General features: G+C 71.5%; 52 protein-coding genes (1 of these 52 running past the window's edge). 18 read left to right on the forward strand and 34 right to left on the reverse strand.

The annotated features are described in order from the left end of the window. The 5 genes from Q1K33_RS02315 to Q1K33_RS02335 form a co-directional block, all read right to left on the reverse strand. The coding region (locus Q1K33_RS02315) for an NAD-dependent succinate-semialdehyde dehydrogenase (RefSeq protein ID WP_300400121.1) at positions 1-1442 on the reverse strand (1442 nt) is incomplete at its 3' end. A 345-nt stretch (positions 1443-1787) separates the two neighbouring features. Then, entirely contained in the window at positions 1788-3716 is a 1929-nt protein-coding gene (locus tag Q1K33_RS02320; protein ID WP_300400125.1) for a M4 family metallopeptidase, read from the reverse strand. Positions 3717-3884: 168 nt separating this feature from the next. Further along, positions 3885-6812: a LuxR family transcriptional regulator gene (locus Q1K33_RS02325; protein WP_300400128.1), complete on the reverse strand. Its 2928-nt coding sequence runs from the start codon at positions 6810-6812 to the stop codon at positions 3885-3887. Positions 6813-6906: 94 nt separating this feature from the next. Further along, the gene (locus Q1K33_RS02330) at positions 6907-8820 is read right to left on the reverse strand and encodes a penicillin-binding transpeptidase domain-containing protein (protein ID WP_300400131.1); all 1914 of its coding nucleotides are present in this window, start codon (positions 8818-8820) and stop codon (positions 6907-6909) included. Positions 8821-8902: 82 nt separating this feature from the next. Further along, positions 8903-9328 (reverse strand): MerR family transcriptional regulator, encoded by a 426-nt coding sequence (locus Q1K33_RS02335; RefSeq protein WP_300400134.1) that lies wholly within the window; start codon positions 9326-9328, stop codon positions 8903-8905. 57 nt (positions 9329-9385) lie between these two features. Here Q1K33_RS02335 and Q1K33_RS02340 point away from each other — a divergent pair, with 57 nt between their 5' ends. Then, positions 9386-10336 (forward strand): NAD(P)/FAD-dependent oxidoreductase, encoded by a 951-nt coding sequence (locus Q1K33_RS02340; protein ID WP_300400137.1) that lies wholly within the window; start codon positions 9386-9388, stop codon positions 10334-10336. Between the two features lie 98 nt (positions 10337-10434). Here the strand turns inward: Q1K33_RS02340 and Q1K33_RS02345 are convergent, their stop codons facing one another. The 3 genes from Q1K33_RS02345 to Q1K33_RS02355 form a co-directional block, all read right to left on the reverse strand. Further along, a complete protein-coding gene (locus Q1K33_RS02345; protein ID WP_300400140.1) occupies positions 10435-12228 on the reverse strand; it encodes a DEAD/DEAH box helicase in 1794 nt (597 codons plus the stop codon). Between the two features lie 129 nt (positions 12229-12357). After that, entirely contained in the window at positions 12358-14187 is a 1830-nt protein-coding gene (gene glmS, locus Q1K33_RS02350; RefSeq protein WP_300400143.1) for a glutamine--fructose-6-phosphate transaminase (isomerizing), read from the reverse strand. Positions 14188-14257: 70 nt separating this feature from the next. Next, positions 14258-14521 carry a hypothetical protein gene (locus tag Q1K33_RS02355; RefSeq protein ID WP_300400146.1) on the reverse strand — a complete coding sequence of 88 codons (264 nt, stop codon included), beginning with the start codon at positions 14519-14521 and terminating at the stop codon, positions 14258-14260. A gap of 356 nt (positions 14522-14877) precedes the next feature. Between Q1K33_RS02355 and Q1K33_RS02360 the strand changes: the two genes are divergently transcribed. From Q1K33_RS02360 to Q1K33_RS02380, 5 genes are all read left to right on the forward strand, one after another. Beyond that, positions 14878-15021: a hypothetical protein gene (locus Q1K33_RS02360; RefSeq protein ID WP_300400149.1), complete on the forward strand. Its 144-nt coding sequence runs from the start codon at positions 14878-14880 to the stop codon at positions 15019-15021. A gap of 222 nt (positions 15022-15243) precedes the next feature. Further along, positions 15244-15810: a YceI family protein gene (locus tag Q1K33_RS02365; protein WP_300400151.1), complete on the forward strand. Its 567-nt coding sequence runs from the start codon at positions 15244-15246 to the stop codon at positions 15808-15810. An 86-nt stretch (positions 15811-15896) separates the two neighbouring features. After that, positions 15897-16298, forward strand: coding sequence for a GNAT family N-acetyltransferase (locus Q1K33_RS02370; RefSeq protein WP_300400153.1), 402 nt, complete (start codon positions 15897-15899; stop codon positions 16296-16298). After that, a complete protein-coding gene (locus tag Q1K33_RS02375) occupies positions 16265-16837 on the forward strand; it encodes a GNAT family N-acetyltransferase (RefSeq protein WP_300400155.1) in 573 nt (190 codons plus the stop codon). Before Q1K33_RS02370 ends, Q1K33_RS02375 begins: the two co-directional genes overlap by 34 nt. A gap of 34 nt (positions 16838-16871) precedes the next feature. Next, positions 16872-17873, forward strand: a complete 1002-nt coding sequence (locus tag Q1K33_RS02380; protein WP_300400158.1) for an LLM class flavin-dependent oxidoreductase — start codon at positions 16872-16874, stop codon at positions 17871-17873. A gap of 62 nt (positions 17874-17935) precedes the next feature. On the opposite strand, the gene Q1K33_RS02385 is transcribed toward Q1K33_RS02380, so the two are convergent. Together Q1K33_RS02385 and Q1K33_RS02390 are read right to left on the reverse strand one after the other, a co-directional pair. Beyond that, positions 17936-18073, reverse strand: coding sequence for a hypothetical protein (locus Q1K33_RS02385; protein ID WP_300400161.1), 138 nt, complete (start codon positions 18071-18073; stop codon positions 17936-17938). Continuing rightward, positions 18070-19173 (reverse strand): hypothetical protein, encoded by a 1104-nt coding sequence (locus tag Q1K33_RS02390; RefSeq protein WP_300400163.1) that lies wholly within the window; start codon positions 19171-19173, stop codon positions 18070-18072. Before Q1K33_RS02390 ends, Q1K33_RS02385 begins: the two co-directional genes overlap by 4 nt. A gap of 131 nt (positions 19174-19304) precedes the next feature. Between Q1K33_RS02390 and Q1K33_RS02395 the strand changes: the two genes are divergently transcribed. After that, positions 19305-21065: a glycosyltransferase 61 family protein gene (locus tag Q1K33_RS02395; RefSeq protein WP_300400166.1), complete on the forward strand. Its 1761-nt coding sequence runs from the start codon at positions 19305-19307 to the stop codon at positions 21063-21065. A 21-nt stretch (positions 21066-21086) separates the two neighbouring features. Here the strand turns inward: Q1K33_RS02395 and Q1K33_RS02400 are convergent, their stop codons facing one another. The 6 genes from Q1K33_RS02400 to Q1K33_RS02425 form a co-directional block, all read right to left on the reverse strand. Next, positions 21087-23738, reverse strand: a complete 2652-nt coding sequence (locus tag Q1K33_RS02400; protein WP_300400168.1) for an SdrD B-like domain-containing protein — start codon at positions 23736-23738, stop codon at positions 21087-21089. A gap of 247 nt (positions 23739-23985) precedes the next feature. Then, positions 23986-25206: an acyl-CoA dehydrogenase family protein gene (locus Q1K33_RS02405; protein ID WP_300400171.1), complete on the reverse strand. Its 1221-nt coding sequence runs from the start codon at positions 25204-25206 to the stop codon at positions 23986-23988. 134 nt (positions 25207-25340) lie between these two features. Further along, on the reverse strand, positions 25341-27278 hold the full coding sequence (locus tag Q1K33_RS02410; RefSeq protein ID WP_300400173.1) for a M3 family metallopeptidase: 1938 nt from the start codon (positions 27276-27278) through the stop codon (positions 25341-25343). Between the two features lie 132 nt (positions 27279-27410). After that, positions 27411-28616 (reverse strand): RNA polymerase sigma factor, encoded by a 1206-nt coding sequence (locus Q1K33_RS02415; protein ID WP_300400175.1) that lies wholly within the window; start codon positions 28614-28616, stop codon positions 27411-27413. Positions 28617-28645: 29 nt separating this feature from the next. Next, positions 28646-29011 carry a YciI family protein gene (locus Q1K33_RS02420; protein WP_300400177.1) on the reverse strand — a complete coding sequence of 122 codons (366 nt, stop codon included), beginning with the start codon at positions 29009-29011 and terminating at the stop codon, positions 28646-28648. Between the two features lie 103 nt (positions 29012-29114). After that, a complete protein-coding gene (locus Q1K33_RS02425; RefSeq protein WP_300400179.1) occupies positions 29115-29936 on the reverse strand; it encodes a phospholipid scramblase-related protein in 822 nt (273 codons plus the stop codon). A gap of 67 nt (positions 29937-30003) precedes the next feature. Between Q1K33_RS02425 and Q1K33_RS02430 the strand changes: the two genes are divergently transcribed. Further along, entirely contained in the window at positions 30004-31059 is a 1056-nt protein-coding gene (locus Q1K33_RS02430; protein ID WP_300400182.1) for a glycoside hydrolase family 6 protein, read from the forward strand. Positions 31060-31183: 124 nt separating this feature from the next. Here Q1K33_RS02430 and Q1K33_RS02435 read toward each other — a convergent pair whose 3' ends face one another. Beyond that, positions 31184-31681, reverse strand: a complete 498-nt coding sequence (locus Q1K33_RS02435) for a DUF427 domain-containing protein (protein ID WP_300400184.1) — start codon at positions 31679-31681, stop codon at positions 31184-31186. A 71-nt stretch (positions 31682-31752) separates the two neighbouring features. Here Q1K33_RS02435 and Q1K33_RS02440 point away from each other — a divergent pair, with 71 nt between their 5' ends. After that, a complete protein-coding gene (locus Q1K33_RS02440) occupies positions 31753-32547 on the forward strand; it encodes a siderophore-interacting protein (RefSeq protein WP_300400186.1) in 795 nt (264 codons plus the stop codon). Here the strand turns inward: Q1K33_RS02440 and Q1K33_RS02445 are convergent, their stop codons facing one another. The 3 genes from Q1K33_RS02445 to Q1K33_RS02455 all read right to left on the reverse strand — a co-directional run bounded on the left by Q1K33_RS02445 (position 32548) and on the right by Q1K33_RS02455 (position 35174). Then, entirely contained in the window at positions 32548-33285 is a 738-nt protein-coding gene (locus tag Q1K33_RS02445; RefSeq protein WP_300400188.1) for a hypothetical protein, read from the reverse strand. Then, entirely contained in the window at positions 33273-34682 is a 1410-nt protein-coding gene (locus Q1K33_RS02450; protein ID WP_300400190.1) for a glutamine synthetase family protein, read from the reverse strand. Before Q1K33_RS02450 ends, Q1K33_RS02445 begins: the two co-directional genes overlap by 13 nt. A gap of 168 nt (positions 34683-34850) precedes the next feature. After that, positions 34851-35174 (reverse strand): hypothetical protein, encoded by a 324-nt coding sequence (locus tag Q1K33_RS02455; protein ID WP_300400192.1) that lies wholly within the window; start codon positions 35172-35174, stop codon positions 34851-34853. A 22-nt stretch (positions 35175-35196) separates the two neighbouring features. On the opposite strand from Q1K33_RS02455, the gene Q1K33_RS02460 reads away from it, so the two are divergent. The 3 genes from Q1K33_RS02460 to Q1K33_RS02470 are packed head-to-tail and all read left to right on the forward strand — an operon-like array spanning position 35197 to position 38604. Then, entirely contained in the window at positions 35197-35727 is a 531-nt protein-coding gene (locus tag Q1K33_RS02460) for a gamma carbonic anhydrase family protein (protein WP_300400194.1), read from the forward strand. 49 nt (positions 35728-35776) lie between these two features. Then, entirely contained in the window at positions 35777-37093 is a 1317-nt protein-coding gene (locus Q1K33_RS02465; protein WP_300400196.1) for an MFS transporter, read from the forward strand. A gap of 20 nt (positions 37094-37113) precedes the next feature. Next, entirely contained in the window at positions 37114-38604 is a 1491-nt protein-coding gene (locus Q1K33_RS02470; protein ID WP_300400198.1) for an SDR family NAD(P)-dependent oxidoreductase, read from the forward strand. Between the two features lie 46 nt (positions 38605-38650). Here the strand turns inward: Q1K33_RS02470 and Q1K33_RS02475 are convergent, their stop codons facing one another. Next, the gene (locus Q1K33_RS02475; RefSeq protein WP_300400200.1) at positions 38651-39154 is read right to left on the reverse strand and encodes a DinB family protein; all 504 of its coding nucleotides are present in this window, start codon (positions 39152-39154) and stop codon (positions 38651-38653) included. A gap of 52 nt (positions 39155-39206) precedes the next feature. Between Q1K33_RS02475 and Q1K33_RS02480 the strand changes: the two genes are divergently transcribed. Then, positions 39207-39659 (forward strand): hypothetical protein, encoded by a 453-nt coding sequence (locus Q1K33_RS02480; RefSeq protein ID WP_300400202.1) that lies wholly within the window; start codon positions 39207-39209, stop codon positions 39657-39659. Positions 39660-39733: 74 nt separating this feature from the next. Here Q1K33_RS02480 and Q1K33_RS02485 read toward each other — a convergent pair whose 3' ends face one another. From Q1K33_RS02485 to Q1K33_RS02500, 4 genes are all read right to left on the reverse strand, one after another. After that, a complete protein-coding gene (locus Q1K33_RS02485; protein WP_300400204.1) occupies positions 39734-41449 on the reverse strand; it encodes a DUF429 domain-containing protein in 1716 nt (571 codons plus the stop codon). A 61-nt stretch (positions 41450-41510) separates the two neighbouring features. Continuing rightward, on the reverse strand, positions 41511-42905 hold the full coding sequence (locus tag Q1K33_RS02490) for a metallophosphoesterase family protein (RefSeq protein WP_300400206.1): 1395 nt from the start codon (positions 42903-42905) through the stop codon (positions 41511-41513). A gap of 45 nt (positions 42906-42950) precedes the next feature. Further along, entirely contained in the window at positions 42951-43841 is an 891-nt protein-coding gene (locus Q1K33_RS02495) for a pseudouridine-5'-phosphate glycosidase (RefSeq protein WP_300400209.1), read from the reverse strand. A gap of 59 nt (positions 43842-43900) precedes the next feature. Next, positions 43901-44824: a carbohydrate kinase family protein gene (locus tag Q1K33_RS02500; protein WP_300400211.1), complete on the reverse strand. Its 924-nt coding sequence runs from the start codon at positions 44822-44824 to the stop codon at positions 43901-43903. Positions 44825-44979: 155 nt separating this feature from the next. On the opposite strand from Q1K33_RS02500, the gene Q1K33_RS02505 reads away from it, so the two are divergent. The 4 genes from Q1K33_RS02505 to Q1K33_RS02520 all read left to right on the forward strand — a co-directional run bounded on the left by Q1K33_RS02505 (position 44980) and on the right by Q1K33_RS02520 (position 48153). After that, entirely contained in the window at positions 44980-45969 is a 990-nt protein-coding gene (locus Q1K33_RS02505; RefSeq protein ID WP_300400213.1) for an ATP-binding cassette domain-containing protein, read from the forward strand. Then, a complete protein-coding gene (locus tag Q1K33_RS02510; protein ID WP_300400215.1) occupies positions 45966-46853 on the forward strand; it encodes an ABC transporter permease in 888 nt (295 codons plus the stop codon). The genes Q1K33_RS02505 and Q1K33_RS02510 overlap by 4 nt, the downstream gene beginning before the upstream one ends. 188 nt (positions 46854-47041) lie before the next feature. After that, a complete protein-coding gene (locus tag Q1K33_RS02515; RefSeq protein WP_300400217.1) occupies positions 47042-47596 on the forward strand; it encodes a hypothetical protein in 555 nt (184 codons plus the stop codon). After that, positions 47578-48153 carry a copper resistance protein CopC gene (locus tag Q1K33_RS02520; RefSeq protein WP_300400219.1) on the forward strand — a complete coding sequence of 192 codons (576 nt, stop codon included), beginning with the start codon at positions 47578-47580 and terminating at the stop codon, positions 48151-48153. The genes Q1K33_RS02515 and Q1K33_RS02520 overlap by 19 nt, the downstream gene beginning before the upstream one ends. Before the next feature lie 61 nt (positions 48154-48214). On the opposite strand, the gene Q1K33_RS02525 is transcribed toward Q1K33_RS02520, so the two are convergent. From Q1K33_RS02525 to Q1K33_RS02535, 3 genes are all read right to left on the reverse strand, one after another. Beyond that, complete coding sequence (locus Q1K33_RS02525) at positions 48215-49531, reverse strand: cytochrome P450 (protein ID WP_300400223.1); 1317 nt, start codon at positions 49529-49531, stop codon at positions 48215-48217. A 123-nt stretch (positions 49532-49654) separates the two neighbouring features. Continuing rightward, a complete protein-coding gene (gene tsaD / locus Q1K33_RS02530) occupies positions 49655-50674 on the reverse strand; it encodes a tRNA (adenosine(37)-N6)-threonylcarbamoyltransferase complex transferase subunit TsaD (protein WP_300400393.1) in 1020 nt (339 codons plus the stop codon). 100 nt (positions 50675-50774) lie between these two features. Beyond that, positions 50775-51134 (reverse strand): GNAT family N-acetyltransferase, encoded by a 360-nt coding sequence (locus Q1K33_RS02535; RefSeq protein ID WP_300400225.1) that lies wholly within the window; start codon positions 51132-51134, stop codon positions 50775-50777. Between the two features lie 17 nt (positions 51135-51151). On the opposite strand from Q1K33_RS02535, the gene Q1K33_RS02540 reads away from it, so the two are divergent. Continuing rightward, a complete protein-coding gene (locus tag Q1K33_RS02540; protein ID WP_300400228.1) occupies positions 51152-51433 on the forward strand; it encodes a DUF427 domain-containing protein in 282 nt (93 codons plus the stop codon). Positions 51434-51459: 26 nt separating this feature from the next. On the opposite strand, the gene Q1K33_RS02545 is transcribed toward Q1K33_RS02540, so the two are convergent. The 6 genes from Q1K33_RS02545 to dnaB all read right to left on the reverse strand — a co-directional run. Next, complete coding sequence (locus Q1K33_RS02545; RefSeq protein WP_300400230.1) at positions 51460-52620, reverse strand: alpha/beta hydrolase; 1161 nt, start codon at positions 52618-52620, stop codon at positions 51460-51462. Positions 52621-52727: 107 nt separating this feature from the next. Next, positions 52728-52904 (reverse strand): DUF1059 domain-containing protein, encoded by a 177-nt coding sequence (locus Q1K33_RS02550; protein WP_300400232.1) that lies wholly within the window; start codon positions 52902-52904, stop codon positions 52728-52730. Beyond that, on the reverse strand, positions 52879-54621 hold the full coding sequence (locus Q1K33_RS02555; RefSeq protein WP_300400234.1) for a HAMP domain-containing sensor histidine kinase: 1743 nt from the start codon (positions 54619-54621) through the stop codon (positions 52879-52881). Before Q1K33_RS02555 ends, Q1K33_RS02550 begins: the two co-directional genes overlap by 26 nt. Next, a complete protein-coding gene (locus Q1K33_RS02560) occupies positions 54618-55010 on the reverse strand; it encodes a response regulator (protein WP_300400236.1) in 393 nt (130 codons plus the stop codon). Before Q1K33_RS02560 ends, Q1K33_RS02555 begins: the two co-directional genes overlap by 4 nt. Positions 55011-55271: 261 nt before the next feature. After that, a complete protein-coding gene (locus Q1K33_RS02565; protein ID WP_300400238.1) occupies positions 55272-56615 on the reverse strand; it encodes a TIGR04338 family metallohydrolase in 1344 nt (447 codons plus the stop codon). Between the two features lie 32 nt (positions 56616-56647). After that, positions 56648-57671: the 3' portion of a replicative DNA helicase gene (gene dnaB / locus Q1K33_RS02570; RefSeq protein ID WP_300400241.1), read on the reverse strand. Its footprint extends 395 nt past the window's final position; only the last 1024 of its 1419 coding nucleotides appear in the window; its start codon lies off the right edge, out of view; its stop codon occupies positions 56648-56650.

Here is a 57671-nt window from a genome sequence, read left to right on the forward strand (position 1 = left end):
GCGACGTACGTCGTCTCGAGGTACTCCTCGATGCCCTCGAAGCCGCCCTCGCGTCCGAAGCCGCTGGCCTTCATGCCCCCGAACGGGGCGGCCGCGTTGGAGACCAGGCCGGTGTTGATGCCGACCATGCCGAAGTCCAGGGACTCGGCCAGCCGGATCGTGCGGTCGAGGTCCCGCGTGTAGGCGTAGGAGGCCAGGCCGTACTCGGTGGAGTTGGCCAGCGCGACAGCCTCTTCGTCGGTCGTGAAGGTCGTGATCGGCGCGACCGGGCCGAAGATCTCCTCGGCGTTGATCGAGGACTCAGCCGGTACGTCGACCAGCACCGTCGGCGGGTAGAAGAACCCCGGACCCTCCGGCGCGCGGCCGCCCACCAGCACGCGGGCGCCGTCGTGGACAGCGTCGGTGACCAGCTGGCTGACCGACTCCAGGGCCTTCTCGTCGATCAGCGGACCCACGTCGACCCCGTCGTCCTGGCCTCGGCCCAGGCGCAGGGCGCCCATCCGCTCGGCCAGGCGAGCACCGAACTCGTCGGCCACGTCGGCGTGCACCAGGAACCGGTTGGCCGACGTGCAGGCCTCCCCCATGTTGCGCATCTTGGCGAGCATCGCGCCGTCCACGGCGGCCTCGAGGTCGGCGTCGGGGAAGACCAGGAAGGGCGCGTTGCCACCCAGCTCCATGCTCACCCGTTGCAGGACGTCGGCGGACTGGCGCACCATCACGCGACCGACGCCCGTGGAGCCGGTGAAGGAGACCTTGCGGAGCCGGTCGTCGGCCTGGAGGGTCTCGCTGAGTCCGGCGGCGTCGGTAGTGGTGATGACGTTGAGCACGCCGGGTGGCAGTCCTGCCTCGGCCAGCAACGCCGCCAGGGCCAGCATCGTCAGCGGCGTCTGCGCGGCCGGCTTGACGACCATCGTGCAGCCGGCGGCGATCGCCGGCCCGATCTTCCGGGTGCCCATGGCCAGCGGGAAGTTCCAGGGGGTGACGAACAGGCAGGGCCCGACCGGCTTCTTCACCGTCAGCAGCCGGCTGCCGCCGGCGGGCGCCTGCATCCAGCGCCCGTGGATGCGCACGGCCTCCTCGGCGTACCAGCGGAAGAACTCCGAGCCGTAGGTCACCTCACCCTTCGCCTCGGCGACCGGCTTGCCCATCTCGAGGCTCATCAGGGCCGCGAACTCGTCGGCGCGCTCGGTCAGCAGGTCGAAGGCTCGACGCAGGATCTCGCTGCGGTCGCGGGGTGCGGTCGCGGCCCACGCGGCCTGGGCCTCGACCGCGGCGTCCAGGCCCTCGACCGCCTCGGAGGTGGAGGCGTCGGCGACGGTGGTCAGCACCGACCCGTCGGCCGGGTCGATCACCTCGAAACGACGGCCGTCGTCGGCCTCGCGCCAGGATCCGGCGATGAAGAGGCCACGCTGCTCAGCAGAAAGAAGGTCGAGTCCACTCATGCCCTCACTCTTGCACCTGGGCAAACCCGGCGAACGCGTCGCCGCACCGGCGGGATCTCGAGAAATCACGCCAAGACGAGACACGACCTGGGTTGTGGTCGTATAGTGGTCGCAGTCGTCCTTCGGAGGGAGCACCAAGAAGACGACAGAACCCCTCTCTGACCCCATGCAGCGAGGGGTTCGCTCCTTTTTGGTAGGAGCCGGTCGCCCATCGTCGTGCCCCCCTCGACGTACGGCGGCTGGTTGCTCTGGGACGACGACGCGGGGCCCGGCACGTGTGCCGGGCCCCGTGGTCACCTCAGCTCGCCCTCCGGGTGCTCCCCGCCCCGGGGCTCTGGTGCCGGGCTACGGCGTGTCGTACTTCAGCGTGTAGGAGCCCGACCCGGAGTACGAGTAGACCTCGATCCGGTAGGTCCCCGAGCCGGCGCTGTAGGCGATCTGCTCGGTCGACGACGCCGACTCGCTGGAGGCCACGTCGTACCAGGAGGAGCCGCTCCTCTTCTGCAGGTACAGGTCGAAGTCGGCGCTGCTCGGGCCGGTCAGGCAGGCGTTGATGGTGCCGCCCGAGGTGGTGAAGCCCGAGGTGCTCGGCTTCCACTGCGAGGTGCGGTTGCTCAGCGACCCGGTCGTCGTGGTCTCCGAGCAGGTGCCGCCACCGCCAGGGGTGCCGCCACCGCCGCCGCAGGTCGGCTCACCCGACTGCGCCGGGACCGAGACGCCGGCCCACGCGGCCTTGACCTTGTCGAACGTCGAGCAGTCGGTGCTGCCGTAGAGGTTCTTGGCCGCGGTCAGCGTCGCCACGCGCGCCTTGCCGTGGGTCCACGACGAGGTCTTGAGCAGCAGGCCGTTGTAGAAGATCTTGCCGGCGGTCTGGATGCCGAGGCCCGACAGCGTGGTGCCGTTGCAGGTGGTCGATCCGCTGGTGCCCTCGGCCAGCAGGTAGAACCAGTGGTTGAGCGGGCCGGCCGCCGCGTGCACCTCGGTGTTGGGGATGCTCGAGGAGTAGCAGTTGGGGTCGCCCACCGCGCTCGGGTTGGCCATGTTGCGGATCGGGCCCTGGCCGACCAGGTCGGCCTCCTCGCCGACGAGGTAGTCGGCCGGGTCGTCGGGGTTGTTGGCGTACGCCTCGGTCAGGGCGCCGAAGATGTCCCCGGTCGCCTCGTTGAGGCCGCCGGTCTCGTTGCCGCCGGTGGAGCCGCCCGGCGTCGTCTGGAAGACTCCGTGACCGGCCTCGTGCGCGACGATGTCCATCGCCGTCAGCTGGCGGGCGTTGTCGGAGCTGTGCCCGAAGTTGAGGAAGGAGCCGTTGAAGTAGGCGTTGACGTCACTGAGGCCGACCCGCGCCGGGTAGCTGGTGCCGTTGCCCTTCACGCCGCTGCGACCCAGCCAGGCCGACAGCATGTCGATCTCCTTGTCGAGTCCGTAGAGGACGTCGACGCAGGCGGTCTCGAGGTTGGTGCCGGAGCCGTTGCCCCACACGTTGTCCGAGCCGGTGTAGGCCGAGCCGTTCTGGCCGCCGCACTTGACGCCCGAGCGCGTGGTGTCGGTCATCGAGTACGACGAGCCGGAGCCGGAGGTGCCGATCGTGACGCCGGGGTAGTAGTAGCCGTTCCCGGAGCCCTCGTGCACGGCCTCGGAGGCCAGCAGGACGGTGCCGGTGCGGGCGTTGGTGAAGACGGTCCGGATCGACGGTGTGCCGCTCTTCTGCGTGCCGGTCACCTTCGTGCGCCACGCCAGCGTGGGCTTGCCGACGGCGTAGACTACGAGCGCGGGCCTGGAGACCGTGCGCACCGTGGCGACCTGGCGCTTCGCCGTACGGCGTGCGCTCTTGCGGCTCTTCGTGGGGGTGGTCGAGGTCAGGAAGATCGAGCGGGTCACACCCTTCGATGCGCCGGTCACCTCACCCGCGCCGTCGACGGCCACCACGAAGTCGCCTCCGAAGACCGGGAGGTCGCCGACGGTGCGCCGGTAGCTGACGTAGAAGGTGTCCTTCGTGCCGGGCACCGCGGCGCTGCGGCGGATGGTGTCGTCACCCGCCGTGCGGGACTGTGGCTGCCGGGCCAGGTAGCGGGCAGCCGCGTCGATGGCGTCCTGCTTGCGAGCCCGGGTGCCCGCCTTGCTGTCGTCCTGCGCCTGGGCCTCGGCCCGGGCGGGCGACGCCGTCCCCGGCTTGTCGGCGGTGGGGGCCGACTGGGAGGGTGCGGCGGTGCCGAGCGCGAGGGTGGCCGACATCGCTGTTGCCAGTGCCGCCCCGAGCAGCGTCCTGGATCTCATGGGATCTCCTGAGTTCATCCGGTGGGTGGGTGGAGTCGCGGCCGCGCGGTGCTGAGAGCAGGTCCGGGGTCACCGGCCTGCGCGTGCGGCTGCGTCGCAAACCTAGGGAGCAGGACACCCTCGTCGATACGGGGGAAACCCTTGTCCGGACCCGGGCTCGGGCTCGGCTCAGTCGCGGGGCGCGAGGAGGGCGGCGAGTCGCGTGCGGGAGCGGATGTCGAGCTTGCGGTAGATCCGGGTCAAGGTGGCCTCGACGGTCTTGACGCTGACATAGCTGCGCTCGGCGATCTCGCGGTTGCTCGCGCCCGCGGCCACCGCGCGGGCGATCCGCGCCTCGGTCTCGCTCAGCCGACCGAGGAGGCTCTCCACCTGCTCCCCCACCGCGCCCACCGCGCCCACCGGGCCCACCGAGCCCGGTACCGCCGCCCGGTCCGGGGAGAGCTCGGCCAGCACCTGTCCGGCCCACGCCGTGGCACCCAGGGTGACGAAGAGGTCGTGCGCCTCCTGGAGCGCGGTCCGGGAGGCTGCGGCCCGGCGCCGCCGGCGCTCCAGGTGGGCACGGGTGACGAGGGTCCGACCGAGGTCGACGCGCAGGCCCAGGTCGGTGGTGATCTTGGCGGCCCGGTCGAGGAGCATCTCGGCCGCCTCGAGGTCGCCCCGCGCCACCGACAGCTCGGCCTCGGCCCGGTCGAGCTGGGCGATCACCCCCGAGGTGCCGCCGTACGACGTCCGGCGCTCGACGGCGTAGCGCGCCTCGGCCAGCCGCTCGCCGGCCTCCTCGAGGCGGCCCAGGACGACGAGCGCCGAGACGAGGTCAGCGTGCCAGCGGTTGACCGTGGGGTCGCCGAACCCCCCCTCGACCTCGATGTCGCGCACCCGGGTCAGGGCCGCCACGGCGCCGCCCGCATCGCCGGAGCGCAGCAGCGTCTGCCCCAGCACGATCAGGTGTCGCTGCAGGTAGCGGATGTCGCCGGCCTCCTCGGCGGCCTGGGCGCCACGCAGCGCCAGGGTCCGGGTGCGACCGAGGTCGCCCACCAGGAGCTCGGCCTGGGCCCCGATGAACCAGCCGGCGTAGGCATCGATGTCGAACTCGGCACCGACCGCGGCCGCTCGTCCGGCGTAGCGCGTCGCCTCGGCGCAGCGCCCCGTGCGCGCGGCCACCTCCACCAGGCAGCGCAGCACGTGGACGTGGTCCATCCCGGCACCGCGCTCGACGCGACCCAGCATCGTGAGGAACGCCGACCAGGCCTCGTCGAGGCGGTCGTCGTAGAAGGCGAAGCGGGCCGCCATGTAGTCCGGGGAGATGTGCAGGAATCCCGTGGCGGTGGGCTCGGCCAGCTCCACGGCTCGTCGGAGGTACGACGCGTGCTCGACTCCGAGCCAGCGGCGCGAGACCGCCAGGGTGGTCAGTGCCAGGGCGACCGCTCCGTCATCCTCGGCGGCGGGTCGGGTGCGTTCGAGGATCTCGACGGCTCGTTCGGCCGCCTCCCGGCTCGCCTGGGGGCGCGACTCCATCAAGGCGATCCTGGCCCGCTGCAGCAGCACCTGGGCCACCAGCGCCTCGTCCGCGGTGTCGTGCCCGACCGCGTGCCCCGCGGCAGCCGCGTCCGCGGCGGCAGCCGCGTCCGCGGCGGCAGCCGTGAGGACCTCGTCGAGCAGGGCCACGCCGTTGCCGGCCAGCTCGGGGATCGCCAGGCGCAGCCTGACGCGCTGCGCGGGCCCCGGATCGAGCTCGTCGAAGGCCTGCGCGAGGGCTCGTTGCACCAGCTCGACGTGGTTGCCCGGAGCCGCCGTCTCGACTGCCTGGACCAACCACTCGAGCCGTTCGTCGTTGAGCGAGGCGGGCGCCCGGTCGGCGGCCCGCTGGTAGCGCTCGGCGGCGAGCCCACGGCCGCCGTGCGCGGCGGCGTCGCGGGCACCGTCGGCGAGCTCGTGGGCCAGGTCGGCGTCCGGGCGGGGATTGCTCAGCGCCAGGTGGCGCAGCCGTTCGGGGTCGGTGCTGGCGGTCTCGGCCAGCTCGCGGTGCAGATCGGCGCGCTCGTGGGCGGGGACCAGGCCGACCACGATGCTGCGCAGCACCGACGGGGTGAAGCGCAACGAGCCACCCGGGCCTCCGGCGCGATCGTGCCCGGCGAGGAGACCGGCGCCGAGCGCACGTCGTACGTCGTCGGCGGCGGCCAGCCGTCCGCCCCGTTGCAGCTGGCGCACGGTCGGCCGGTGCAGCAGCGCAGCGTGCACGAGCGTCCGGCGCACGGCGTCAGGCAGGCTCAGCACGCGCTCGCGCAGCATGCGGGCGATGCTCGGCGGCACGGGGGTGGGCGACCCCAGCACCTGCGGACGGTGCCCGATGGCCCCCGCGAAGGCGAGTGCGGAGGACGGCATCCCGCCCGACTCGACGCTGATCCGTTGCGCGACGTCGGGGGTCACCCCCAGGTCGAGCAGCAGGTCGACCAGGTCACGCGGATCCAGCGGCGCCACGTCGAGGTGGTGCAGGCCGCTGACGTCGATCTCGTCGGTCCTGGGGGACGGCCCGTCGGGCGAATCCGGCAGCGTGGACGACGGCGTTTCCGGGAGCACCTCCGCCGACTCGTCGTCACCAGCGCCCAGCGTCACCACGACCGAGAGCCGCCCCCGCAGCCGTCGGCGCGCGTAGCCCACGATCGCTGACGACTCCGCGTCCAGCCACTGCACGTCGTCGAGGAGCAGCAGCAGGCGTCGTGACCTGCTCCACTGCTCGAGCACGGCGTGGACGGCGGCCGCCAGGCCGGCGCGGTCGTCGTCGGCGATGTAGCGCTCGAGATCGAGGGGCCGCAGGCTGCTGTCGGGGCCCTCGGACGGGTCTGGTTCCTCGGACGGGTCTGGGCCCTGGGCGAGCAGGTCGCGGACCGCGGCGAACGGCAGCACCCGCTCGTCGGCGGAGCCGTTGCAGCGCAGCACCAGCCGGCGGTCGCTACCGGTGCGGGCGGCCTCGTCGAGGACGTCGAGCAGGGCGCTCTTGCCCACCCCGGTGGGACCGCAGAGCGCCAGCGACTCGCCCTGCTCGAGCAGGCTGGTCACCTGCGCGAGCAGCGTCGAGCGACCGACGACCCGAGTCATGCTCCCAGGCTAGGGGCTCGTGGCCCGGCCGTGATCGTCCGAAGGGCGGAAATCACCCCGCGGGTCACATCGGGGTTGCAGCCTGGGTCCGCGCTCAGCCCGCGGCGCGCAGGAACTCCTCGAGGATCGGCCCGGCCGTCCCGGAGCCGCTGGAGCCGTCCTGGACGAACACGGCGACCGCGAGGTCACCCTGGGCGGCGATCATCCAGGCATGGGTGCGGATGCTGCCGTCGTCCGCGGCGTACTCGGCCGTGCCGGTCTTGGCGATCACGTCCGGCCCGGGTACGTCGGCGAGCAGCCGGCCGCTGCCCTCGGTGACCACACCGCGCAGCAGCGTGCGCAGCCGGCGGGCCTCGGCGGACGAGACCGGCGTGACGCCGTCGGGTGGCGAGACCTCGACCTGCTCGACCAACCGCGGCACCACCAGGTCACCCTGCTGGATCGATGCGATCACGGTCGCCATCGCCATCGGTGAGGCCAGGACGGTGCCCTGACCGATCATGTCGGCGGCGCGGCCGGTCTCGGTCGTCGGCGGCTCGACGGAGCCGAAGTAGGCGGGGAAGCCGAGGTCGTGGTCGACACCGAGGCCGAGGGAGGCCGCCGCATCGGCCAGGTCACGCTCCTCGAGCCGCCGGCGCTCGGCGATGAAGGCGGTGTTGCAGGAGTTGGCCAGCGCCGTGCGGAACGGGATCTTGCCGAGTCCGCCGGCCGGGTAGTCGTCGTAGTTCTCGAAGTCGCGGCCGTCCACGTTGACGGTCGCGGTGCACGGCACCGGGCTGTTGGGCTGGAGTCCGCTGCGCAGCAGCGCGAGAGAGCTGACGCTCTTGAACGTCGAGCCGGGGGCGTACTGACCGAAGGTGGCCAGGTTGAGGCCCCCGTTGCCCGGGCCGTTCGCCGCCGCGAGGATCGCGCCGTCGCTGGGGCGAATGGCGACGAGAGCGCTGGCCGGGTCGACGTCGGCCAGGAACGACTCCGCCCTGGTCTGCAGCCGCTCGTCCAGCGTCAGGCGCAGGGCGTCCCCGTCCTTGCCGCCGAAGCGGATGATCTCGCGCTCCTTGCCGTCGCTGCCCACGGCGTCGACGACCACGCCCGACGTCCCGCTGAGCTGTTCGTCGTAACGGGCCTGCAGCCCCGAGAGCCCCGCGGTGTCGCCGACCTCGAAGCGGTCAGGCTCCTCGGCGATCATCTCCGCGGTCACCTCACCCACCGTGCCCAGGATCGGGGCGGCGAAGTCACGGGTCGGCGCGAGCGGCACCTCGGCGGGCAGGAGCGAGGCGCCGTCGATGTCGGTGTAGGTCCGGCTCACCTGCGCGGGGACGTCCTCGGCACGGAAGGTGATCGCCTCGACGAAGGCCAGGTCGCCGGCTGCCCGGACGCGCTCGCGGAAGTCGTCGACGCCGACGTCGACGAGCCGAGCCAGCGCTGCCGCAGAAGCGACGGCGCGCTTCGCCTTGACCTTGGTCTTGTCGATCCCGACTCGGACCACCGACCGGTTGGTCACCAGACGCAGGCCGTCGGCACCGACGATGTCACCACGGCTACCGGCCACCGTCGAGGCTTCCAGCACCGAGCTGGCGTTGAGGCTCGGCTCGACGACGTCGTGGTCCCAGACGACCTGCCACGCGTCGGCGACCCGCTGCAGCGTGACGTCGGTCGTGTAGGTCCAGGTCTCGGCATCGCCAAGGGGCCACGACCAGGTCAGCGTGGCGGTCGCGGCGTCGCCGTCGGTGGAGACCTCTCCCAGACGGATCGTCGCGGTGCGCTCGCCCATGCCCTCGACCACGGAGACCAGGTCGTCGGTGGCGTCGGTCCCGGTCACGTCGGTGAACGGCACCGCTGCCAGGTCACCCTCGTTGAGCGCGGCCACGAGAGCCGCTGCCGTGCCGTCGGCCTCGACGCCGACCTCCTCGGGGTCGGGCGGCGCCGAGTCGCACCCGGCGAGCAGGCCGGCCGCGAGCACGAGAGCTGCGGGCGCGGCCAGAGCACGGGCCAGGGACGAGGTCGGCATACCCCGGTTGTACCAGCCACCCCCGACTGCTCCGGGCCCCCAGTCCACCGCGGGAGCCGGGTACGACGACCGGTCGCCCGCGTCAGTGCCAGTCTCCCGGCCAGCTCCTTCCCTCGAGCAGGTCCTCGATGCCGGTTCGGAAGTTGGGGCAGTTCGCCACGTCGTGGGCCCGACACCGCAAGGCGTGCTCGGTCATCTGCCGCGACAGCTGCATCTCCTGCATCCGTCGGTCCAGGTCGGCCAGGTGGGCCTCGAGCACGCGGTGCCGGTCGGGCGCGCCGGCGTCGAGCAGGATCGCGATCTGCTCCAACGACATCCCCGCCGCCTTGTTGCGCAGGATGACCGCCACCCGCACCAGCTCGTCGCGGCCGTAGCGGCGCCGCCCGGCGCTGTCCCGGTCGGGCTTCAGCAGCCCCACGTCCTCCCAGTGACGCAGGACGTGGGTCGCGAGGTCGAAGCGTGACGCGAGCTCGCCGACACTCCATGTCGCACCTGGGCTTGACTTCATGTCGACATGAAGTCACATCCTCGTGGTTGAGACAAGTTGTCGACGAGAGGACACACGATGAGCAGCGCCACCATTGCGCGCACGACGAACGACCGCGCCACGGGCGCCTACGAGGTGATCGTGGTCGGGGGTGGCCCTGCCGGGCTCCAGGCGGCCCTGACGCTGGGCCGGATGCACCGCAGCGTGCTGCTGCTCGACAGCGGCAGCTACCGCAACGACCCCACCCGCGCGATGCACAACTTCCTGACCCACGACGGGCGAGCACCCGCCGACCTGCGCGCGCTCGCGCGCGCCGAGCTCACGGCGTACGACACCGTCGAGGTGCGTGACGGCGAGGCGACCCGGGTGGGCCAGGTGTCCGGCGACGACGCGGGCTTCGAGGTCCTCATCGACGGCGAGGCGATCTCCACCCGCCTCCTGCTGCTCGCGACCGGTGTCCGCGACACGCTGCCCGACACGCCGGGTCTCGCGGGGCTCTTCGGGACGGTCGCCGCGCACTGCCCGTTCTGCCACGGCCACGAGTACGCCGGCCTGCCCGTGGCCGTCCTCGGCAGCCACGCGCACGTGGGCCGCCTCGCCGCGATGCTCACGCCGATCGCCTCGGAGGTCATCGTGCTCACGGACGGCGCCGACCTGGACGAGGCCGGCGCGGCGGAGGTCGCCGGTGTCGGGGCGAGCGTGCGATCGCAGGGCGTGTCCGGCTTCTGCCCCAGCTCGCTGGGAGCCACGGTCTCCTTCGGCTCCGGCCCCGACCTCGAGGTGGGTGGCGTGCTCGTGTCGACCACGTTCGAGCAGTCGGCGCCGTTCGCTGGCCAGCTCGGCCTGACCCTGCTGGGGTCGGGCTGCGTGGAGGTCGACGCGATGGGCCGGACGTCGCTGCCAGGCGTCTTCGCGGCCGGCGACGCCGCGCACACCGCGGCCACGCCGATGCCGATGAGCTCGGTCCTGATGGCGGCTGCGGCCGGCCAGATGGCGGCGGCGGCGTGCGTGGCGGACCTGCTGGGGTGAGGGTGGCGAGGTGTCCGGATCCCACAATTGTGCCGTTCTGACACGGTTTCGGCCGCCCGACGTGTCGAGACGGCACAATTGTGCCGTTCGTGCAGGCGTCAGTCGCCCGACTTCTTGTGGCGCGGCTTCTTGTCGCGACGCGGTGCGCCGTCGTACGACGATCCGCCGCCGGACTGCGGGCGGGGGCCGCGGGGACCGCGGTCCTCGGCCAGCTCGATGAGCTTGCCGCTGATCCGGGTGTTCTCGAGCTTCTTCCAGGTCTCGGGCGACAGCTCGGCCGGCAGCTCGACGACCGAGAAGTCGGGGCGGATCTGGATGTGGCCGAAGTCGGAGCGGGACAGTCCGCCCTCGTTGGCGATCGCGCCGACGATCTGGCGGGGCTCGACCTTGTGGCGCTTGCCGACCTGGATCTTGTAGGCCTTCATCGGCTGGTCGTTGCCGCCGCGGGGGCGACGCTCGCCCCCTCCGGACCCGCCGGAGCCGCCGCGCTCGGGACGCCCGCCCTTGTCGGGGCGGTCCTTGCTGAAGGTCTCCTGGCGCAGCTTCCGCTCGGCCGCGGGGTCGAGCAGCAACGGGGTGTCGCCCTGGGCGACGACGGCCAGCGCCGCAGCGACGTCGGCCTCGGGCACGTCGTGGTGACGCACGTAGTGGGCGACGATGTCGCGGAACTGCTCGATCCGGCCGCCGTCCGCCAGCGCCGCGGTGATCTGGTCGTCGAAGCGCGTCAGACGGGTGACGTTGACGTCCTCCACGCTGGGCAGCTTCATCTCGGTGAGCGGCTGGCGGGTGGCCTTCTCGATGTGCTTGAGGAGGTAGCGCTCGCGCGGGGTGACGAACGAGATCGCGTCGCCGCTACGCCCGGCCCGGCCGGTGCGACCGATGCGGTGCACGTAGGACTCGGTGTCGGTGGGGATGTCGTAGTTGACGACGTGGCTGATCCGCTCGACGTCGAGGCCGCGGGCCGCGACGTCGGTGGCGACGAGGATGTCGAGCTTGCCGGCCTTGAGCTGGTTGACGGTGCGCTCGCGCTGCACCTGGGCGACGTCGCCGTTGATCGCCATCGCCGAGAGCCCGCGGGCGCGCAGCTTCTCGGCGAGGGTCTCGGTCTCGTTCTTGGTGCGGACGAAGACGATCATCCCCTCGAAGTTCTCGACCTCGAGGATGCGCGTGAGGGCGTCGACCTTCTGCGGGTAGCTGACGATCAGGTAGCGCTGGGTGATGTTGGCCGCCGTGGCCGTCTTGCCCTTGACCGTGATCTCGACCGGGTTGGTGAGGTACTTCTTCGACAGCCGCCGGATCTGGGCCGGCATCGTGGCGCTGAACAGCGCGACCTGCTTGGTGTCCGGGGTGTCGGCGAGGATCGTCTCGACGTCGTCGGCAAAGCCCATGTTGAGCATCTCGTCGGCCTCGTCGAGCACGAGGAACTTCAGCTCCGTCAGGTCGAGCGTGCCCTTCTCGAGGTGGTCCATGATCCGCCCAGGAGTCCCGACGACCACGTGGACGCCCCGGCGCAGCGCGCTGAGCTGCACGCCGTACGCCTGGCCGCCGTAGACGGGCAGGACGTGCACGCCCTTGGTGTGGGCGGCGTACTTCTGGAAGGCCTCGCAGACCTGCAGCGCGAGCTCGCGGGTCGGGGCCAGCACCAGCGCCTGCACGGACTTCTGGCGTACGTCGAGCTGATCCAGGATCGGCAGCGCGAACGCGGCCGTCTTGCCGGTACCGGTCTGCGCGAGGCCGACCAGGTCGTTGCCGGCGAGCAGCGGCGGGATGGTCTGCGCCTGGATGGTGGAGGGGTTCTCGTATCCGACGTCGCGCAGTGCCTTGAGGACGGCGTCACCGAGGCCAAGGTCTTCGAAGGTGGGCTCGGGGGTCTGCTCAGAGATGTCGTTCACCCGACAACGGTAGTGGCTCACGCCACTACCACTCCATTCGACGGCGCGGTGCGCTGGGTCACCCTCGCGTTGTGGTGCGAGGCTGTGGTTGCGGCGATCAGCCGTCCCACCGGGGTTTCGACTCGCTGCTCACTCAACCGTGACGGACTTCGCGAGGTTGCGCGGCTTGTCGATGTCGTGGCCCAGGTGCAGCGCGGCGCGGTAGGCCAGCAGCTGCAGCGGGATCGTCAGCAGGATGGGGTCGAGCTCGCGCTCGGAGCGGGGGACGTCGAGGCGGCGACACTCGATCTCGCCGAGATCCACGTCGGGGTGGGTGATCACCACGAGCGGGCCGCCACGCGCGGCGATCTCGTGCAGGGCGCCCACGTTGCGGTCGGTCAGCTCGTCCTGCGGGACGATCGCGACGCTCGGCACGTCGCCGGAGATCAGGGCCAGGGGCCCGTGCTTGAGCTCGGAGGTCTGGTAGGCCTCGGCGTGGCGGTAGCTGATCTCCTTGAACTTCTGGGCACCCTCGCGCGCGACGGGGAAGCCGCGCACGCGTCCGACGAAGAAGAGGCTCTCGGCGTCCGCGAGCACCTGCGCGATCTCTCCGATCTCCTCCTCGCGCTCCAGGACCTGACCGATCTGCTCGGGCAGCTCCAGCAGCGCCGCGATCAGCCGCTTGCCGTCGGAGATCGACAGGTCTCGCACCCTTCCCAGCTGGAGGGCGAGCAGGGCGAAGCCCAGGAACATGTTGGTCAGCGCCTTGGTCGAGGCGACCGCGACCTCCGGGCCGGCGTGCAGGTAGATGCCGCCCTCGCACTCACGCGCGATCGCCGAGCCCACGACGTTGACCAGGCCGATGCAGCGTCCGCCCTTGCGGTGGATCTCCTGCACGGCGAGCAGGGTGTCGATCGTCTCGCCGGACTGGCTGACGGCGACGTAGAGGGTGTCTGGCTCGATGACCGGGTTGCGATAGCGGAACTCGCTCGCGGCCTCGGCATCCGCCGGGATCCGGGCAAGCTCCTCGATCAGCGAGGCCCCCATCTGGCCGACGTAGTAGGCCGAGCCGCAGCCGAGGATCTTGACCCTCTTGATCGCCCGGGTCTCGCGGGCGTCCATCGGGAGGCCGCCGAGGTGCGCGGTGCCGAAGCGCTCGTCGAGGCGACCGCGCAGCACCCGTTCCGCGGCGTCGGGCTGCTCGAGCATCTCCTTGTGCATGAACGACTCGTGCTCGCCCGCCTCGTAGGTCGCCGGGTCGACGTCGACCTCGGTGGCCGTGCGGTGGGTGGAGGTCAGGTCGGCCCGGTACGTCGTGAAGCCGCCCGCGGTGAGCGTGGCGATCTCGCCGTCCTCGAGGTGGGCCACCATCGTGGTGTGCCGGATCAGGGCGGCGAGGTCGGAGGCGACGAGCATCTCCTTCTCGCCCACGCCGATGAGCAACGGACTGCCGTTGCGGGCGACCACGATCCGGTCGGGGAAGTCGGCGTGCACGACCGCGAGCCCGTAGGTGCCGTCGACGGCCGAGAGCGCCTCGGCGACCCGGGCCTCGAGGGTCTCGGCGGTGGAGCGAGCGATGAGGTGGGCGAGCACCTCGGTGTCGGTGTCGGACGTCAGGTCGATGCCGTCCTCCGCGAGCTGGGCGCGCAGCGTCGAGGCGTTGTCGATGATCCCGTTGTGGACCACCGCCACGTCGCCCTTGGTGTCGGTGTGCGGGTGGGCGTTGACGTCGTTGGCCGGCCCGTGGGTCGCCCAGCGCGTGTGGCCGATGCCGACCTTGCCGCTGAACCGCTTGGGCAGGTCGTCGGTGAGGTCACGGACGCGACCGGCCTTCTTGGCCACCCGCAGCGCCGATTCCTTGGACCCGCCCAGCACCGCGACGCCGGCCGAGTCGTACCCCCGGTGCTCCAGGCGGGTCAGCCCTTCGAGGATGAGCGGGGCGGCCTGCTGGGTCCCGATGTAGCCGACGATCCCGCACATGTGTCCTCAGTTCTCTGGTCGTGTCGCGTGGTCTGGTGTCGTGCTGGTCTGGTCGGGCGAGCGGTGGGGGCTATCCGTGCACGATGCGGCGCAGCTGGCGCGGTGAGAGCAGCGGCGCAGCCACCACGCGGTGCTCCAGCTCGGAGGCCACCGTCGCGAACACCTCGGGGTTGTGCAGCCCGGTCAGTCGCAGCTCCGCGTGCCGACGCCGTACGTAGACCTCGAGGCTCTCGGCGTGGAAGGCGACCACGTCCTCGATGACGCGGGCGGCCTCCGGGGCCGTGAGGCCGGTGCTCCCGACCAGGTGCGCCACCAGGTGCGCGTCCGGCGTCATGAGGGAGATCCTGCGACCCGGAGGTCCCGAAAGCAACTTCTGACCCGAATCCGGGTCAGAAGAGGACAATCGGTCTCGGTACGCGGATGGCACCCGATATCGGGCGGGAACGGCTGCGACATGGTGTCGCCGTACCCACTGGGGAGGCAGATCCGTCACCGCGTGACAGATGTGACGGGAGTGGCGTCCATGAGTGCGCCCCGCTGGACCCTCACGTCTGACCGGTGGGGGAGGGACGCTCCTCAGCTCCCGCTCGAGGGAGCGCAGTGGGGGAAACGATCCGGATTCCGGACTCTCTTGGCAGCGCGGGGCAGTTCGTGTACCTTGGTGAACAGAAGATGAACAGGAGGTGTCCGATGACTCGCGACACGACACTCAGGCAGGCCCAGCTCGAGATGCGCTGGATCCCGGTGACCGACCCCAACGGTCGCCACCGGATGGAGACTGTCTGGCTCACGCCGGACCAGGTCGCCGCCCACGCCACCACGCACGCCGCCTGAGCCTGGTCCCAGGCTGAGCCTGGCCCCGCCCCGCGCGGCGACCACGACGCCGTACGGCGCCCCCAACCCGCACCACGGACAGCCGTCGACCCACCGGTCGGCGGCTGTCGTCGTGTCACGAGGAAGGGTGCACGAGAAATGTCGGCGCGGTCGGGAATGAACGCGCCCTGACCGTCCGTTAGGGTGATTGATAGTTCAACCACCTACTTCGAAGGACACCTCATGAGCGAGTTCGACGCCGGCACCACCGCCATCGCCGACATCACCGGCGATTACACCATCGACGCTGCCCACACCCGGCTCGGCTTCGTGGCCCGCCACGCGATGGTCACCAAGGTCCGCGGCCAGTTCAAGGAGTTCAGCGGCACCGCCCACGTGGACCCCGCGACGCCCGCCAACTCCAAGGTCGACATCACCATCGCCGCCAGCAGCGTCGACACCGGCTCGGCCGACCGCGACGGCCACCTCCTCTCGGCCGACTTCTTCGGCGTCGAGGAGACCCCGGAGATCACCTTCTCCTCCACCGACGTCTCGCGCGACGGCAGCGAGTGGACGATCGTCGGAGACCTGACCATCAAGGGCACCACCAAGTCGGTCAGCATCGACTTCGAGGAGGTCGGCACCGCGCGCGACCCCTTCGGCAACCTGCGCCTCGGCTTCGAGGGTGCGACCACGATCAACCGCTCCGACTGGGGCTTGAGCTTCAACGCTGCTCTCGACACCGGCGGCGTCCTGGTCTCGGAGAAGATCAAGCTCGAGTTCGACATCTCGGCGATCGCCAACGCCTGACCTGACTGCTCGGCACCACGCACCGGTCTGGACCGGACCCGGATATTCCGTGGTCCGGCCCAGGCCGGTGTTGCTTGAGTACTCCCGTGCCCACGCCACAGCCGCAGCCGCTGCCGTCCCACCTGACCTCCCGCCCCCTGGGCCAGGACGACGCCCGCGCCGTCTACGAGGCGATGGCGGCCCAGGAGTTGCACGACCTCGGTGAGACCGAGATCGAGGAGGCCGACATCGTCGGCGACTGGCAGCGGCCGAGCTTCGACGTGGCCTCGAGCACCGTCGGCGTCTTCGACGGCGAGCACGGAGACCTGCTCGTCGGCTACGCCGAGATCACCGGCGCCGACCGCGGCGACGCCGCCGTGTGTCCTTCGCACCGCGGTCGCGGCATCGGCACCTGGCTGGCCGCCTGGATGCGCGAGACCGCCCGGGCACGCGGTGCTCGGATCATCGGGATGCCGTGCCCGAGGGCTCCGCCGGCGACCTGCTCCTGACCTCGCTCGGCTACCACGTCCGCTGGACCAGCTGGGTCCTCAAGCTGGACCGCGGCGCCGTGGTGCCCGACCGACCGCTGCCCGCCGGCTGCACCGTCGGGGCAGCCGATCCCGCCGAGTACGGTGCCGTGCACGACCTCGTCGAGGACGCGTTCCTGGAGTGGTCGGACCGGGAGCGGGAGAGCTACGACGACTTCGCGGCCGTCACCACGCTGCGGCCCGGGTTCGAGCCGTGGCACCTGCGCGTCGTCCGCGGTCCCGACGGCGTACCGCTCGCCTGCGCCCACGTCTCGGTGTACGACGCCGAGGACGGCCGGGGCTCGGAGGCCTACATCACCCGGCTGGCCACCCGGTCCGACCAGCGTGGCCGCGGCTTGGCCCAGGCCCTCATGGTCGACACGTTCGCCCGTGCTCGCGAGCACGGCGCCGAGACCTCCGGGCTCTCGACCGACAGCCGCACCGGCGCGCTCGGGCTCTACGAGAAGGTGGGCATGCGGGTGACGTCGACGTGGCTGCACCGCGCGGTCCACCTGACCTGACCCGGCCAACTAGAACTTGTTCTAGCCTGCAGGCATGCCGCGCACCCAGTTCGTCGTCCGCTACGACTTCCGGGCGCCGGGCGCGACCCCCGCGCAGCGGCAGGAGCTCTACGGGCGCAGCCTCGACCAGGCGGCGTACGCCGACGAGGCCGGCTTCGACGCGCTGATGCTCTCCGAGCACCACGTCAGCGACGACGGCTACCTGCCGAGCCCGGTGCCGGTGGCAGCGGCGATGGCCGCGGTCACCCGGCGCTTGCCGATCACCATCTCGGCGTTGCTGGTGAACTTCTACGACCCGCTCCGCCTGGCCGAGGAGCTCGCCGTCCTGGACCACCTGAGCAAGGGCCGGGTCAGCCACACGATCGGGCTCGGCTACCGGCGCGAGGAGTACGCGCTCTTCGACCGTCCGTGGTCCACCCGCGGCGCCGATCTCGAGTCCCGGATCCAGACCCTGCTCGCCGCCTGGACCGGCGAGGAGTTCACCTACGACGGCCGCCGCGTGCGCGTCCTGCCCACGCCGTACTCCCAGCCGCACCCGATCCTGTTCTACGGCGGCGGCACCCTCGCCGCCGCGCGTCGCGCCGGACGCCTCGGCCTGCACTTCCAGCCCCAGCACGGCGACCCTGCCCTGAAGGACGCCTACGACCAGGCGTGCCGCGAGGCGGGCCGCGATCCGGGCTTCACGCTGCTGGCACCCCCCGGGCCTGCCAACGTCTTCTGCTCCGAGGAGCCGGCGGCCTTCTGGGCGCGCCACGGCCACCACCTCCTGGCTGACGCGACGGCCTACCAGCAGTGGCACGGCGACGCGGCGTCGTACGTCGTCGACACCTCGCGCACGGTGGAGGAGATGCAATCGGCCGGGGTGTACGTCGTGCTCGAGCCCGACGACCTCGTCGAGCGGTGCCGCTCCGGGGAGATCGCCCTGGTCACGACGCACCCGGCCTGCGGAGGCCTTCCGGCCGAGCCGTCCTGGGAGAGTCTTCGACTGATCGGCGACCGGGTGATGCCGGCCCTCACGAGCCGCGAAGCGCGCTGAGCGACGTGCCCCCGATCAGCGGCTCCCCGGGATCCGCTCCTGCGCGCTGACCTCGACGGTGGTCACGACGTCATCGCGTCGCCGAAGGTGCCCAGCGGGCCGTCGACCCAGCGTCCGACGACGATGCGGACACCGCTGGCGCTGCCGACCCCGGCGATGTGACCTCGGAAGCGGAACCGTCGGCGGAGGGCGACGTTCACCTGATGCGGATCGTCCTGGTGCCGCGATCGCCCTGGGTGCGCAGCAGCACCTTGGCCCTGGTCGAGCGCTTCCCCCTGGTCGCCTTCTTGCCGGCCTTGGTCAGCTTGGCGGTCACCTTGCTCTTCCCTCCGGTGCGCGACGAGAAGGAGGTGGTCTTGGCGAGCTTGCCCTTGCCCTTCGCCTTGGTGACGAGGAGCTTGCCGCGGCAGGAGCCCACACAGCTGATCGGGATCGTCACCTTGCCGCGTCGGGCGTTGACCGACCCGCTGCGGATCTTGCCACCGCACGGACTGGGCAGGTCGGCGAGCCTGGCGGTCCGCCGACCGCTGTTGCCCACGCCGCTGGTGCAGAAGGTGAACTCGGTGGTCAGCCGGATCGACGGGGTGCTCGTGGCGTCGGTGCGCACGTCCTGCGGAGCGATCTGCGGGTAGAGCTGGGTCACGCCGGGGTTGTTGCCCTGGGCGAAGTCCGCGGAGTTGGGCGGGTTGGGGGCCGAGGTCACCAGCAGCGGCAGGGCACCGGTGCCGGCATCGGCGCTGAACCCGACGTAGTCGGTGATCGCGATGTTCTGGTTGGGGAACGTGTCGTTGACCATCGGCAGGTTGAGCGGGACGGCCGTCACCGTGTTGGGCTGGAAGGTGAACGTGCGCGTCATCTGGTCGCCGAAGCAGCACTGCGTCGAGTTGGGGATGATGTTGCCCTGGGCATCCACGCCGGAGCGCGCCTGCATCACGGTGAAGCGCAGCGGGGCCGGGCTGTCGCCGGTGCTGACCCGGACCAGGGTCGCCCGCCCCCGGGGGGCGGGCGCCGCCCCGTTGGCCGGGGAGAGCGGCGTGATCTGGAAGTACGAGCAGGTCGGGGAGCCGCTCGCGAAGACACCGTAGTTGCCTGCCGAGTCGGCCAACCGGAACCCGGCCTCGCACCCGAAGCCTACGTTGGGCGTCACCGACGCGTTGCCGCCGAACTGGATGGCCTCGGCCCGACTGACCGCCGGCCCGAGGCCCGCGCCGACCACGACGAGCAGAGCGCTGACGAGCAGGGCTGCTCGACTCCGGATCCGGGCCGTCCGGGGCAGGCGGGCCAAGGCGAGAGCGGTCACGACGATCTCCTGGTGGGGGCGGTCCTGCGACTGTGGCGGGCGACGACGCGTCGAGTCTAGGCAAGCGCCGTGGCTGGGCGCAGTCGTTCACCGGACTGGCTGCGGCGGCCGCGGACTCGTACGCCGGTGGGATGACGCCCCCTGTCCACACCGGGCGCACCGGCGCGTCGGCGGCCCAGGTGTCGGCCGAAGCCGTCGGCCCGCATAGGGTCGGCGCCATGCAGGCCCGGCAGCACCGCACGCTCGCCGAGCTGCTCATCCTCGTCCAGCGGGAGATCGAGGTACCCGAGCCTCGTGCGACCAGCGGCCTGGTCGTCGTGATCGCCGCCACCGAGCAGCGCCTCGCCGCGCTCGACTGGGCGGCAGCCGGACTGCCGGAGGGCTCCGTCCACACCCTCGTCGGTCGTCGCGCCGACGACCTGACGAGCCCCCTGCTGGGGCTGCCGCCAATCTCGGTCGTGATCGACACCCGTGCGGCCCTGGCGCCGCAGCAGGCGCGCCTCTTCGAGGCGGCATTCTTCGCCCTCGAGCCGGACGCCGTGTGGGTCGCCGTCCAGGGCGGCGCTTCCGCGGGTCCCGCGTCGTCCGGAGGCAAGCTCCCGCAGCTGGCCAGGCTCGCCGAGAGCTTCTCCGCGTCGTCGCGCCCGAAGGACGTGAAGCCGCGCTGGCGCACCCACCACCGCAGCTGCGAGGAGGCCGTCCTCACCGGTGAGCTCGCGCTCTTCCGCAAGGGCCGCTCGCACCTCCTCAAGGTCCGCGACGCCGAGGCCCTCACCGTGCTGGCCGAGCGCGAGCCCGGGCTCGTCGTGAGCGTCGTCGGCCAGCGGCCTGCCTGCACGCTCACCACCCACGACCACCAGCAGCACGGTGCACGGGTCGACGGCGACCAGCTCCCGGCCGTGCTCGAGTCGCCACCGCTGGAGGTGCGCCGCTACGACGGGACGATCACGCTGCCCCTCAACTCGCTGGCCTACCACGGGCACACGCTCCTGCCCGACTCCTTCCGGTGGCACCTCGCCGACGTGCCCACCGCGTGGGGGATCAGCGACACGGGCACCCGCTTCGCACGGCTGAAGCCGCACGACCAGCCGACGCACCTGCCGGGCTCCTACTTCCACTTCGGCTACAACAACTCCGGCCACTTCGGGCACCTGATGACCGAGGCCCTGGCCAAGCTGTGGGGCTGGGACGCCGCCAAGGCCGACGACCCGGACCTCAAGATCCTCTGCCGCCTGCACCCCGATCGGGCGCAGGGTCCGGACAAGCGCCTCGAGTCGCGGTTGCTGCCGGCGTACGGCATCTCGCCGGACGACATCGCCTGGGCCGACGGCCCGGTCACCGTCGACCGCCTCTACGCGTGCACACCCATGTGGCACAACACGACTCCGTTCTACGCCCACGACGCGCTGCGGGCCGACTGGGCGCGATTGCGCGAGGGTCTGCTGCGGCGACAGCACACCGCGGCGGGCCAGGGACCGGAGCGGATCTTCGTCTCGCGGCGCGGCGGCAACCGGACGTGCCGCAACGTCGAGCAGGTCGACGCGCTCTTCGAGGCCGCCGGCTACACCGTCGTCTTCCCCGGTCCGCTGCCGCTCGAGGAGCAGGTCGCCCTCTTCGCGGGGGCCCGGGTCGTGGCCGGCTTCGGTGGCGCGGGGATGTTCAACCTCGCCTACGCCGAGCGTCTCGAGTCGGTGGTCGTGCTCAACCAGTGGGCCTACGAGGCCCGCAACGAGCAGCTCTTCGCGGCCGTGCACGGCGCTCCGTGCCACACCTTCTGGAGCCCCCCGGACGTCGACCACGACGGGGGCCGCAGCTACCAGGCCCACCAGTCCAGCTGGGAGTTCGACCTGGGACTGACCGAGGAGCTGAGGTCGCTGCTCGCGACGTTGTGACTCGTCGCGAGCACCACGTCCTCAGCGCAGGCGCACCCGCACGCGGTCACCCTTGAGCCGTACGACGAGGTGGGTCGCTCGCCGGAGCTTCTTGGCTCGCAGCGAGATCCGCTCCGGCTCGCCTCGTTGGACGCGCACCTGCGACGTCCTCAGCGGCGCCTTGTGACGCATGGCCACGACCGTGGCCCGCCCCGACCTCTCGGTGAGGAGCCTGGCAACGATGGTGCGGCCGTGCCTGACCGCCTTGCGCACGGCGATGGGCGCGGGCGCCGGACCGGCCGGAGTCGGGGTCGTCGGCGGTGCGACGGGGTCGCCCTCGGCCGCCACGATGACCAGCACCGTCACGGAGTCGGTGTTGTCCGACGGGTCGTCGTCGGGCGTATCGGTCTGGACCACCACCGTGTTCTCGGGCGTGTGGAACTCGCTGTCCGGACCGGGCTGGAGCTCGAGGCAGACCAGGTCGAACGTCGCCTCGATCGGCTGCGAGGTCGGGTTGAGCACCGAGTAGCGCCAGGTCACCGGCTCGGCCGACGGGTCGGGCGGGTAGGTGAAGGTGGCCGTCAGACCCTTGGCGCCCTTGCCCTGCGTGGAGGCGCAGGTCACCTGGTGCTCGCTGCGACCCGGGGGCAGGGTCACGGTGATCTCCGGGTGGGTGAGGAGGAGCTCGTGGGTGTGCCGGGGGTGGGTACGGCTCGCGTCCGCGTAGCTCAGTCGCGCCTGCAGGGGTACGTAGCTGACCGTCACGACGGCGTCGACGTCACCGTCCGGCACCTCGAAGACCAGCTCCCACCCGTACTCGCGCAGGTGGGACTCCATCAGTCTCGCGGAGCCCGCGACCACCTCGTAGCCCGGCGCGGCGACGTGCGTGCCGAGTCCGGCATCCACGACCACCGAGTGGGTCGACACGCCGTTCGGGTCGCTGGCGTCAGCGGGCTCGGCGGGCAGGGTGTGCGCGGCCGAGCGGACCGAGCCGGCCAGCACCTCGTGGTCGTGGTCGTTGCCGTCCACCGTGCCGGGCGCCAGGCAGACGAGCTCCATGTTGCCCTGGGCGCGTCCGGCCGCGGTGTTGTCCAGGACGATGCGCCCCGCCGTGCGCGAGGTGGGGAACGCACCCAGGCGCGTCACCTGGTCGGTCGTGCCACCATCCACTGCGTCGACCCGGACCAGCACGTCGGTGACGTAGCCTCGCGCGCCGCAGTCGAGGTCGAACGTGCCGTCGGCGCCGCCGTCCAGCTCCCAGGTGCGGTCGACCTTCTGGACGTCCAGCAGGTGCTCGTGGCCCGTCGGGGGAGCCTCGTCCGGGTGCTTGCCCCGGACGCGGCCCTTGATCGTGATCGTGTGCTGCTGGCCCACCCTCATCGTGCCGAGGTCGCAGGACACCTCCTGGCTGTTCGGCGAGGTCAGGCACGGTGTGGCTGCGCTGCTCGTCGCGTCGAGGACCTCGAAGCGGTCGGGAACGTCGTCGGTGGCGACCACCTGGCGCGCCCAGGACGGGCCGTCGTTGGTCACCACCATCGTGTAGGTGATCAGGTCACCGCCGTAGTACGTCGTCCGATCGGCCGCCTTGGTGACCGACACCTCGGCTCTGGTCACGAGGGGTGTCTTGTCGGTGGAGACGTTGTTGTCGAGGTTGCGCTCGAAGGACGTCGTGGCGACCCGTCCCGTGTTGTAGATGTCCCTCGGCAGCAGGTCGGGCCGCGAGAGCGATCGCACCGTCACCGTCCGCGTCGCGTTCACCGCCAGCGTGCCGAAAGAGCAGGACAACGAGAGCCCGCTCGCCGAGCACTGCGGGTGCGAGACGTGGGTGATGGCGGTGTAGTCGGACGGGAAGGTGTCGCTGACCGTCACGTCGGCAGCAGGCCACGGCCCGTTGTTGCGGATGACCAGGTCCCACTCGCTCTCCAGACCCGCTGTGGTCGGGTTGACTACGGAGGTCTTGGTGATCTGGACGTCGGTGACCTTGCGGTTGCCGATCAGCCCGACTTCGTACTCCTTGAAGCCGGTGTCGTAGGCCACGCTCACCGAGCGCTCGGGGGTGGTCTCCTCGTAGCCGGCCGGCACCACCTCGCGCACGGTGTAGGTGCCTGCGGTGAAGCGCTCGTCATCCTCGGCGTCGAGCTTGAACCGGTAGTCGCCGTTGCCGGAGGTCGTGGTCTCGGCCAGCTTGACGCCGCCCTTGTAGAGACGCATGACGACGCCGTTGATCCACCCTTCGCCCGGGTCCTTCGCCTTGTTGCCATTCCTGTCCTCGAACTTCTGACCGAAGATCTCCGGGATCGGACCGTCCACCGGGTCGCTGAAGTTGCCGCAGACGAGCGCGATGAAGCCGTTGCCATGGAACTTCAGCTTCGACTGTCCGGACCACATCCTTCCCCACTCGTTGCGCGGCGCCACGTCATCGCAGAACGGCTGCACCCCCGCCGGAACAGTCCGGGCTGTGGAGCACCCCGACCAGTCGTCGAGCCCGTAGTCGTCGGTGAAGCCGACCTTGGCCCAGTAGAGGAAGTTGCGGTCGAAGCCGTTGGCCCGGAAGCCTACGTCCGCGGCGGGGCTGCGGAAGTAGGAGGGGTCCAGGTAGCCGTCGGCATCCGTCGTCCCCGGGTCTGCGATGGCCAAGCGGTCGACGCCGGCGCTGTGCTTCATGGCGATGTAGCACTCGTCGCTCTGATACACGTAGGTGCAATGAGCGGGAACCGCCGAAGCCGCTGTTTCTGTGGCGGCCAGTCCTGTGGCAACCAGGACGGAGACAAGCAGAAGTCGTAGACACGCGCGCAGCACTTGAGATCCCCCTCGAAGTCGGGGCCGCCCTCACAGCCCCGCAGACGCCGATCCCGGATCTCGACACACCAATCCTGTCGGATCCTGGACGCGCTCGCGGAGGATTTCAAAGAACGTCGGATTGAAATCGCGATGCGACGCCCTACCGGATCGGGGACCCCGACACGGTGCGCGCGATGACGAGTCGCTGGATCTCGGAGGTGCCCTCGAAGATCGTGTAGATCTTCGCGTCGCGCGCCCACCGCTCGACGGGGTACTCGCGGGTGAAGCCGTTGCCGCCGAGGATCTGCATCGCCTGTCCGGTCACCTTGACCGCGGTCTCGGCGGCCATCAGCTTGGACATCGAGCCCTCGGCAGCGTTGAACGCCTTGCCCTGGCTGGCCATCCAGGCAGCGCGGTGGACGAGCAGGCGGCTGGCGTCGATCGAGACCGCCATGTCGGCGAGCATGAAGGCCACACCCTGGTTCTCGATGATCGCCTTGCCGAACTGCTCGCGGGTCCTGGCGTAGTCGAGCGCCACCTCGTAGGCCGCGCGCGCGATGCCGACGGCCATGGCGCCGACCGCGGGGCGGGTGCGCTCGAAGGTGGCCATGGAGGCGTTGCCCTTGGCGCTGGAGCCCTCACGGGCCCGGGCCAGCCGGGCGTCGAGCTTCTCCTTGCCGCCCAGCAGGCAGCGGCCGGGGACGCGCACGTTGTCCAGGACGACCTCGGCGGTGTGGGAGGCACGGATGCCGTGCTTGTGGAACTTCTGCCCCTGGCTCAACCCCTTGGTGCCGGGGGGTACGACGAAGCTGGCCTGACCGCGGGTCTTGAGGTCGGGATCGACGACGGCCGTGACGACGTGGACGTCGGCGAGTCCGCCGTTGGTCGCCCAGGTCTTGGTGCCGTTGATGATCCACTCGTCGGTGGCCTCGTCGTAGCGAGCACGGGTCCGCATCGCACCCACGTCGCTGCCGGCGTCCGGCTCGGAGGAGCAGAACGCGCCGAGCTTGAGGTCACCCGGGCTGCCGAACATCTCCGGGACCCACTCGAGCACCTGCTCCTGGGTGCCGTTGGAGCTCACACCTGCGGCGGCCAGCGCCGTACCGACGATGGCCAGCCCGATGCCCGCGTCACCCCAGCACAGCTCCTCCATCGAGACCGGGATGCCGAGCCCGGTCGGGTCGAAGCCCTGGGTGGCGAAGAAGTCCATCGAGTAGATGCCGGCCTGGGCGGCCTCCTCGACCACGGGCCAGGGGAACTCCTCCTTCTCGTCCCACTCGGAGGCGGCCGGGCGGATCACGTCCGCGGCGAAGGTGTGGAGCCAGTTCTTCAGCTCGAGGTGGTCGGGGGTCAGGTCGAAGCCAAGCGCGTGGTCGGACATGGTGTCACGGTAAACCTCGGGAGCACGTCGCGCTGCCATGCGGCCACAATTGTGGGGTCCTGACACCGATCACGAGTCACGACCCGGACTCGCCCCGGTGGCCCACCGTCCTGTTCGGGGTCGTCGGCCCGGGGCTACTCCGCCAGCCACGCCGCGTACGCGTCGAACGTGTAGGGCCGCCCGAGGAAGTCCGCGACGAGGTCGGCGGCGTCCTTCGTGCCACCGGGGGCGAGGACGCAGTCGCGGTACCGGCCGGCGACCCCCGTGCCGGCCTCGTCGAAGAGGTCGGCGGGGTCGAAGGCGCTGAAGAGGTCCTTGGCGATGACCAGCGACCACATGTAGGTGTAGTAGCCCGAGCTGTAGCCACCGAGGTGGCCGAAGCTGGCGAACATGTGGGTGCCGTCGAGGTAGGGCCACGCCGAGTAGCGCTCCTGGAGCTCGATCATCCTCGCCGTGAGGTCGGCGGGCCGCTCGACGTGGAAGTAGTAGGACATCGCGGCGTAGAACATCTGCACCCGCGCGGTGTAGCCCTTGCCGAAGTCGTCGCTGCGCCGCATCGACTCGACCAGGTCGGTGGGGATCGGCTCGCCGGCCGCGTTGGTGGCGAAGCTGCTGAGGATGTCGGGGTCCCAGGCCCACTCCTCCAGCATCTGCGACGGCGCCTCGACGAAGTCCCACTCCGTGGCCACCCCGGCGAAGCGCGCCCACGGCACCTGCCCGCCGAGGACGTGGTGGACCAGGTGGCCGAACTCGTGGAAGAGCGTGACGACGTGGTCGTGCTCCATCAGGCCGCGCGAGAAGTTGCAGACCAGCACACCCTCCGGCAGCTGGCGGCCGGCCACCCCGTCGGTGAGCGTGAACTGCGCGGCGTGCTTGTACTTCCCGTCGCGGGGGTGCAGGTCGAGGTAGATCCGTCCCAGCGGAGCCGTGTCGTCGCCCGCCGCGGCGTCGTGGACGTCGTACACGGCCACATCGGCGTCCCACACGGTCGCGTCCGCGATCCGCTCGTAGCGCAGGCCGAACAGTCGGCCGGTCACGTCCAGCAGCCCCTGGCGGACCTTGTCGAAGGCGAAGTAGGTGCGCACCCGCTGCGAGTCGACGTCGTACTGCTCCTTGCGGACCAGCTCCTCGTAGTAGGGCGCGTCGTAGTTGGGGACCCGCTCGGCGTCGGGGAAGTCGGCCCGGTAGCGCTCGAGCAGGATCGCGAGATCGCGCTCCATCGGCTCGGCTGCCGCGTCGGCGATCTTGTCGATGAACGCCGGGATGGCCGGGCCCTCCTTGATCATCTTCACGTCGGCGTCGTACGCCGCCCAGTCGGCGTACCCGACGAGGTTGGCGATCTCGTGGCGCAGGTCGAACATCTCGCGCAGCAGGGGGTCGGTGGCCGGCCATCCGCGCTCCAGGAAGGCCACCGTCATGTCGCGGCGAACGTCCTGGTCGTGGGCGAACATCCGGGTGGGGACGGCGTCGGGGTAGTCAGTGGTGACGGTCACCAGGCCGTCGTCGGCGGCCTCATGGGCGTCGAGGAAGTCCTGCGGCAGGCCGGCGAGCCGCTCGGGAGCCACCCGGATCGTGCGCACGTCGTCGCGGATGACCTTGCCGAACTCCTGGTCGATCTCGGTGAGCCGCTCGTTGATCGCGGTGATCCGGGCCCGGGTCTCGTCGTCCTGGTCGACGCCGGCGCGGGTGAAGTCGGCCAGCACCTTGGCCATCAGCCGGCTCGCCTGCTCGTCGAGCCCGGAGGCGTCCAGCCCGGCGAAGACCTCGTAGAGCCCGCGGTCGAGGCTCAGCTCGGTCATCAGGCGCATCACGTCCTGCTCGGCCTTCTCGGCACTCGTGCGGACCGCCTCGTCGGGGTGCACGTTGCCGTACAGCGAGCCCATCGCCGCGACGTTGCCCAGCTGCAGCGCCGCCTCGTCCCACACCAGCAGGGCCGCCATCGCCTCGGTGGGCGGGTCCTCGCGCAAGCCGTCGATCAGGGCACGGGCGGCCGCGATCCCCTCCTCGGCGCGGGTCCGGACCCACTCCTCGGCGTGCTCGGCATCGGGCAGGGTCAGCGGCGAGATCGTCACGAGGCCACGGTAGACGGTCGGGGCCGGAACAGTCCTTCCCGTTTCCGTCGCCTGTCGGGCGGATCCGCGGCGTGTCGGGTCGGGATCGGGACGGAGGAGTGCCCCGCCGGGCTCAGCAGGGCACTCCCAGACTCAACCGCCGAGCTGGTCGCGCCGCCGCGACAGGTACGCCGCCTCGGCCGCGTTGTCGCTGAGCCCGAGCGCCCGGTCGTACGCCGCCCGTGCCTCCTCGCTGCGACCCAGCCTGCGCAACAGGTCCGCCCGGGTGGCGTGCCAGGCGTGGTAGGCGTCGAGTGGCAGCGCGTCGACCAGCGCCAGCGCGACCTCGGGGCCGTCGAGCTCGGCGATCGCTACGGCCCGGTTCAGGGCGACGATCGGGTTGGGGTCGATGCCCGCCAGCTGGGTGTAGAGCGCGGCGATCTGCGACCAGTCGGTGTCGCGCACGTCCCGGGCGTCGGTGTGCACGGCGTTGATGGCGGCCAACAGCTGGTAGCGCCCCGGCCTGCCGAGGGCCAGGCACTCGCGCACCAGGGCGTGCCCCTCGTCGATCGCTGCACGGTCCCACCGCGAGCGATCCTGCTCGTCCAGGGTGATCAGCTCGCCACCCGGCGCGAGGCGCGCCGTACGGCGGGCGTCGATGAGCAGCATCAGGGCGAGCAGGCCGGTGACCTCCGTCGCGTCGGGCAGCAGGCCGCGCAGGATCCGGGCGAGCCTGATCGCCTCGGCGGTGAGGTCCTCGCGCAGCGGGGCGTCCCCGGAGGTCGACAGGTAGCCCTCGTTGAAGACGAGGTAGAGCACCGCGAGCACCGCGTCGACGCGCGCCGGGAGGTCCGCGGCGCACGGCACCCGGTAGGGAATGTGGGCCGCGGTGATCTTCCTCTTGGCGCGGGTGATCCGCTGACCCATCGTGGTCTCGGGCACCAGGAACGCTGCGGCGATCTCGGGGACGGTGAGCCCGCCGAGGAGCCGCAGGGTGAGGGCCACCCGGGCCTCGGGCGCCAGCGCCGGGTGGCAGCAGGTGAAGATCAGCCGCAGCCGGTCGTCCTCCACCACGCCCGTGGCCTCGTGGGGTGTGTCGTCATGCAGCATGTGGGCCGCCTGGTGCTTGGCGTCGCGGTGCGACTCGCGACGGAGCCGGTCGATGGCCTTGCGGGTGGCCGTCGTGGTCAGCCAGCCGCCGGGGTTGGCCGGCACGCCGTCGACGGGCCAGCGCTCGAGGGCGACCAGGAGCGCCTCGCCCGCGGCGTCCTCGGCGACGTCGAGGTCACCGAAGCGCCGCGTGAGCGAGGCGACCACCCGGCCGAACTCCTCGCGGTAGACCCGCTCGAGGCTCTCCACGCCGACCTCCTCGAGCGCCGGGCCGGCGCTCAGGCCTCGGGCTCGTCCTGGAAGGGACGCACCTCCACCTTGCCGGCACACGCCTTCGACCCCTTCTGGGCCCACACCAGCGCGGCATCCAGGTCCGGCGCCTCGATCACCCAGAAGCCGCCGAGGTACTCCTTCGACTCGGCGTAGGGCCCGTCGGTGATGACCGGCTGAGCGCCGGTGTTGTCGACCACCGTGCTCATCTCGAGCGGCTGCAGTCCGCCGGCGAACACCCAGGCGCCCTGCTCCTTGACCTCGGTGTTGAACGCGTCGACGGCGGCGAAGAGCTCCTGCATCTGGGCCGGGGTCATCTCGTCCATGGTGGTGTCGGCGGGGTCGTGGTTGACGGCCAGGAAGTACTGCGACATGGGTTTCTCCTCCAGTGCGGCGGCCCGAGTGGCTGCCTCTCATCCTCACCACGAACCGGGACGTAGCGATACGACACCCCCCGAAAGACTTTTCGGGACGAGCTCAGCCCAGGCCGCGCTGGTCCTGCTTGAGCGCGGTGTCCACACTGACCGCGGCCGCGACCACGAGCGCCTGCAGCGGCCCCTCGAGCGGGCGGTGGATCTGGACGACGTAGTTGTCGGCCGTGGTGAACATCGTCTTCGCCAGGCCCTCCCAGGTCTTGGTGATCCGGGCCACCTCGACGTCGGCGTGGTCACGGATCGAGAAGTTCCACGCCCGCCAGTTCTCCGCGTTGATGGAGCCGATCTGGTGGCCCCCGGCGATCAGGCCGAAGCGGATCTTGCCGAAGACGTTCTGCTGCACGAGCTGGCCGATCTCGTTGCCCCGCGCGTCCTGCACGATGACCTTGGACTTCACGAGCTTCGCCGGCCGCGTGATCGCCAGCACCGGTGCCCCGTTGGCGTCGACGACCTGCAGCTTGTGGGTCATGAACTGGTCGTAGGAGGTCAGCACCCGCGCGGCCTTCTTGAGCGCGCTCTGCCCGACCTGGCGCACAGCACCGATCTGGCGGGCATGCTGGTCGTAGATCGCGTACTCGTTGTTGACCTCGATGAGCTTGGCCTTCTGGTTGACCACCAGGACGGGCTCGGTGAACAACGAGCCACCGCCGGAGAAGGCCGCCTGTCCCGCCGTACCCGCGCGCTCGACGTCGCGCTGCACCTTCTCCGGGGCTCGGTCGACGGTGGGCACGTGACCCTGCACCGGCGGGTCCGTGCTCTGCCGCCCGTGGGAGGCCACGTGCTCGGTCCACGTGGAGCCGTCGTAGTAGCGGACCTCGTGCCGACCGAACGGATCGGCGTACCAGCCGGGGGCAGCGTTCGTCACGACGGGGAGCCTACGCGGGATCCGCCGATCCGCTGCCGGGCACCGCTCGCCGACCTAAACTGGACCAGTGTGCTTCCCCAGCGTGCGCGCCGCTCTCGGCGCCCTGATCTTCGCCCTCCTGGCGAGTCTTGCCGTCGTGCCCGGGCCCGCCGATGCCCGGACGGCGAGCGCAACGTCCGCTGGGGATCTCTCGGCCACCGCCCCGCTCAACACCCGTCCGAAGCCCGACCCCCGGACCAGGCGCGGGCTCTTCGTCGACGACCGGATGAAGGCCGCCAACGCCGGCGACGCCTTCAGGGCGATCGGCAAGCGGGCGCAGCCGCTGTGGATCACCGACTACTACACGAGTCCTTCCGCCGCACGCGAGGCCACCAAGGCCTACATCGCGCGCGCACGCTCGGCCCGCAAGACCCCGCTGCTGGTCGTCTACAACATTCCCGACCGTGACTGTGGTCTGTACTCCTCGCAGGACGACCAGATCACCGACGCGTTCTACCGGAAGTGGGTGGCCCAGGTCGCCAACGGGATGCGCGGCGGCAAGGCGATCGTGGTCCTCGAGCCCGACGCGATCCCCTTCATCGACAACCCCGACTGCACCGGTCGCGGCGACCGGCTCGGGCTGCTGAAGTTCGCCACGAAGAAGCTCACCCAGGCCGGCGCCTGGGTCTACATCGACGCCGGCCACTCCGGATGGCGCTCCTCGACCCACATGGCGCCGCTGCTCAAGAAGGCCGGCATCAAGAAGGCGCGCGGGTTCGCCACCAACGTCGCCAACACGCGCACCAACAAGAACGAGACGGCCTACGCCCGCTCCCTGATCAAGCAGCTGAAGAAGCGCAAGGTCAAGGGCGTCCGCTACATCGTCGACACCTCCCGCAACGGCGCCGGTGCCAAGGGCCCCGCCAACGGCGACGTCTGCAACCCGCTGGCTGCCCGCCTCGGCGCCGACCCCAAGCTGGTCTTCAAGGGCGCGTTCGACGGGCGCCTGTGGGTCAAGCTGCCGGGAGAGTCCGACGGCCCCTGCAACGGTGGCCCCGGCTCGGGCGAGTTCTTCCCCACGGGTGCGTGCCGGTTGCTGAAGGGCCAGGCGTTCTACTACGACGGCAGCGCCTGCCGGAAGTAGCGGCTCGATCGCCTCACGCTGGTCGAGGTGCGAGCCTCGCCCGCGGGTCCCCGACGCTGGTCGAGGTGCGAGCGCAGCGAGCCTCGAAACCTCGTGAGCCGACCGGCGGCCGTCACCCGCCCCGTCACCACCCCCACGAGCCGGGTTGCCCCTTGAACGGTCCCACCACCGTCGAGGTGATCCAGCCACCGTAGAAGCCACCCTCCTGCGCCGTGACGACCTCGTCGTCGACCACGCATCGGTCCATCGCGGCCGGCATCACCGAGACCGCGCCCGCCAGGTCGGCGAAGCCGCCGGTGGGCGACGGGTAGGTCCACCCTGCCCGCGAGGCGATCCGACCACCTCCGAGGACGTCGAAGTACGACGCCATCCCCTTCCACTCGCAGAACGACGACCCGTCGGCCTCGCGCAGGGCACCGCCGACGAACGCCTCCCGAGGCAGGTAGTACGTCGGGGGATGGCTGGTCTCGAGCACCCGCCAGGACCGGGTCGTCGAGGCGATCGTCTCGCCGCCGAGGACGACCTGGATCGAGGCCGTGCTGGTCTCCAGCCGGGGCGGGCGCGGGTAGTCCCAGACCGACTCCTGGCCGGGACCGGGCTCGATCGGGGCGCGGCTGCTCATGAGGGGAGTCAACCCCCTCGACCAAGCCCCCTCGCTCACCCGGGAGTGGAGCGTCCTGCACCATGGAGGCCATGGCCACCATGTACGGCGAGGTCGTCTCCACCGAGCACCTCACGCCGACCCTCGTCCGCGTCGTCCTTGGCGGATCCGGCCTCGACGAGTTCGAGATGCCCGACGCCAGCGACACCTACGTCAACGTGGCGATCCCACCCGCGGGCGTGTCCTACGGCCCGGTCTTCGACCCACGCGAGGTCGTGGAGACCTTGCCGCGCGAGCAGTGGCCGGCCCGACGCCGCTACACCGTGCGTGCCTGGGACGCCGAGCAGCGCCTGCTCAGCCTGGACTTCGTCGTCCACGGCGACGAGGGGGCGGCCGGCCCCTGGGCGGCCGCGGCCTCCCCCGGGGACGTGCTGATCTTCAACGGTCCCGGCAGCGGCTACCACCCCGACGCGAGGGCCGCCTGGCACCTGCTCGTGGGTGACGAGTCGGCGCTTCCCGCCATCGCCGCCGCCCTCGAAGTGCTGCCGACGACGGCGCGGGCCGTCGTCCGCCTCGTCTGCAACGGCCCTGAGCACGAGGTGCCGCTGACGAGCCCCGGCACGCTCGACCTGGAGTGGCTGCACCGCGGCGGGGCCACCTCGCTGCCCGGGGCGATCGAGGCACTCGACTTCCCCTCGGGCACCCCCCAGGTCTTCGTGCACGGCGAGGCCGAGGAGATCCGCGCGATCCGCCGTCACCTCGTGCTCGAGCGCGGACTCTCCGCGAAGGCGATGTCGTGCTCGCCGTACTGGCGCCGCGGCATGACCGACGAGCAGTGGCGCTCGGTCAAGCGTGAGTTCACCGCGGCGATGGACGCCGACCTCTGATCAGGTCGCCCAGAGGCCGAGGCTGAACCCGGCCGCGACCACCGCCTCCTCGGCAGCCGGTACGTCCTCCGGCGCGGCCAGCAGGAGGAGGCCCCGCTCGGCGGTGGCGACGTCGAGCGACCCGGCCTCGACCAACCGGCTCCCGGCCGGGAGTCCGGCTGCCCCGAGCTCGGCGTAGGAGTCGGCGAGCGCGACCCGGTCGCCGACGATGCCCCACGCGACCGCGAAGTGCCCCACGTCCCAGTCCATCTCCGCGGGGGCGACGTGGCCGGTCCGCAGGTTGGCGACGACCCCGACCGGGCGGTCGAGGGCGATCAGCCGGCGCAGCAGGTCGGGCGTGGCGCCCGGTCCTCGGGCGGGCACGACGCTCACGCCCGACACCTCGCGGGCGAGGCCGGCCGCCAGGGCAGCGGCGTCGGTGCCGCTCCGGTCGGCCGTGGCGGCGCGTGGCAGGAGGTCCCACCCGCTGCGGTCCAATGGCGCGCCCGCCGGTCGCCATGCCGGGGTGTCGTGCGGCCAGATGCGGGTGCCCGCGGCGACGGCGAGGTCGGTCACCGATGGCGGGTCCGGGAGCACCGCGTGCAGGGCCGCCCACGCGGCGAACGGCTCGCACTGCTGGTCGGGCTGCGGCAGCGCCGGCCCGTGGACGGCGAGGATCGCGTCGGCGCCGGCGAGCCGCCGTACGGGTGACCGGGGTTCCGGGGGCGTCGCGGGACCCGTCACGGTCAGTACCGCCACCTCAGCGAGGCGACCGTCTCCTCGGGCGTGTGCTCGGCCGCCCACGCGGCGTCGGCGTCGCGGACGGCGACGAAGGCACCGAGTAGCTCCTCACCGAGGACGTCGCGGACGAGTTCGCTGGCGAGCAGGTGGACGCGCTGCTCCTCGTGCGTCGTGGCCAGGGCCGTGATCCCGGCCGCCGCGCGCGCGGCGTCGTCCCAGCCGCCGACGTCGTCCTGCACGGGGTCGGGCAGAGCGGCCCCGGCGCCGTCGCGGACCCCGGCGAGACCGGCGGCGATCGTGACGGCGAGCGCGAGGTAGGGGTTGGCCGAGGCGTCGCACGCCTTGAGCTCGACGTTGGTGTGCTCGGTGCCGAGCAGCGGGGACGACGGCACCAGCCGCAGCACGGCCTCGCGGTTCTCGACTCCCCAGAAGCGGTAGGCGCCGGCCCAGAAGCCGGGGCGACGCCGCATCAGCGAGCCCGTCGTGGGGGCGGTGACCGCGACCAGCCCGGGGAGCTCGCGCAGCAAGCCGGCCAGGTAGTCGCGCCCGGTCGTGGAGAGCCCGTGCTCGTCGGAGTCGGACTCGGTGCCGGTCAACGCGTTGCGCCCGTCGCGGACCAGGGAGGTGTGCAGGTGCCAGCCGTTGCCGGCGCCGTCGGTGGTGGTGATCGGGGCGAAGCTGACGCGCAGACCATGCGCGCGGGCGGCGGCGTGGATCGTCTGGCGCGCCAGCACCTGGGTGTCGGCCATCGCGAGCGGATCCAGGGCATCGAGGGCGATCTCGACCTGCGCTCCGCCGTACTCGGCGTGGAGCTGGCCGATCGAGATCCCGTGCGCGGCCAGGTCGCCGAGCAGCTGATGGACGAACTCGTCCACGTCACGCAGGGCGTTGGGTGAGTAGACGGGACCACGGTGGGCCGGGCGCCAGTCGTTGCCCTGGGGGTCGGCCAGCAGGTCGTCGCGGACGACGACCATCTCGATCTCGAAGCCGGCCCGCACCTCGAAGCCCGCCGCTGCCGCGGCCGCCACCTGCCGCTCGAGCACGGCTCGCTGGCAGTAGGGCCACGGTCCACCGTCGGCGGCGACCTGGCGGCCGTTGACCCAGGCCTGACCGAGCTGGCCGGCCAGCGGGGTCACGTCGGCGGCGGACTCGATGACGGGCACCAGCCGGACGTCGCCCGACGGCGTGGCGATCCCCTCGAAGGCGAACGTGACCGCGTCGTGGGAGTCGAAGACCGCGAAGGTCGAGGAGATGCCGACGCCCTTGCGCGCCGCGGTCGCCAGCCCCGCCGTCGGCACGGTGCGCGAGCGGACCGTGCCGTTGTTGTCCACCCACCCGATCGTCACCCCCCGCACCCCTTGCTGCTCGAGGGCCGCGGTCAGGGCGTCGAGGTCGGGCTGCGGGGCCGTGGTCATGGGTTCGACGCTACTGCGCCGACCGCTGAGCCGTCGTGGTGCGGGCGTGTCCAGACGCCACAATTGTGGCGTTTGGACCGGGTTCTGAGCCGAAACCGTGCAACAACTCCACAATTGTGGGATCTCGACACCAGGACTGTCGCAGCACACCGACCTTCCTGCTCGACCTCAGACCACGTCGTGACCGGCCAGCAGGATCACCAGGATCGCCGCGAGTGCGGTCAGCCCGCTCCCCAGCACCCCGCGCGCCATCCACTTCACCCGGCGCCGGTTGCGCAGCAGGTAGGCCGCGCCGATGAGCAGCACCACGAGGGCCACGACCGGACCGCGGCGGGTGACGGCTCCGACGTACACCGCACCGGCGCCGATCACGATCCCGACGAGGACCTGCACGATCGCCTCGCTGCGAGGCGTCGGGGGCGGGGCCGGCCGCTGGGCTCGCTGGGTGGCCTGGGACCTGACAGCTCGCAGGGTCGAGAAGAGGCCGGCCATGCCCTGACGCTAGCGTCAGTGCGTGAATCTCTTCTCCTTCGAGGGCAAGCACCCCGTCGTCCACCCCGACGCGTTCGTCGCCCCGACGGCGACGCTCATCGGCGACGTGACCGTCGAGGCCGGGGCCTCGATCTGGTACGGCGTGGTGATCCGCGCCGACATCTGCACCGTCGTGGTCCGCGCCGGGACCAACGTGCAGGACAACTCCGTGCTCCACGCCGCACCCGAGGCGACGCTGACCATCGGTCCCGACGCCACCATCGGGCACGGGTGCGTCGTGCACTGCGAGGAGGTGGGCGAGAAGGCACTGATCGGCAACGGCAGCACCCTGCTCGACGGTGCCCGGGTCGGTGCCGGCACCCTCGTCGCCGCGGGCTCGGTGGTGACCCCCGGCGCCGTGATCCCCGCGGGAGTCGTGGCAGCAGGGATCCCGTGCAAGGCGACCAAGCCGATCGAGGGGACCTCCTCGGAGTTCTGGGTCGAGACCAACGCGACCTACTACCGCGAGCTCGGCCAACGCCACGCCGCGGGCGTGGCACCTGTGCAACCGTGAGCGTCCTTCTCGGGTTGCTCGACCTCTGCTTCGCGCACGTGGACCTGCCGTGAGGGAGCGGCTTCGCGGACTCGTCGCCGACACCCGACCGCTGCGCAACGACCACTTCCGGCGGCTGTGGACCGCCAACATCATCACGGTCATCGGCGCCCAGCTGACGGTGGTCGCCGTCCCGGCGCAGATCTACGCCGACACCGGCTCCTCGGCGTACGTCGGACTGACCGGACTCTTCGGGCTCGTGCCGCTCGTCGTCTTCGGACTGTGGGGCGGCGCGCTCGCCGACGTCTTCGACCGCCGCACCCTGCTGATCATCTCGACGTCGGGGCTGATCGGGACCAGCGCTCTGTTCTGGGTCCAGGCCGCCCTCGGGAGCACCGACGTGTGGCTCCTGCTGTGCCTGTTCTCGGTGCAGCAGGCGTTCTTCGGGATCAACCAGCCCACACGCAGCGCCGTGCTCCCGCGGCTGCTGCCGCCCGACCTGCTGCCCGCGGCCAACTCGCTGAACATGACGGTGATGATGGCCGGCGGCATCGCCGGCCCTCTCGTCGCCGGGATCCTGATCCCGTTCATCGGCCTCGAGTGGCTCTACTTCATCGACACCATCACCCTCTTCGCCACGCTGTCGGCGGTCGTGCGGCTGCCGTCGCTGCGCATCGAACGGCCCGAGGGCGCCGGCGGCCTCGGGCGTGCCCCGACCCCCGGGCTGCGCTCGGTGGTGGAGGGCTTCACCTTCCTGCGGACCCAACCGGTGCTGATGATGTCCTTCGTCGTCGACCTGATCGCGATGGTCTTCGGGATGCCGCGGGCGTTGTTCCCCGAGATCGCCTCGGAGTCCTTCGACGGTCCGGACGCCGGCGGGCTCGCCTTCGCGTTCCTGTTCGCCGCCATCCCGATCGGCGCCGTGGTCGGAGGCGTGCTGTCCGGCTGGGTGTCGCGGGTCGAGGCTCAGGGGCGTGCGGTGGTCGTCTGCATCCTCGTGTGGGGTGCGGCGATGGTCGGGTTCGGTGTCGCCGTCGGCATCGCCGGAGCCTCCGCCTCGTTGCGCACCACGATGCTAGTCGCCGCCGTGCTCCTGCTCGCCGTCGGCGGCGCCGCCGACATGGCCTCGGCCGCCTTCCGGTCCTCGATGCTGCAGACCGTGGCGACCGACGAGATGCGCGGTCGGCTCCAAGGCATCTTCATCGTCGTGGTCGCCGGTGGGCCGCGCGTGGCCGACGTGGCGCACGGAGCGTCGGCTGCCCTCATCGGTACGGCGGCCGCGGCGGCCGGCGGTGGGGTGCTGGTCGTCGTGGGCGTGGTCGTCGCGGCCCTCGCCGTGCCGTCGTTCGTGCGCTACCGCGTGACGCGGGTGCCCGAGACCGGCTGAGTCCACCGTAGGATCCGCGGGTGATCGACCCCGACGACCTCGCCGCGACCCTGCGCGTCCTCGGGCAGCTGCACACGGTCCCCGAGGACCACCCCGACCACGTCCAGGTCAAGCGGGCGGCCTCCCACATGTACAAGGCGCTCAAGCGCGACCGGCGCGCCGCCAAGCGCGCCGAGGAGCTCGCCCACGACCGTGCCGTCACCGAGGCCACTGCCACCGGGTCGCCGCTGCGCATCGACGACGAGACCGAGGGGACGCTGCTCACCACTCCCACGTCGGGCGCCTTCGCCGGCGAGCTGATCAACCCGCGTGGGTGCTACATCTGCAAGGACGACTACACGCTGGTCGACGCGTTCTACCACTGGCTGTGCCCGACGTGCGCTGCTCGCTCCCACGCCAAGCGCGACCAGGGCACCGACCTGAGCGGGCGGCGCGCGCTGCTCACCGGGGGGCGCGCCAAGATCGGGATGTACATCGCGCTGCGCCTCCTGCGCGACGGTGCCCACCTGACGATCACGACGCGCTTCCCCCACGACGCCGTACGGCGCTACTCCTCGCTGCCCGACGCCGCCGACTGGATCGGGCGGCTCAAGATCGTCGGGATCGACCTGCGCGACCCGACCCAGGTGGTCGCGCTGGCCGACGACGTCGCGGCGGCCGGGCCGCTCGACGTCCTGATCAACAACGCCTGCCAGACCGTGCGGCGCTCCCCCGGCGCCTACGCGCCCCTCGTCGCTGCCGAGGCCGAGCCGCTCCCGGACGCGATCGCCGGGCAGGACCTCCCGGAGATGGTGCGCTTCGACCGGATCTCCGAGGCCCACCCCGCCGCGATCGCTGGTGCCCTGTCACGCGAGGCCGTGGCCGCTCACGACGGCGAGTCGCTCGACCACGCCCGCGCCTCCCACTCGGCCGCGACGCTGACCGCACTGGCCCTGAAGGCCGGGCACGCCTCGCTGGACGCCCACCTCGCCGGCACCGCCGTCGATGCCGGTGGGCTGCTGCCCGACCTCCAGACCACCAACTCCTGGACCCAGACCGTCGACGAGGTCGACCCGATGGAGCTGCTCGAGGTGCAGCTGTGCAACTCGGTCGCCCCGTTCCTCCTGGTCTCCCGGCTGCGTCCCGCGCTGGCCGCGGCAGCCTCCGCGGCCGCGTCAGGGCGAGCCCACGTGGTCAACGTGTCGGCGATGGAGGGACAGTTCTCGCGGCGCTACAAGGGCGCCGGGCACCCGCACACCAACATGGCCAAGGCCGCGCTCAACATGATGACGCGCACCTCGGCGGGCGAGATGTTCGAGACCGACCAGATCCTGATGAACGCCGTCGACACCGGGTGGATCACCGACGAGCGCCCCCACCAGGACAAGCTCCGGATCGCCGCCGAGGGGTGGCACGCGCCGCTCGACCTCGTCGACGGTGCAGCCCGCGTCTACGACCCGGTCGTGCGGGGCGAGGCGGGCGAGGACCTGCACGGGCACTTCCTGAAGGACTACGACCCCTCGCCCTGGTGACGGCAGCTTCTCCGCCTCGGATGTGAGACTGCCACCACCCACCAGGTCACCTCCCCAGCAACCCCCGCACGTACGCCGCCTGCCCGACGTGCTGCAGGTCGTCGTTGACGACGCTGACCAGCCGGGCGCCGAGCGTCACCGGCGGGTCCCACCGGTCGTCGACGACCCGGTCGAGCTCGTCGGCCGTGAGGCCGTCGAGGTAGCCCACGGTGCGCGTGTGCACGGCGTCGAGGTACTCCAGCAGCAGCCCGGTCTCCCACGTGCCGGCACCCACCTCGTCGCTCGACTGCCCGAAGCCGATCGACCCCGCGTCGTACGGGAGTGCGAAGCGCCCGACGTAGTCCTGGGCGGTGTAGACCTGCTGGGTGCCGGCCACGTCGGCGACGTGGTCGTCCTGCACGCGCGTCAGGTGCCAGACCAGCCAGCCGATCGGGTTGGCCTCGGGCCGGGGGCGGTGGGCGAGGTCCTCCGGCGAGAGGCCCTCGAGCGCCGCCTCGGCGCTCTCCCTCACCCGGTCGAAGGCGTCTGCCAGCAGCTCAGTAGGCGTCATGCCTCGAACCTACGCCGCGACCCAGGCTTGGCCGGTCGCCTACGGTCGAGGCGTGAGCCTCTTGCTGCGCCTCGTCGCGACCGTCGCCCTGGCCCTGCCGCTGGCGGCCTGCGCCGGAGCGCCTGCTGAGGAGGTCGGCGACGCACAGGTCTTCGTGCCTGACGCCGCGCCGGACGACGGCACCCCCACCGGCCGCAGCGCCTGCGACCTCGTCGTGGCCGGGATCGAGGCGTTCAACCGCGGCGAGCTCGTGGAGACCGTCGCGCGCTTCGAGGAGGCGGTCCCGCTCGCCGAGGCCGAGGACGAGGCCGCCGGCACCCAGGCCTCGGCCGACCTGCTGGAGGCCGTGGAGTACTACGCCGAGCTGCCGGCCGACGAGTACCTGGCCGCCTCGGCCGGGTCGCCGGACTTCGCGAGGTACCAGGCGATCACGCTCGGCCTGTGCGGCTCCGGGGAGCCGCAGGTGCCAGGTCAGCCCGACGACGAGGGCGGCGTCCAGGCCTGATGGGGATGACCGTCGGGACGGTCCCTGACGGAAGTCAGCTCTGCGGGGCCTGAAGCCTTGACCTTCCTCGGGGCCTATCCCGACGTGGTGCCCGGGGCCAGCCGTGCCAGCCGAGCCGCCAGCCCGTCGCGTCGGTGGGCGTTGCCGTGCAGGCCGACGAAGCGGTCGCCGTAGACCCACAGCAGCGCGTCGTCCAGGCGTCGTACGGCGCCGGCCGGGTGGCGGTAGTCCATCCGCTGGGTGACCAGCGCCTCGTCGACGGGCCGCAGGACGTCGCCCAGCTCGGCGAGCGAGGTGATGCCGAGCTCGAGGAGGAGACCGGAGATCCACCCGTAGTGCTCGGTGCGGGACCAGCCGGCCTCGGAGTACTGCCCGGCCAGGAAGGCGGCGAGCTCGCGCGGGTCGATGCGGGGGTCGTCGTCGGCGCCGGCCTGCACCTCGGGCGCGACCCCGCGCAGCCGCTCGCGGATCTGGGAGAACTCCCGGTCGGCGAGCTCGAGCAGCCCGGCGGCCAGCGCAAAGCGACGGTCGAACTCGCGGGCGTGCTCGGCCGGGACCGTGCCCTTGTAGCGGATGTCGTGCTCGAACTCCGCCCACGCGTGCTGCAGCACCGTGCGGACCTGGACCTGCGCCGCCCGGCCGCCGAGGTGCGCGAAGTCGGGGTGCGACTCGCGCGCGGCGTCCAGGGCGATCATCAGGTGCCGGCTGGCGTAGCCGAAGCGCCCCTCGTCGGCCGTCTCCTGCCCCATGTCGCGGTCATCCTGCACGATCACCTGCTCGCCGAGCAGGTCGGCGACCGCGTCCACGTCGTCCTCGACGTAGGTGATCACCCGCACGCCGAGCTGGTCGGTGATCTGGCGCAGCGGGTCGGAGTAGGCAGGCACTCCGGCGAGCATCCGCGCCGCCTTCTCGGCGAAGGAGGCCACGCCCTTGGTCCGACCCGTCACCGACAGGTAGTTGATGCCCGCCTCGTCGAGGATCCCCCGCACCAGCGCAACCGCCTCCGCACCAGCGCGGGTCAGGTCGTCGTGCGTCGCGGCGTATGTCTGCACGGCCTCACGCACGACGTCGGTGCGCGTCGGTGACGTGCCCAGGGTGGGGGTCACGATGTAGCCGCTGTCGAGGTCGCCGTACGTCGTGACCAGGTCGGGCGTGCGGTCGGCGACGAACCCGACGTAGGCGCACACGACCGCGTCCACCTGGTCCTCGACGACCCGCAGCTCGGACTTGCGCGTGGCCTTCTCGACCTGCGAGCGCAGCCCGGCCCAGGTCTCGTCGGTGACCACGATCTGCTCGACGTGGCTCATCAGCCGCAGCAGCTCGGCGCGCAGGAGGTCGAGGTCGCGGCCGGGCTTGTTCTTGTACTTGAGGATCGTGTCCAGCCCGAAGAGCACCACGGACGCGGCGTGCGGGTAGACCTCGATCGCCCGGCGGGCCCGACCCGAGCGCGGGTCGATGTCGAGGCCGAGCCGCTTGGCGACCCGAGCACCGCGGCTGCCGTTGGCGAACTCGCGCTTGCCGGTGTTGGTGGGATGGGTGCCGGCGTCGAAGCGCCGGAAGTCCTTGCTCAGCGCCTTCTCGGCCGGCCGCGACCCGGTGGCGTTCTTGACGACCAGCGGCGCGTCGATCGCGACGAGGCAGTCTCCGGCGACGTACGCCGCCAGCTCGGCGTCGATGTCGTCGTCGGTGCGCACCGCGCTGACGTGCAGCAGTCGGGCGTGCTCGTCGACGACGGCGAGCCCGGTGGGCTGCTTCTCGCCCCAGGCGAGGTCGACTCCGACGTAGTGCATGCTCCTACCCTGCCGTATGCCGCCGATGCTCCGCCGACGCGGCGCTCCCGGGTCCGGCGTCTCACCCCCGGGTGAGGGTGACGCGGTCGATGACGGTGCCGTCGGTGGCCAGGGCGGTGAGCTTCATCTTCGCCGGGCGGTCGCCGCGTCGCGGGACGACGTCGACGAAGCCGATGGAGTGCTGGTTGTCGGTGACCGCCGACCAGAGCGTGGTCTCGGGGACGCGGATCCCGCCGTCCATGGTCACGTAGGACAGCGGCGACCCGCTGGTCGGGTAGACCGCCTGGCCGGCTCCGCCGGCGGTGAGGTACGTCGTGCCCTTGCGCGAGTCGACGACGGCGCCGCGGCGTGCCTCGACGACCGGGTCACCGGCGCGCAGCGGGTGGGTGCGTTCGTAGCAGTGGTTGTGGCCGTTGACGACGAGGTCGACGGAGTACCGGTCGAAGAGCGGCTCCCACCGCGTCCGGTTGCCGCCGTCGGAGGCGTGCACGAGGTTGGTGCAGTACATGCAGTTGTGGAAGCCGACCACGATGAAGTCGATGTCGTCGCGCTTGCGCAGCCGCTTGAGCCTCCGCTCGAGCCACGCGTCCTGCTTGGCTCCGAGGTAGCCCTCGTTGCGCGCGATCTCGAAGGACGCGTCGTTGCCGTCGAGCGCGATGAAGGCGACGTTGCCGTAGACGAAGGAGTAGGTGACCGGCGCGCCCTTGACCCCGTTGCGCGGGTTGCGGAAGCGGTCGAGGTAGCCGGCGTACCCCAGCTCGCCGTTGCCCGTCTCCATCTCGTGGTTGCCGACCGTGGTCATCCACGGCACCCGCGAGGCGCTCGACTCGATCTGGCGCAGCCACCGGTCCCACGTGCGGAAGTCCTGGGTGTCGGCCCCGCCGATGCCGGTGCCGCCGCTGGAGTCGGCGTAGCAGAGGTCGCCCACCACGAAGGACAGGTCGGGCTTCATGGCGTCGATGAGCTTCACGTGCGCGGCTGCGGCAGCGTTGACGCCCATGTCACCGAAGGCGGCGAAGCGGAACCGCTCCGCCGCGGCCGGCGCGGTGGTGAAGGTGCCGGTGGTCGCCCCGGCGCCGCGGTGGGTGATCCGGTAGCGGTAGCGCGTGCCCGGCTCGAGACCCTCGACCTTGCCGTGGTGGTAGACGGTCCGCAGGTCCTTGGTGGGGCGGCTGTTGACCGGTACCCGCTGGCCCAGGCCGCGGTCGGGCCCGATCTCCAGGCGCGGCCGGTCGACCGAGCGCGGCGTGGACCACGACACCGTCATCGCGGTGCGCGCGTCGTCGCCGTACACGAGGTGGACGCCGCTCGCCCGGGCCGCCGCGGCCGCCGGCGGCACCCACAGCATCGGTGAGGCCGCGGCGAGCACCCCGGCTCCCGCGCCGCCGGCCAGGAGGTGGCGACGGCTGGTGGCGGGAGGCGCAACGGGCACGGGGGCCGCGGGGTGGTCGGTCACGCGGGGCAGGGTGACAGCGCTAGGTGGACGGGAGTTGAACCCGCCTCAACGGGCGTGGGCGACCGCGATCGCGGCACCGAAGCGGGCGTTGTCGCGCACGAGCGCGATGTTGGCGACCAGGCTGGCACCGTCGGTGAGCTCGACGATCCGCTTGAGAAGGTACGGCGTGACGTCCTTGCCGCCGATACCGAGGGCGTCCAGGTCGGCCAGCGCCTGGTCGATGACGGCGCCGATGCGGCCCGCCGAGATCTCGTCGGCGACCGGGATCGGGTTGGCCACCACGATCCCCGAGGTGAGCCCGAGCGTCCGTGCAGCCGTCATCACCGCGGCGACCTCCGCGGCCGAGTCGATGCGCGCGGGGGCGGCGTACCCGCTGCTGCGCGAGTAGAACGACGGGAACTCGTCGGAGCCGTGCACCAGCACGGGCACGCTGTTGGTCTCCAGCAGCTCCAGGGTCAGGCCGATGTCGAGGATGCTCTTCACTCCGGCGCTCACGACGGTGACCGGCGTGGTCGCCAGCTCGCCGAGGTCGGCGGAGACGTCGAAGCTCTCGGCGGCGCCACGGTGGACACCGCCCAGTCCACCCGTCACGAAGACGTCGATGCCCGCGAGCGCCGCCAGCCGCATCGTCGCGGCGACCGTGGTCGCGCCGTGGGTGCCGCGTGCCACGACGTACGGCAGGTCACGCACGCTGACCTTGGAGACGTTCGCGTCGCTGGCGAGGAGCTCGAGGTCGTCGGGGGACAGCCCGATCCGGGGTATCCCGCCGAGCACCGCGATCGTCGCCGGCACCGCACCGGCCTCGCGCACGATGGCCTCGACCTCGAGCGCCATCGCCACGTTGTCGGGGTAGGGCATGCCGTGGCTGATGATCGTGCTCTCCAGCGCGACGACCGGGCGGCCGGCGGCGAGCGCCGCGGCGACCTCGTCGGTCACGGCGAGTCCGGCAGGTCCGGCAGGTCCGGCCGGTCCAGCTGGTCCGGTTGATGGGGTGGTCACAGCAGGCTCCGGACGTTGGCATCGGTGAGGTCGGGACGGACAGTATGGCGACTGCCCACGGTCAGGGCGGCAGCCGCATGCCCGTAGCGGGCGGCCTCGGCGGGCGTCGAACCGGTGAGCACGGCGTGGCAGTACGCCGCCAGCATCGCGTCGCCGGCACCGGTGACGTCCTGCACCGCGGCCGGGAGAGAGGTCAGCTCGACGCTCGCCTCCCGGGTGCGCAGGAGCGAGCCCGCAGCTCCCGCCCGCTCCCAGAGCACAGCTACTCCGCGATCGAGCAGTGAGGCTCCGTCGAGAGCCAGCGCCTCCAGCTCCGTCGAGCCGGCCGAGAGCAGTGCGAGCGGACGTCCGTCGCCCAGCAGGTGCCCGATGGCAGCGGCCTTGGGCACGCTGACGGGATCGAGCACCACCCCCACGCCGGCCGTCACGGCCGACTCCCAGGCGGCGACGAGCACCTCGGTCGACAGGTTGCCGTCCAGCACCACCAGGTCGGCCGCGGCGATCGCGTCGCCGGCGAGCTGCACGTCGGCCTCGCCGAGGGAGGCGGTCGCCGCCATGTCCGACACGGCCGAGACCAGCTCGCCGTCGGCGTCCAGCAGGGCGACGTACGTGCCCGTGGGGGTGAGCCCCCGGCGCACGAGCTCGATGTCGACGCCCGCATCACCGGTGGCCTCGAGCACCAGGTCGCCGTGGAAGTCGGAGCCGACCACGCTCACCAGCGAGACCGTGGTGCCGAGGCGGGCGAGGTTCTCGGCGATGTTGCGGCCCACCCCGCCCGCCGTGACGGTCACCTCGCCCGGGTTGCTCGTCGCGGGCAGTGCCGTGGCCCGTGGCCTGGCGAGGACGTCGACGTTGGACCCGCCGATCACGACCACCCTCGCAGCGGCGGTCGCTCCCGCCACGCCTGTCGCACCGACCACCCCGTCAGGATATCGGGAGTCCGATCCACGTCGGATGTCGCGATGAATTCGGTTGTCGGCGGTGGTCCCTACTCTGCAACAGTGACCGCACGACCCACGACGTCCTCGATCCGCCACGCACTCACCGACGGGGATCGCTCACGGAAGGAAGCCGCATGCCCGACATGATCCAGGCCACTGGCCTGGTCAAGCGCTACAAGGAGGTCGAGGCCCTGGGTGGGCTCGACCTCGCCGTGCCGGAGGGCAAGGTGCTGGCGCTGCTGGGCCCCAACGGCGCCGGTAAGACGACCGCCGTGCGCTGCCTGGCGACCCTGCTCACCCCCGACGAGGGGACCGCCCGGATCGCCGGCGTCGACGTGGTCGCCGACCCGCAGGGCGTGCGCCGCCTGATCGGGCTCTCGGGGCAGTACGCCGCCGTCGACGAGCACCTGACCGGCTTCGAGAACCTCACCATGGTCGGGCGGCTCTACGGCTTCGACAAGGCCCGCGCGCGACAGCGCGCCCGCGACCTGCTCGAGCGGTTCGCCCTCTCCGACGCCGGCGACCGACCCTCCAAGACCTACTCCGGTGGCATGCGTCGTCGTCTGGACCTGGCCGGCGCCCTGGTCGCCGAACCACCCGTCCTGATCCTCGACGAGCCGACCACGGGGCTCGACGTCCGCAGCCGTCAGCAGATGTGGGACGTCATCCGAGAGCTGGTCTCCTCGGGCGCGACCCTGCTGCTGACGACGCAGTACCTCGAGGAGGCCGACAAGCTCGCCGACGACATCGTCGTGATCGACCACGGCAAGGCGATCGCGCGCGGCACCGCCGACGAGCTGAAGTCCCAGACCGGGGGCGAGCGGGTCGAGGTCGTGCTCGCCGACAGCAGCCAGGTCGAGGCGGCCGAGCGTGCCCTCGCGGCCGTCGCCCTGGGCGACGTCCAGGTCGAGGAGCGCACGCTCACCGCCGCCGTGACCGGCGGGGCCGGGGCCCTGCACGCCGTCCTCGGAGACCTGCAGCGCGACGAGGTCCGAGTGCTCGACATCGGGTTGCGGCGCCCCACCCTCGACGACGTGTTCCTCTCCCTCACCGGTCGCGCCACCGAGCCGGATGACGCCGCCACCGACCCGACCGACTCCCACGCCACCGAGGTGTCCGCATGACCGACCAGACCACTCGCGCCACCGCCGCCGACCCCGCGGAGTCCGCCGGTGCCCGCAGCGCGGGCGGCCCCGTCCCCCGGGGTGCCGTCAGCCAGGCGCTCACCGACGGCTGGGTCGTGGCCCAGCGCAACCTGATCAAGATCAAGCGGGTGCCCGAGGTCCTCGTCTTCGTGCTGATCAGCCCGATCATGTTCGTGCTGCTGTTCGCCTACGTCTTCGGTGCGGCGATCGACGTCCCCGGAGACATCGACTACAAGGAGTTCCTGATCGGCGGGATCTTCGCCCAGACGGTGGTCTTCGGAGCCACCTTCACCGGGGCCGGCCTCGCCGAGGACATGCAGAAGGGCATCATCGACCGGTTCCGTTCCCTGCCGATGTCGCGGGCCGCCGTGCTCGTCGGCCGCACGACCTCCGACGTCGTCTACAACGTGCTGTCGCTGGTCATCATGGCGCTCACCGGTCTCCTGGTCGGCTGGCGCGTGCGTGAGGGCTTCATCGACATGATGGCCGGCTTCCTGCTGCTCCTGCTCTTCGCCTACGCGATCAGCTGGGTGATGGCCTTCATCGGCCTGCTCGTGCCGAGCGTGGAGGTCATCAACAACGCCTCCTTCATCGTGATCATGCCGCTGACGTTCGTGTCCAACGCGTTCGTGCCGCAGGAGAGCTTCGACGGCTTCCTGCGCACGATCGTCGACTGGAACCCCGTCTCCACCCTGACCCAGGCGTGCCGCGAGCTGTTCGGCAACATCGGCCCGGGGCTGCCCGACCAGTCGGCCTGGCCGATGCAGCACCCCGTGATCTACTCCCTGGGCTGGATCGTGCTGATCCTCGCGGTCTTCGTGCCGCTCTCGGTCCGCCAGTACGGTCGCGCCACGAGTAAGTGAGCAGCGGGAGGCGACGAAGGAGCCGCCCGCGTGGCTCACGAAGGTTGAGCAAGCGACGCGACTGAGCCTGCGAAGTCGCGCGAGCGCGTCGAAACCCGGTGAGGTGTCCGCCCACCCCGTCCCCGGCGCGCCGACGGAGAGCCGCAACCCGCGCGTGCGCGCGGAGGTCGGCTCGCTACCGTGGAAACATGCGCCTGCCCCGCCCCGCCGCCACCCTCGCCGCACTCACCCTCGTCCTCGCCACGGCCGCCTGCGGCGACGACGAGACCGAAACGACGGCAGACGGCATGGACGGCATGGACATGTCGGGCATGGTGCTGAACGACCCCGATGCCACGCCCGCCGACGAGCTCGACGGCGACCTGGAGACCGGTGACTTCACGGTGCTCGACACCGCGCCCCCCGGCAGCGACGGGGTCGTCGGAGAGGCGTGGCTGGCCCAGAGCGACGACGGCACCACGGTCACGATCCGGCTGAGCGGCCTGGCGCCGGACACCGACTACGTCTCGCACCTGCACGCCCAGACGTGCGAGGAGGACAACGGCGGGCCGCACTTCAAGTTCGACCTCGAGGGCAGTGACGTGCCGCCCAACGAGATCCACCTCGGCTTCACCTCGAGCGCCGACGGCAGTGGAGAGGCCACGATCACCAGCGACGAGCAGGTCGGTGACGGCGCCCCGGCGGTCGTGGTCCACCCGGCCGACGCCATGGACAACCGGTTGGCATGCGCCGACTTCTCCTGAGGGCACTCGCCCTCCTGGCCACGATCCTGGCCGCGGTCGCGCTGGCCGCCGTGCCGGCCCGCGCGCACGGCGAGCTGGTCGACGGCTCGCCGGGGCCCGGCGACGACGTCGCCGTCGGCACGACAGTGCTGCGTCTGGAGTTCACGGCGCTCGACACGGGCGGCGCGCCCCTGGTCGCGATGCGCGGCCCGTCGGGCGACCTGCTCCCCGTAGGGCAGGCGACGTACGGCGACGAGGGGACGGTCTGTGCTCTCGCATCGCCGTTGGAGGCCGGGGTCCACGAGCTGACGTACTCGGTGATCAGCGACGACGGGGACCGGCAGACGGGCACCTACTCGTTCGAGGTCTCCGAGGCCGGCTCTCCCTCCGAGCCCGGGACGTGCGCCTCACCCACCCTGGAGGAGCCGGGACCCGAGGACGCTCGGACGATCGAGCAGAAGAGCTCGGGCACCCTGCCGGCCGGGGTTCTCTACGGGCTCGGTGGACTCGCAGTGCTGGTCGGAGGGCTCGTGGTGCTGCGGATCCGGTCGGACCGGCGCCGGCACCCGGCTGCCTGAGCCGCCCGGTGCCGCCGACGTCGTACGGCGTGCTCGGCGGAGCCCGCCGGGTGACGCTGGGTCACACGCTCGCCGAGGTGGCTGACGAGCGGTCGGCGCCGTACAGGTGCACGGGCAGCGCCTCCACGCCGTACACCGCGGAGAGCTTGCGGAAGTCGAGGTCGTCGGCCGGGGCGGTGACCGAGAGGTCGGGGAAGCGCCGGGCCAGGCCCCGCAGCGCGATCCGCAGCTCCATCCGGGCGAGCTCCGCGCCGACGCACCGGTGGATCCCGTGGCCGAACGCGAGGTGCCGCGTCGGCTCGCGGGCCGGGTCGAACGTGTCGAGGTCGTCGCCGTCGGCCGCGAGACGGGGGTCGCGGTTGGCCGCCAGCAGCGAGATGCCGACGGCGTCGCCCTCGGAGATCTGCTGGCCACCGAGCACGAGGTCGCGCTTGGCGAAGCGGAGGAAGGCGAGCTGGACGACCGTGAGGTGGCGCAGGAGCTCCTCGACCACCTTGTCGACCGAGGCGGGATCGTCGCGCAGCAGGCGAACGGCGTCCGGGCTCTCGGCGAGCAGGTAGGCACCGAGGGCGAGCATCGAGGCCGACGTCTCGTAGCCACCGAGGAAGACCCCGTCGGCGATGCCACCGAGGGTCAGGTCGTCGAGCTCGTGGCCGTGCTCCTTGAGCAGCCCGCCGATCAGTCCCTCGCCCGGCTCGTCACGCTGGGCGGCCACCGCCTTGATCAGGAAGTCGCGCGTGTGGGCCGCCGCTCCGAACATCCCCGCCCCGCCCTGGCTGAGGTCGAAGCGGGCGACCCCGAGGCTGAAGAAGCGCTCACGGTCCTCGGTCGGCAGCCCCAACAGCTCGCAGATGACCTCGAAGGGCACGGGGAAGGCGAACGCGGAGACCAGGTCGACCTCGGGTCCCGCCGCCTCCATCGCGTCGAGTCGCTCGTTGACCACCCGCTCGATCGCCGGCTCGAGACGAGCCAGGCGCCGCATCGTGAACTCGGGGGTGAGGTAGCGCCGCAGGGCGGTGTGCAGCGGCGGGTCGATCATCCCCAGCCCGCCGATCTGCTCGGAGTCGTCGCGGCCCTCCTGGGAGACGAACTGGCCGAGGTCGTTGGAGTACGACGCGCCGTCGGCCAGCGCCTCGCGCGCCTCGTCGTACCCGCTGACGAGCCAGACCTTGCGCCCGAAGAGCGTCGCGAGCTCGGAGACCGGCTCGGTGTCGCGCAGGGCCGACATCTCCGGCACCGGGTCGACCCCGTGGCGCTTGAAGGGGAGGGTCACCGCGTCGGGGAGGAAGCGCAGCTTGCGCAGGTCGAGTCCTCCGCGCATGGTGCGCTCGAGGAGGTACTTCCCCACGCGCTGCCTGAGGGCGTCGAGCATCCGCATGCGGCTATTGGATCAGATACCCGCGGTACGGCGGCATCAGGGAACCCCCCGGTGTGTCCCGGGGCGTCCCGGGGTGTGGCGCGGGGTGTGGCGCGGGGCGCCGGCTTGACGGCGAGGCACCTGCTACTCGCCGATTCGAGCCAGCTCCAACGGCACCGACGATCGAGCGCCGATCGAGGAGGACGAGGGGCGCGCCCCCTCGCGGACGAGGAGGTCCCCGATGGCCGCGATCATCGCCCCGTTGTCGGTGCACAGCCGTGGTGGCGGCACGCGCAGCTCGATGCCGGCGGCCGCGCACCGCTCCTCGGCGAGCGCGCGGATCCGGCTGTTGGCGGCGACGCCACCGACGATCACGAGGGTGTCGACGCCTTCCAGCTGGCAGGCCAGCACCGCCTTGCGGGTCACGGTGTCGGCGACCGCCTCCTGGAAGGACGCCGCGACGTCCTCGGTGCTGATCCCCGGGTCGCGAGGCGCGGCCAGGTAGCGGGCCACGGCCGACTTGAGCCCGGAGAACGAGAAGCCGAGGGCCGGGTCGCGCGAGCCCGTCAACGGCCGCGTGAAGCGTACGGCGTCCCGGTCGCCGGAGCGGGCGGCCAGGTCGACCGAGGGCCCGCCCGGGTAGGGCAGTCCGAGCAGTCGGGCCACCTTGTCGAAGGCCTCACCGGCCGCGTCGTCGAGCGTGTCGCTGAGATGGCGGATGGGGGTGCGCACCAGGTCGTCGACCGCGAGCAGGCTCGTGTGGCCGCCGCTGACGATCAGCACGATGCTGCGCTCGGGCAACGGTCCGTGCACGAGGGTGTCGGCCGCAGCGTGACCGGCGAGGTGGTGCACGCCGTACAGCGGCACGCCCAGGGCCAGCGCCGCGGCCTTGGCGGCAGCGACACCCACGTGCAGCGCGGTCGCGAGGCCGGGACCGGCGGTCACGGCGACGGCCCCGACCTCGTGCCAGGCCAGTCCGGCGTCGTCGAGGGCGGTGCGCATCGTCGGCACCATGGCCTGGACGTGGGCACGGGCCGCGATCTCGGGGACGACACCGCCGAACCGGACGTGCTCCTCGATACTGGAGGCCAGCGACTCGCCCAGCAGGACGCCGTCGCGGACGAAGCCGATCCCGGTCTCGTCGCACGACGACTCGACACCCATCACGATGGTCACGCCGCAGTCTCCCAAATCCGTGCCCGGTCGTCCCGACCGGCCCAGCAGGGCCACACGGCCCCGAGACGCCGAAGCAGCACGCCAGCGGTCAGAGCTCGAGCTCCGCGCGCCGACCGGCCGGGACCAGGTCGACGTACTCGGCGTGCTTGGCGATGAAGCCGCGCACCGCACGGCACTGGGGGTTCACCGCCAGGCCGGCGACCCGGGCCGCGTCGAGCGCCGTACGGATCATGACCGTGGCGAGGCCGCGTCCGCCGTACTCCTCCTCGACGACCGTGTGCGGGAACGTCCGCTCCACCACGTCGTCCCCGTCCGGCTCCGCGTCGACGTACTCCGCGTAGCCGGCCAGGGTCCCGTCGACGGAGATCTCGAAGCGGGAACGCTCGGGGGAGTCGACGATCGCGACCGACTCAGCAGCCGCGTCAGCGGACTCAGGGTGTTGGCTCATCCCACTAGCGTGACACCATGCGCGCAATCTGGAACGGCACCGTCATCGCCTCCTCCGACGACACCGTCGTCGTCGAGGGCAACCACTACTTCCCGGCGGACTCGGTCGACCAGGCGCTACTGCGTCCCTCGTCGACCACCAGCGTGTGTCCGTGGAAGGGCACGGCGTCGTACTACTCCGTCGAGGTGGACGGGAGGACGAACCCGGATGCTGCCTGGTTCTACCCCACACCCAAGGACGCAGCGGCCGAGATCGCCGACCGGGTGGCGTTCTGGAAGGGCATCGACGTCACCGACTGAGGGCCCGACCGCCTCGGCCGACCGACTCAGAGCCGACGCAGCCACCGCACGACGGCCCGCTGCATCTTCGGTGCGGACTTCTCCAGGGTCAGCGCGCTGCCGGAGCGCGGGTAGGTCCTGCGCGTGATCGTCGACAGCGAGGTCACCGCGACCCCACCACCCGAGGTCCGCGCGTCGGAGCCTCCGCGCAGCAGCAGCACGGGCTTCTCGACCTCGCGGTCGCCCACCGTGATCGAGGCCAGGGCTCCGGGCAGGGAGGCGACGTCGCCGCACGGCGTGGGGTTGCGTCGCTCGACCGCGGCCTTGCGCAGACTGCGGGGCGCGGTCTTGAAGAGCAGCTTGCGGAAGTCGGCCGCGGAGTCGCCGTACGGCGCGTAGGAGTCGCTCAGGCAGGTGCTGGCCTGAGCCCCGACCGCCTGCAGGGCAATCTGCGAGGGCGACGTCGTCGCGGGTGCCATCAGCACGAGCCCCTCGGCGTCGTCGAAGCGCGCTGCCTCGAGCTGGGCGATGGTCGCACCGGTGCCGTGCCCGTGCAGCACCACGTGGGAGGCGATGGGCGGATTCGAGTCCGAGCGAGCGCCGAGATGGTCGTAGCGACCGGCGAGCAGGTGCTGCACGACCTGGTGCAGCATGTGCACCTGCGCGCCGAGGCAGGTGTCGCCGCCGTCCTTCAGCGGGCTCCGGCCGTAGCCGAGGCGATCGAGCACCAGCGAGGTCTGACCCTTCTTGGCCAGCTGGGTGGCGTAGTCGTACGTCGGGTTGCGGCGCAGGTTGAAGAACCAGCCGCCGGTGCCGGCGTCGTGGACGAGCACGTTGACGGTGACGACCCGCTGGCGGCCACTGAGGACCGCCTTCGGGGCGACGAGCCGACCGCGGACCCGATGACCCTTGCCGTCGGGCAGCGGCAGGCACAGCACGGACGAGTTGTTGGTGTTGACCAGGTCGAACCTGACCCTGCTGGAGCGCACCTCGGCCGAGCGGGCCGGCCCGGGCTGGGTGCTCGGGGCCGAGGACCTCGCCGCGGCTCCCGAGGCGAGCGGTGGCGTGGCGTTCGCCGCCGTGGGTGCCACCAGCGCGGTCGCGAGCAGTGCGAAGACACTGAGCGACACCAGGACCAGGGGCAGCGACGTCTGGCGGGCACGACGTGTGGTCAGTCGGGCGAGCAGGGGTGCGATCGAGGTCTCCACGTTATTGAACGTAGGTCAACAACGCGCCGCCGCGACAGTCGGGAGCCGTGTGAGAAGGCGCACCTCGCGGCTGCCGCCCGCCTGCAGGCGGCGTCATCCGGTGGCGCTCAGGCAACCGTGATCTTGGACTCCACAGCGGCCTTGACCTCGGGGGTGACCTCGGCGATGTCGTGGTCGGCGGCCGCGTGCGCGGCGACCTGACCGAGCAGCCCATCCTGGGACTCGTCCTCGAACCGGGCGCTGCAACCAGGCATCACGTCACCGCAGGCAAGCTTGAACGTCATCGGGGGAACCTCCACTGTTGTGAGCCGCTGCCGGCTCGTTGACCGGCGCACCACGCGGCGCCCCGTCGGGACGTTGCGGGACCTTGACCCACAGGACTGCACGCTGGTCGTCCTGGTCGATGCCGAGAGTACCCCCGTGGGCGACGGTCAGCGCTCGAGCGAGGTAGAGCCCCGTCGAGACGCCGGAGTGCAGCTGGTCGGACTCGAAGGGCTCGAACATCGCCTGCAGGGTCTCGGTGGCGATCGGACCGCCCTCCCGCACGATCCGGATCTCGGCCCACGGCTCGTTCACCACGACCTCGATGCGGCGCGAGTGCGGAGACGGGGCATGGAGCGCGGCGTCCCAGAGGTCGGCGAGGACCCGGGTGAAGAGCGTCGGGTCGACGTAGAGCTCGGTGCTCGCGCCGGACCCACCGATCAGGTCGACCTCGGGGAACCGGCAGACCTCGGCGGCGGTGACGACGCGGCGGGAGACCTGCAGCCCGCCCATCGCGGCTGCGACCAGGAGCTCGACATCGACCAGCCGGTCGGCGAGCAGCGCCAGGGTCTCCTGGAGGCGACGGGCGGTCCGCAGGAAGGACCTGGACGGGAGGTCTCCCTCTGCCAGCAGCCCGGACCAGCCCATGGCGACCGTCAGCGGCGTGCGGATCTCGAAGGCGAACGCGGCGAGGAAGCGCTCGCGCTGGGCCAGTGCCTGTGCCTCGGGCCGGTTGAGCACCTGCGCCGTACCGGCACCCACGAAGGCGGTGGTCCAGCGCTTCAGGAGGGTCGGGTCGACCGACCACGTCGTGGCGACGTCGCTCAACGGGGTTCCGCCCAGCACCTCGAGCACCGCGGCTACCCGGGGATCGTCGGGCGCGGACGCGGGCTCGGCGTCGTCTCCGGGAGAGGACGGTGGGGCGTCCGCAAGACCCTCGGGCGACGGACGCCGGGCGGGCCCCTGGGCGTGCTCGTGCTTGGCAGGCGCCATCTTCCCTCCACGTCCGATCGCGCTGTGAGCTGAGACCTTAATCCTCGCGCCGTGAGCCTGTGAGGTTTTCGTCAAGAGTCCGTCGGCACCCGTCATGTGGGCGTCAAACCCTGCTGGGGCCGTCTCCGAGCGCCTCGGGCGGTTTCGCATCGGTCCAGAACTCCTGCGTCTGGAGGAGCCAGAAGACCGTGAAGAGGGCGAGCAGCAAGGTCTCCACGACGAGCAGCCACGACTCCGGGCCCGCGGAGCCACTGAGCGCGCACTGACCAGCCCGGCGACGGTCGAGGCGTTGGGTCCCACGCCCGCTCCTGCACGGGGTCCCCGGCGGCGCGTCCGGGACCAGGCGACGACCCCCACCACGACGGTGCCCAGGACCAGGAGCGCCTGGATGTTGTTGTCCACGCCCGGGACGTACGACGCCGGCACGCTGCTCCGGCCTGCGGGACCGTCGTGCGTCGCGATCGGCGTGGGGACGACCGCGATGACCGGCGCGAGCAGGCCGGCGAGGTTCAGCAGGACGTCCTCGCCCCGACGATCGCGCCCCTTGATGACGACCAGCGCGAGACCGATGGCCACCAGCGTGCCGACGAAGAGTGCGCGCACGGGGGTGTAGTAGTAGGCGCTGATCGAGCTCAGGAGGAACCCGTCGTCGACGGCCTGCAGGACGACCGCGGTCGCCAGGAGCATCGCGAGCGCGACCACCGAGAGTCGCAGGTAGCGGTAGGTCAGGACGGCCGAGGACGTCATGGGTGAACGGTGCCAGATCCCCCGTCTCCTGCGACCAGGCGCGCCACCAGGGCCGAGAGCTGCTTGGGCACGAACGGCTTCGTCATGTAGACCGTGACACCTGCGTCGAGACCCTGCTGGACCTCGGCCGGGAGGGCGCGGGCGGTGAGCATCAGGATCGGTACGTCGCGCAGGTCCGGACTCGCGCGGCACGCGCGAACGACGTCGATGCCATCCAGACCGGGCATCACCCGGTCGACGATGACGACGTCGTACGGAGCTCGTCGTACCCGTTCCCAACCCAGCGCACCGTCGGAGACCACGTCGATGAGGTGACCGTCCCTGGTGAGGATGTGCGCGATCAGTCCGGCGATGTCCGCGTCGTCCTCGAGCACCAGCACGCGCGCCACGGCCCCACCCTCACGTCAGGGTGCACCGTCGGACCAGGCTGTCGCACCCCACGCACGCGCCTGCAGGATCGGGCCCCATGCCCGACCGTCGCCCAACGTAGGGGCCGCACGATCTGGTCGGCATCGTGCGTTCGGTCGTCGGGTGATGGTCTGCTCAGGCCAGGGCGGGCTGTCCGTTCGGTCACCGGCGTCGGTCGGTGGACCCGCCGTCGCAGCGGGGAGGCTGCTGGCTCCCCTCACGGCCTCAGCCCGGATCCAGGCTCATCCATCGAGCGCCTTCGCTCCACCGGGCAGCGCGCGCCCGCTGGTGAGTCGGGCCCGCTGCCCGGCGTGACGGCCGGCCGCGGCCGCCGAGGGCACCGAGTGGGTCCGGCCCTTCCAACCCGACCAGGAGCCGCGCGCATCCGAGTTGCTCGCGTAGTAGTCGTCGACCTCGGCCCGCTTGTCGGCCAGGACCAGCGACGTGCTCGCGGCGGCGCCACCGCCGGCGTCCAGGTCACGGATCGCGTGTCGCTCCGCCGCTTCCTGAGCGGCGACCAGGCGTCGGCTGATGGCCTCGACGTAGGAGTCGTAGAAGCTCAGCCGGGCCTCGCGTGCGGTGGCGCGGACGTGCTGGGCCTTCGAGGATGACCACACCATCGAGTCCCGAAAGGCCCCTGTCGCCAGGTAGCGCGACGCGGACTCCGCCATGTGGGTGGCCAGGTTGGAGTACAGCGCCTCCACGACGTCGAGGTCCGAGGGGAATCCGTAGGGGTAGACCGACGTCGAGTTGGTGGCGATGTTGGCCTTGACGTCGTTGACGTGGGCGATGGAGAGGAACAACCGCACGAAGTGCCTGTTGCCCGCCTGACGCGGCTGCCCGATGGTGATGCGCCGGTGGATCGGCGTCTCCCGCTGCTGGCTGCGGGCCACGTGCTGTCGAGCGACGGCCAGGTCGATCGAGTAGCGAGTCGCCAACGACTGGGCCTTGGCGAAGAAGGTCGAGGCCTCCTCGGTGGTCGAGGCCCGTTCGGCCTGGGCCAGGACCTTCGAGATCTTGTCGAGCGTCGAGGAGGTGCCGGCGTTGCCGGTGGAGGTGCCGGTGGAGGTGCCGGTGGGCGCCCTGCCCGAGCCGCCGGCGATCAGGACACCCCCGTCCCACATCTGCACGCGCAGCAGGTGAGCCGCTTCGGGCGACATCACCGTCTCGTAGAGGTGGACCAGGGTCGCCGCGTAGGAGGGACCATGGGCCGGGGACGGCTGCGGATCCAGGTGGTGGGCGAGCTCGTGCAGGACGACGGTCTCCCGCATCGCCCATCCCGTGTGTCGATGACCGGGGATCGCGATCGTCGCGGCGTCCCGCTCGTAGTGGGCCTGGCGGTCGCCGCGGCGCTCGCGGACGGTCACGGGCACCGAGGCGCGCTCCATGCCGGCGACCGGCCGCAGGGCCAGCACCCGGTCGACATAGGTCTGGATGGCGGGCAGGTCACCGAACTGGCGCTCGGCCTCGACGGTGAGCGTCGATCCCTCGTGCTCGATCGTGCCGCCCTCCTTGAGGGTCGCCGCGATCGCCTGCTCCGCTCGGTACAGCGCCTGGCGCTGGCGGTCGGTGTGGGTCGGCGGCATGGTGAGGTCGGGTACGTCGGCAATGACCAGCGTCAGTGCGCCATGTCCACGAACCGGGAGTAGTGGCCCTGGAACGCCACCGTGATGTCGCGCGTCGCACCGTTGCGGTGCTTGGCCACGATCAGGTCGGCCTCGCCGGGGCGGGTCGACTCCTTCTCGTAGGCGTCGTCGCGGTGGAGCAGGATGACCATGTCCGCGTCCTGTTCGAGGCTGCCGGACTCGCGAAGATCGCTCATCATCGGCCGCTTGTCGCCGCGCTGCTCCGGACCACGGTTGAGCTGGGACAGCGCGATGATCGGGACCTCGAGCTCCTTGGCGAGCAGCTTGATCTGCCGGGAGAACTCCGAGACCTCGAGCTGGCGCGACTCGACCTTGCGGCCCGAGGTCATCAGCTGCATGTAGTCGATGACGATGAGCTGCAGGTCGTGGCGCTGCTTGAGCCGGCGCGCCTTCGCCCGGATCTCCATCATCGTCATGTTGGGGCTGTCGTCGATGAACATCGGCGCCCCGGAGACCTTGCCCATGTGACGGGCCAGCTTGTCCCAGTCGGCGGAGTCCATCTTGCCGTTGCGGATGTGGTTGAGCGGCACCTTGGCCTCGGCCGACAGCAGCCGCATCGAGATCTCCGAGCGCGTCATCTCGAGGCTGAAGAAGACGCTGGTCAGGTTGTTGGCGATCGAGGCCGCCCGGCAGAAGTCGAGAGCCAGTGTCGACTTGCCCATGGCAGGACGTGCCGCCACGATGATCATCTGACCCGAGTGCAGACCGTTGGTCAGGTCGTCGAGGTCGGCGAACCCGGTGGGTACGCCGTACAGCCCGGCCTCGCGATTCTCGATCGCCTCGATCTCGTCGAGGACCTTGTCCATGATGTCGCTGAGCGGGGCGTAGTCCTCGGCCGCGCGGCGGTCGGTGATCTGGTAGACCTCGGCCTGGGCCCGGTCGACGATGTCGTCGACCTGACCCTCCCCCGCGTAGCCGTACTGGGCGATCTTCGTGCCGGCGTCGACGAGGCGGCGCAGGATCGCCTTCTCCCGGACGATCTGGGCGTAGTACTCG

The organism is Nocardioides sp., assembly GCF_029937575.1.
Classification (GTDB): domain Bacteria; phylum Actinomycetota; class Actinomycetes; order Propionibacteriales; family Nocardioidaceae; genus Nocardioides.

What these genes read in the sequence shown, in the direction of transcription:
- Q1K33_RS02320 (WP_300400125.1), bottom strand. Translation starts at nt 3,716, where the DNA reads ATGAGATCCAGGACGCTGCTCGGGGCGGCACTGGCAACAGCGATGTCG.
- Q1K33_RS02325 (WP_300400128.1), bottom strand. Translation starts at nt 6,812, where the DNA reads ATGACTCGGGTCGTCGGTCGCTCGACGCTGCTCGCGCAGGTGACCAGC.
- Q1K33_RS02330 (WP_300400131.1), bottom strand. Translation starts at nt 8,820, where the DNA reads ATGCCGACCTCGTCCCTGGCCCGTGCTCTGGCCGCGCCCGCAGCTCTC.
- Q1K33_RS02335 (WP_300400134.1), bottom strand. Translation starts at nt 9,328, where the DNA reads ATGAAGTCAAGCCCAGGTGCGACATGGAGTGTCGGCGAGCTCGCGTCA.
- Q1K33_RS02340 (WP_300400137.1), top strand. Translation starts at nt 9,386, where the DNA reads ATGAGCAGCGCCACCATTGCGCGCACGACGAACGACCGCGCCACGGGC.
- glmS (WP_300400143.1), bottom strand. Translation starts at nt 14,187, where the DNA reads ATGTGCGGGATCGTCGGCTACATCGGGACCCAGCAGGCCGCCCCGCTC.
- Q1K33_RS02355 (WP_300400146.1), bottom strand. Translation starts at nt 14,521, where the DNA reads ATGACGCCGGACGCGCACCTGGTGGCGCACCTGGTCGGGAGCACCGGC.
- Q1K33_RS02360 (WP_300400149.1), top strand. Translation starts at nt 14,878, where the DNA reads ATGACTCGCGACACGACACTCAGGCAGGCCCAGCTCGAGATGCGCTGG.
- Q1K33_RS02365 (WP_300400151.1), top strand. Translation starts at nt 15,244, where the DNA reads ATGAGCGAGTTCGACGCCGGCACCACCGCCATCGCCGACATCACCGGC.
- Q1K33_RS02380 (WP_300400158.1), top strand. Translation starts at nt 16,872, where the DNA reads ATGCCGCGCACCCAGTTCGTCGTCCGCTACGACTTCCGGGCGCCGGGC.
- Q1K33_RS02395 (WP_300400166.1), top strand. Translation starts at nt 19,305, where the DNA reads ATGACGCCCCCTGTCCACACCGGGCGCACCGGCGCGTCGGCGGCCCAG.
- Q1K33_RS02405 (WP_300400171.1), bottom strand. Translation starts at nt 25,206, where the DNA reads ATGTCCGACCACGCGCTTGGCTTCGACCTGACCCCCGACCACCTCGAG.
- Q1K33_RS02420 (WP_300400177.1), bottom strand. Translation starts at nt 29,011, where the DNA reads ATGTCGCAGTACTTCCTGGCCGTCAACCACGACCCCGCCGACACCACC.
- Q1K33_RS02435 (WP_300400184.1), bottom strand. Translation starts at nt 31,681, where the DNA reads ATGAGCAGCCGCGCCCCGATCGAGCCCGGTCCCGGCCAGGAGTCGGTC.
- Q1K33_RS02440 (WP_300400186.1), top strand. Translation starts at nt 31,753, where the DNA reads ATGGCCACCATGTACGGCGAGGTCGTCTCCACCGAGCACCTCACGCCG.
- Q1K33_RS02450 (WP_300400190.1), bottom strand. Translation starts at nt 34,682, where the DNA reads ATGACCACGGCCCCGCAGCCCGACCTCGACGCCCTGACCGCGGCCCTC.
- Q1K33_RS02455 (WP_300400192.1), bottom strand. Translation starts at nt 35,174, where the DNA reads ATGGCCGGCCTCTTCTCGACCCTGCGAGCTGTCAGGTCCCAGGCCACC.
- Q1K33_RS02475 (WP_300400200.1), bottom strand. Translation starts at nt 39,154, where the DNA reads ATGACGCCTACTGAGCTGCTGGCAGACGCCTTCGACCGGGTGAGGGAG.
- Q1K33_RS02485 (WP_300400204.1), bottom strand. Translation starts at nt 41,449, where the DNA reads ATGCACTACGTCGGAGTCGACCTCGCCTGGGGCGAGAAGCAGCCCACC.
- Q1K33_RS02505 (WP_300400213.1), top strand. Translation starts at nt 44,980, where the DNA reads ATGCCCGACATGATCCAGGCCACTGGCCTGGTCAAGCGCTACAAGGAG.
- Q1K33_RS02510 (WP_300400215.1), top strand. Translation starts at nt 45,966, where the DNA reads ATGACCGACCAGACCACTCGCGCCACCGCCGCCGACCCCGCGGAGTCC.
- Q1K33_RS02515 (WP_300400217.1), top strand. Translation starts at nt 47,042, where the DNA reads ATGCGCCTGCCCCGCCCCGCCGCCACCCTCGCCGCACTCACCCTCGTC.
- Q1K33_RS02520 (WP_300400219.1), top strand. Translation starts at nt 47,578, where the DNA reads ATGCGCCGACTTCTCCTGAGGGCACTCGCCCTCCTGGCCACGATCCTG.
- Q1K33_RS02525 (WP_300400223.1), bottom strand. Translation starts at nt 49,531, where the DNA reads ATGCGGATGCTCGACGCCCTCAGGCAGCGCGTGGGGAAGTACCTCCTC.
- tsaD (WP_300400393.1), bottom strand. Translation starts at nt 50,674, where the DNA reads ATGGGTGTCGAGTCGTCGTGCGACGAGACCGGGATCGGCTTCGTCCGC.
- Q1K33_RS02535 (WP_300400225.1), bottom strand. Translation starts at nt 51,134, where the DNA reads ATGAGCCAACACCCTGAGTCCGCTGACGCGGCTGCTGAGTCGGTCGCG.
- Q1K33_RS02540 (WP_300400228.1), top strand. Translation starts at nt 51,152, where the DNA reads ATGCGCGCAATCTGGAACGGCACCGTCATCGCCTCCTCCGACGACACC.
- Q1K33_RS02550 (WP_300400232.1), bottom strand. Translation starts at nt 52,904, where the DNA reads ATGACGTTCAAGCTTGCCTGCGGTGACGTGATGCCTGGTTGCAGCGCC.
- Q1K33_RS02555 (WP_300400234.1), bottom strand. Translation starts at nt 54,621, where the DNA reads ATGACGTCCTCGGCCGTCCTGACCTACCGCTACCTGCGACTCTCGGTG.
- Q1K33_RS02565 (WP_300400238.1), bottom strand. Translation starts at nt 56,615, where the DNA reads ATGCCGCCGACCCACACCGACCGCCAGCGCCAGGCGCTGTACCGAGCG.